Annotated in this window: 55 protein-coding genes, 1 tRNA gene, 1 other RNA gene and 1 pseudogene (1 of these 58 running past the window's edge); 37 read left to right on the top strand and 21 right to left on the bottom strand. The window is 61.3% G+C overall.

Going from position 1 to position 55686, the window contains the following annotated elements:
* The 3 genes and pseudogenes from B2G88_RS04570 to B2G88_RS04560 all read right to left on the bottom strand — a co-directional run.
* Positions 1 to 1303, bottom strand: the 5' portion of a protein-coding gene (locus tag B2G88_RS04570) for an FAD-dependent oxidoreductase (protein ID WP_087714094.1). Its footprint begins 113 nt before the window's first position; only the first 1303 of its 1416 coding nucleotides appear in the window; the start codon lies at positions 1301 to 1303; its stop codon lies beyond the left edge, outside the window.
* A gap of 122 nt (positions 1304 to 1425) precedes the next feature.
* A pseudogene (locus B2G88_RS20230) lies at positions 1426 to 1593 on the bottom strand (DUF7563 family protein); the annotation flags it as partial.
* Positions 1594 to 1758: 165 nt separating this feature from the next.
* A tRNA-Arg gene (locus B2G88_RS04560) sits at positions 1759 to 1833 on the bottom strand.
* A gap of 187 nt (positions 1834 to 2020) precedes the next feature.
* On the opposite strand from B2G88_RS04560, the gene B2G88_RS19445 reads away from it, so the two are divergent.
* From B2G88_RS19445 to B2G88_RS04540, 5 genes are all read left to right on the top strand, one after another.
* Complete coding sequence (locus B2G88_RS19445) at positions 2021 to 2197, top strand: DUF7511 domain-containing protein (protein ID WP_176393174.1); 177 nt, start codon at positions 2021 to 2023, stop codon at positions 2195 to 2197.
* Positions 2198 to 2256: 59 nt separating this feature from the next.
* Positions 2257 to 3108: a geranylgeranylglycerol-phosphate geranylgeranyltransferase gene (locus B2G88_RS04555; protein ID WP_087714093.1), complete on the top strand. Its 852-nt coding sequence runs from the start codon at positions 2257 to 2259 to the stop codon at positions 3106 to 3108.
* A 272-nt stretch (positions 3109 to 3380) separates the two neighbouring features.
* A complete protein-coding gene (locus tag B2G88_RS04550; protein ID WP_054863078.1) occupies positions 3381 to 4004 on the top strand; it encodes an RAD55 family ATPase in 624 nt (207 codons plus the stop codon).
* A gap of 68 nt (positions 4005 to 4072) precedes the next feature.
* Positions 4073 to 4489 carry a CoA-binding protein gene (locus B2G88_RS04545; protein WP_054863079.1) on the top strand — a complete coding sequence of 139 codons (417 nt, stop codon included), beginning with the start codon at positions 4073 to 4075 and terminating at the stop codon, positions 4487 to 4489.
* 73 nt (positions 4490 to 4562) lie between these two features.
* Positions 4563 to 4754 carry a hypothetical protein gene (locus B2G88_RS04540; RefSeq protein WP_054863080.1) on the top strand — a complete coding sequence of 64 codons (192 nt, stop codon included), beginning with the start codon at positions 4563 to 4565 and terminating at the stop codon, positions 4752 to 4754.
* Between the two features lie 153 nt (positions 4755 to 4907).
* On the opposite strand, the gene B2G88_RS04535 is transcribed toward B2G88_RS04540, so the two are convergent.
* Both B2G88_RS04535 and B2G88_RS04530 read right to left on the bottom strand, forming a co-directional pair.
* Positions 4908 to 5888 carry a PLP-dependent cysteine synthase family protein gene (locus tag B2G88_RS04535; protein ID WP_054863101.1) on the bottom strand — a complete coding sequence of 327 codons (981 nt, stop codon included), beginning with the start codon at positions 5886 to 5888 and terminating at the stop codon, positions 4908 to 4910.
* Positions 5889 to 5981: 93 nt separating this feature from the next.
* Positions 5982 to 6314: a DUF5798 family protein gene (locus B2G88_RS04530; protein WP_054863081.1), complete on the bottom strand. Its 333-nt coding sequence runs from the start codon at positions 6312 to 6314 to the stop codon at positions 5982 to 5984.
* A 211-nt stretch (positions 6315 to 6525) separates the two neighbouring features.
* Between B2G88_RS04530 and B2G88_RS04525 the strand changes: the two genes are divergently transcribed.
* The 4 genes from B2G88_RS04525 (at position 6526) to B2G88_RS04510 (ending at position 10328) form a co-directional block, all read left to right on the top strand.
* Positions 6526 to 8157, top strand: coding sequence for a potassium channel family protein (locus tag B2G88_RS04525; RefSeq protein WP_087714092.1), 1632 nt, complete (start codon positions 6526 to 6528; stop codon positions 8155 to 8157).
* Positions 8158 to 8252: 95 nt separating this feature from the next.
* Positions 8253 to 8948 carry a DUF2270 domain-containing protein gene (locus B2G88_RS04520; protein WP_087714091.1) on the top strand — a complete coding sequence of 232 codons (696 nt, stop codon included), beginning with the start codon at positions 8253 to 8255 and terminating at the stop codon, positions 8946 to 8948.
* 126 nt (positions 8949 to 9074) lie between these two features.
* Positions 9075 to 9386: signal recognition particle sRNA (gene ffs, locus B2G88_RS04515), an RNA gene on the top strand.
* A gap of 132 nt (positions 9387 to 9518) precedes the next feature.
* The gene (locus B2G88_RS04510; protein WP_087714090.1) at positions 9519 to 10328 is read left to right on the top strand and encodes a LolA family protein; all 810 of its coding nucleotides are present in this window, start codon (positions 9519 to 9521) and stop codon (positions 10326 to 10328) included.
* A 32-nt stretch (positions 10329 to 10360) separates the two neighbouring features.
* Here the strand turns inward: B2G88_RS04510 and B2G88_RS04505 are convergent, their stop codons facing one another.
* The 3 genes from B2G88_RS04505 to B2G88_RS04495 all read right to left on the bottom strand — a co-directional run bounded on the left by B2G88_RS04505 (position 10361) and on the right by B2G88_RS04495 (position 11909).
* Positions 10361 to 11311 carry a mechanosensitive ion channel family protein gene (locus tag B2G88_RS04505; protein ID WP_087714089.1) on the bottom strand — a complete coding sequence of 317 codons (951 nt, stop codon included), beginning with the start codon at positions 11309 to 11311 and terminating at the stop codon, positions 10361 to 10363.
* Complete coding sequence (locus B2G88_RS04500) at positions 11308 to 11556, bottom strand: YhbY family RNA-binding protein (RefSeq protein ID WP_054863103.1); 249 nt, start codon at positions 11554 to 11556, stop codon at positions 11308 to 11310. The genes B2G88_RS04505 and B2G88_RS04500 overlap by 4 nt, the downstream gene beginning before the upstream one ends.
* A 74-nt stretch (positions 11557 to 11630) precedes the next feature.
* Positions 11631 to 11909, bottom strand: a complete 279-nt coding sequence (locus tag B2G88_RS04495; protein ID WP_054863083.1) for a ribonuclease P protein component 4 — start codon at positions 11907 to 11909, stop codon at positions 11631 to 11633.
* A gap of 223 nt (positions 11910 to 12132) precedes the next feature.
* On the opposite strand from B2G88_RS04495, the gene B2G88_RS04490 reads away from it, so the two are divergent.
* Positions 12133 to 14055, top strand: a complete 1923-nt coding sequence (locus B2G88_RS04490; protein ID WP_087714088.1) for an ABC transporter substrate-binding protein — start codon at positions 12133 to 12135, stop codon at positions 14053 to 14055.
* Complete coding sequence (locus tag B2G88_RS04485) at positions 14055 to 14969, top strand: phosphatase PAP2 family protein (RefSeq protein ID WP_087714087.1); 915 nt, start codon at positions 14055 to 14057, stop codon at positions 14967 to 14969. Before B2G88_RS04490 ends, B2G88_RS04485 begins: the two co-directional genes overlap by 1 nt.
* Positions 14970 to 15069: 100 nt before the next feature.
* On the opposite strand, the gene B2G88_RS04480 is transcribed toward B2G88_RS04485, so the two are convergent.
* The gene (locus tag B2G88_RS04480) at positions 15070 to 15483 is read right to left on the bottom strand and encodes a hypothetical protein (protein ID WP_054863084.1); all 414 of its coding nucleotides are present in this window, start codon (positions 15481 to 15483) and stop codon (positions 15070 to 15072) included.
* Positions 15484 to 15690: 207 nt separating this feature from the next.
* Between B2G88_RS04480 and B2G88_RS04475 the strand changes: the two genes are divergently transcribed.
* Both B2G88_RS04475 and B2G88_RS04470 read left to right on the top strand, forming a co-directional pair.
* Positions 15691 to 16086 carry a prefoldin subunit beta gene (locus tag B2G88_RS04475; RefSeq protein ID WP_087714086.1) on the top strand — a complete coding sequence of 132 codons (396 nt, stop codon included), beginning with the start codon at positions 15691 to 15693 and terminating at the stop codon, positions 16084 to 16086.
* The gene (locus tag B2G88_RS04470; RefSeq protein WP_054863085.1) at positions 16087 to 16341 is read left to right on the top strand and encodes a DUF3194 domain-containing protein; all 255 of its coding nucleotides are present in this window, start codon (positions 16087 to 16089) and stop codon (positions 16339 to 16341) included.
* A gap of 106 nt (positions 16342 to 16447) precedes the next feature.
* Here B2G88_RS04470 and B2G88_RS04465 read toward each other — a convergent pair whose 3' ends face one another.
* A complete protein-coding gene (locus B2G88_RS04465; RefSeq protein ID WP_087714085.1) occupies positions 16448 to 17353 on the bottom strand; it encodes an NmrA/HSCARG family protein in 906 nt (301 codons plus the stop codon).
* Positions 17354 to 17734: 381 nt separating this feature from the next.
* Positions 17735 to 18289: a GMP synthase subunit A gene (locus tag B2G88_RS04460; RefSeq protein ID WP_087714084.1), complete on the bottom strand. Its 555-nt coding sequence runs from the start codon at positions 18287 to 18289 to the stop codon at positions 17735 to 17737.
* A 113-nt stretch (positions 18290 to 18402) separates the two neighbouring features.
* On the opposite strand from B2G88_RS04460, the gene B2G88_RS04455 reads away from it, so the two are divergent.
* The gene (locus B2G88_RS04455; RefSeq protein ID WP_087714083.1) at positions 18403 to 18900 is read left to right on the top strand and encodes an NUDIX hydrolase; all 498 of its coding nucleotides are present in this window, start codon (positions 18403 to 18405) and stop codon (positions 18898 to 18900) included.
* A gap of 58 nt (positions 18901 to 18958) precedes the next feature.
* Positions 18959 to 19096 (top strand): hypothetical protein, encoded by a 138-nt coding sequence (locus tag B2G88_RS19440; RefSeq protein WP_176393173.1) that lies wholly within the window; start codon positions 18959 to 18961, stop codon positions 19094 to 19096.
* A 111-nt stretch (positions 19097 to 19207) separates the two neighbouring features.
* Here B2G88_RS19440 and pan1 read toward each other — a convergent pair whose 3' ends face one another.
* On the bottom strand, positions 19208 to 20425 hold the full coding sequence (pan1, locus tag B2G88_RS04450) for a proteasome-activating nucleotidase Pan1 (protein WP_054863086.1): 1218 nt from the start codon (positions 20423 to 20425) through the stop codon (positions 19208 to 19210).
* Positions 20426 to 20549: 124 nt separating this feature from the next.
* Between pan1 and B2G88_RS04445 the strand changes: the two genes are divergently transcribed.
* The 3 genes from B2G88_RS04445 to rad50 all read left to right on the top strand — a co-directional run bounded on the left by B2G88_RS04445 (position 20550) and on the right by rad50 (position 25058).
* A complete protein-coding gene (locus B2G88_RS04445) occupies positions 20550 to 20819 on the top strand; it encodes a MarR family transcriptional regulator (RefSeq protein WP_054863087.1) in 270 nt (89 codons plus the stop codon).
* 127 nt (positions 20820 to 20946) lie between these two features.
* On the top strand, positions 20947 to 22392 hold the full coding sequence (gene mre11 / locus B2G88_RS04440) for a DNA double-strand break repair protein Mre11 (protein WP_054863088.1): 1446 nt from the start codon (positions 20947 to 20949) through the stop codon (positions 22390 to 22392).
* Positions 22389 to 25058 (top strand): DNA double-strand break repair ATPase Rad50, encoded by a 2670-nt coding sequence (gene rad50, locus B2G88_RS04435; protein ID WP_054863089.1) that lies wholly within the window; start codon positions 22389 to 22391, stop codon positions 25056 to 25058. The genes mre11 and rad50 overlap by 4 nt, the downstream gene beginning before the upstream one ends.
* Positions 25059 to 25119: 61 nt before the next feature.
* Here the strand turns inward: rad50 and B2G88_RS04430 are convergent, their stop codons facing one another.
* The 3 genes from B2G88_RS04430 to B2G88_RS19435 all read right to left on the bottom strand — a co-directional run bounded on the left by B2G88_RS04430 (position 25120) and on the right by B2G88_RS19435 (position 26435).
* Positions 25120 to 25632: a DUF7346 family protein gene (locus B2G88_RS04430; protein WP_054863090.1), complete on the bottom strand. Its 513-nt coding sequence runs from the start codon at positions 25630 to 25632 to the stop codon at positions 25120 to 25122.
* Complete coding sequence (locus B2G88_RS04425; RefSeq protein WP_054863091.1) at positions 25629 to 26189, bottom strand: DUF7322 domain-containing protein; 561 nt, start codon at positions 26187 to 26189, stop codon at positions 25629 to 25631. The genes B2G88_RS04430 and B2G88_RS04425 overlap by 4 nt, the downstream gene beginning before the upstream one ends.
* Before the next feature lie 69 nt (positions 26190 to 26258).
* Positions 26259 to 26435, bottom strand: a complete 177-nt coding sequence (locus tag B2G88_RS19435; RefSeq protein ID WP_176393144.1) for a DUF7331 family protein — start codon at positions 26433 to 26435, stop codon at positions 26259 to 26261.
* A 163-nt stretch (positions 26436 to 26598) separates the two neighbouring features.
* Here B2G88_RS19435 and B2G88_RS04420 point away from each other — a divergent pair, with 163 nt between their 5' ends.
* The 6 genes from B2G88_RS04420 (at position 26599) to B2G88_RS04395 (ending at position 34273) form a co-directional block, all read left to right on the top strand.
* A complete protein-coding gene (locus B2G88_RS04420) occupies positions 26599 to 29334 on the top strand; it encodes a DNA-directed DNA polymerase (protein ID WP_087714082.1) in 2736 nt (911 codons plus the stop codon).
* Positions 29335 to 29530: 196 nt separating this feature from the next.
* Positions 29531 to 30439: an ABC transporter ATP-binding protein gene (locus B2G88_RS04415; protein WP_087714081.1), complete on the top strand. Its 909-nt coding sequence runs from the start codon at positions 29531 to 29533 to the stop codon at positions 30437 to 30439.
* Between the two features lie 61 nt (positions 30440 to 30500).
* Positions 30501 to 31931, top strand: coding sequence for a Fe-S cluster assembly protein SufB (gene sufB / locus B2G88_RS04410; RefSeq protein ID WP_087714080.1), 1431 nt, complete (start codon positions 30501 to 30503; stop codon positions 31929 to 31931).
* A 1-nt stretch (position 31932) separates the two neighbouring features.
* A complete protein-coding gene (gene sufD, locus B2G88_RS04405; protein WP_054863092.1) occupies positions 31933 to 33150 on the top strand; it encodes a Fe-S cluster assembly protein SufD in 1218 nt (405 codons plus the stop codon).
* 123 nt (positions 33151 to 33273) lie between these two features.
* Positions 33274 to 33768: a hypothetical protein gene (locus tag B2G88_RS04400; RefSeq protein ID WP_054863093.1), complete on the top strand. Its 495-nt coding sequence runs from the start codon at positions 33274 to 33276 to the stop codon at positions 33766 to 33768.
* 76 nt (positions 33769 to 33844) lie between these two features.
* On the top strand, positions 33845 to 34273 hold the full coding sequence (locus B2G88_RS04395) for a metal-dependent transcriptional regulator (protein WP_054863094.1): 429 nt from the start codon (positions 33845 to 33847) through the stop codon (positions 34271 to 34273).
* Positions 34274 to 34292: 19 nt separating this feature from the next.
* On the opposite strand, the gene B2G88_RS04390 is transcribed toward B2G88_RS04395, so the two are convergent.
* The gene (locus B2G88_RS04390; RefSeq protein ID WP_087714079.1) at positions 34293 to 36119 is read right to left on the bottom strand and encodes a phospholipase D-like domain-containing protein; all 1827 of its coding nucleotides are present in this window, start codon (positions 36117 to 36119) and stop codon (positions 34293 to 34295) included.
* Positions 36120 to 36161: 42 nt separating this feature from the next.
* On the opposite strand from B2G88_RS04390, the gene B2G88_RS20225 reads away from it, so the two are divergent.
* Positions 36162 to 36608 (top strand): DUF7344 domain-containing protein, encoded by a 447-nt coding sequence (locus tag B2G88_RS20225; protein WP_449406688.1) that lies wholly within the window; start codon positions 36162 to 36164, stop codon positions 36606 to 36608.
* The gene (locus B2G88_RS04380; RefSeq protein ID WP_054863096.1) at positions 36605 to 37330 is read left to right on the top strand and encodes a DICT sensory domain-containing protein; all 726 of its coding nucleotides are present in this window, start codon (positions 36605 to 36607) and stop codon (positions 37328 to 37330) included. The genes B2G88_RS20225 and B2G88_RS04380 overlap by 4 nt, the downstream gene beginning before the upstream one ends.
* 26 nt (positions 37331 to 37356) lie before the next feature.
* Here the strand turns inward: B2G88_RS04380 and B2G88_RS04375 are convergent, their stop codons facing one another.
* Positions 37357 to 38739, bottom strand: a complete 1383-nt coding sequence (locus B2G88_RS04375; protein ID WP_087714078.1) for a HEAT repeat domain-containing protein — start codon at positions 38737 to 38739, stop codon at positions 37357 to 37359.
* A gap of 65 nt (positions 38740 to 38804) precedes the next feature.
* Positions 38805 to 39536, bottom strand: coding sequence for a protein sorting system archaetidylserine synthase (locus B2G88_RS04370; RefSeq protein WP_087714077.1), 732 nt, complete (start codon positions 39534 to 39536; stop codon positions 38805 to 38807).
* Between the two features lie 129 nt (positions 39537 to 39665).
* Between B2G88_RS04370 and B2G88_RS04365 the strand changes: the two genes are divergently transcribed.
* A complete protein-coding gene (locus B2G88_RS04365) occupies positions 39666 to 40115 on the top strand; it encodes a cupredoxin domain-containing protein (RefSeq protein WP_054863097.1) in 450 nt (149 codons plus the stop codon).
* Between the two features lie 106 nt (positions 40116 to 40221).
* Complete coding sequence (locus B2G88_RS04360; protein WP_087714076.1) at positions 40222 to 40461, top strand: hypothetical protein; 240 nt, start codon at positions 40222 to 40224, stop codon at positions 40459 to 40461.
* Between the two features lie 38 nt (positions 40462 to 40499).
* On the opposite strand, the gene purD is transcribed toward B2G88_RS04360, so the two are convergent.
* Complete coding sequence (gene purD, locus B2G88_RS04355) at positions 40500 to 41792, bottom strand: phosphoribosylamine--glycine ligase (protein ID WP_087714075.1); 1293 nt, start codon at positions 41790 to 41792, stop codon at positions 40500 to 40502.
* 154 nt (positions 41793 to 41946) lie between these two features.
* On the opposite strand from purD, the gene B2G88_RS04350 reads away from it, so the two are divergent.
* Both B2G88_RS04350 and B2G88_RS04345 read left to right on the top strand, forming a co-directional pair.
* Positions 41947 to 42264: a toxin-antitoxin system TumE family protein gene (locus tag B2G88_RS04350; RefSeq protein ID WP_087714074.1), complete on the top strand. Its 318-nt coding sequence runs from the start codon at positions 41947 to 41949 to the stop codon at positions 42262 to 42264.
* Positions 42248 to 42667 (top strand): HVO_A0114 family putative DNA-binding protein, encoded by a 420-nt coding sequence (locus tag B2G88_RS04345; protein WP_087714073.1) that lies wholly within the window; start codon positions 42248 to 42250, stop codon positions 42665 to 42667. Before B2G88_RS04350 ends, B2G88_RS04345 begins: the two co-directional genes overlap by 17 nt.
* Before the next feature lie 40 nt (positions 42668 to 42707).
* Here the strand turns inward: B2G88_RS04345 and B2G88_RS04340 are convergent, their stop codons facing one another.
* Positions 42708 to 45371: a DEAD/DEAH box helicase gene (locus tag B2G88_RS04340; RefSeq protein WP_087714072.1), complete on the bottom strand. Its 2664-nt coding sequence runs from the start codon at positions 45369 to 45371 to the stop codon at positions 42708 to 42710.
* The gene (locus B2G88_RS04335) at positions 45372 to 46937 is read right to left on the bottom strand and encodes a ribonuclease H-like domain-containing protein (protein ID WP_087714071.1); all 1566 of its coding nucleotides are present in this window, start codon (positions 46935 to 46937) and stop codon (positions 45372 to 45374) included.
* A 105-nt stretch (positions 46938 to 47042) separates the two neighbouring features.
* Between B2G88_RS04335 and B2G88_RS04330 the strand changes: the two genes are divergently transcribed.
* The 7 genes from B2G88_RS04330 (at position 47043) to B2G88_RS04300 (ending at position 55634) form a co-directional block, all read left to right on the top strand.
* A complete protein-coding gene (locus tag B2G88_RS04330) occupies positions 47043 to 47252 on the top strand; it encodes an antitoxin VapB family protein (RefSeq protein ID WP_054863099.1) in 210 nt (69 codons plus the stop codon).
* 56 nt (positions 47253 to 47308) lie between these two features.
* Positions 47309 to 48325, top strand: a complete 1017-nt coding sequence (thyA, locus tag B2G88_RS04325; protein WP_087714070.1) for a thymidylate synthase — start codon at positions 47309 to 47311, stop codon at positions 48323 to 48325.
* Entirely contained in the window at positions 48322 to 48864 is a 543-nt protein-coding gene (locus B2G88_RS04320; RefSeq protein ID WP_087714069.1) for a dihydrofolate reductase, read from the top strand. The genes thyA and B2G88_RS04320 overlap by 4 nt, the downstream gene beginning before the upstream one ends.
* Positions 48865 to 49065: 201 nt before the next feature.
* Positions 49066 to 51831, top strand: a complete 2766-nt coding sequence (acnA, locus tag B2G88_RS04315) for an aconitate hydratase AcnA (protein ID WP_087714068.1) — start codon at positions 49066 to 49068, stop codon at positions 51829 to 51831.
* A 104-nt stretch (positions 51832 to 51935) separates the two neighbouring features.
* The gene (locus B2G88_RS04310) at positions 51936 to 52835 is read left to right on the top strand and encodes a polysaccharide deacetylase family protein (protein ID WP_054862081.1); all 900 of its coding nucleotides are present in this window, start codon (positions 51936 to 51938) and stop codon (positions 52833 to 52835) included.
* 63 nt (positions 52836 to 52898) lie between these two features.
* Positions 52899 to 53396, top strand: coding sequence for a small multi-drug export protein (locus B2G88_RS04305; protein WP_087714067.1), 498 nt, complete (start codon positions 52899 to 52901; stop codon positions 53394 to 53396).
* 72 nt (positions 53397 to 53468) lie between these two features.
* Complete coding sequence (locus B2G88_RS04300; RefSeq protein ID WP_087714066.1) at positions 53469 to 55634, top strand: thioredoxin domain-containing protein; 2166 nt, start codon at positions 53469 to 53471, stop codon at positions 55632 to 55634.
* The last annotated feature ends 52 nt before the right edge of the window (positions 55635 to 55686 follow it).

The raw sequence follows: 55686 nt of genomic DNA, 5'->3' as shown, positions 1-55686 counted from the left end.
CCTCCTCGAGTGTGGCGACGAGTGCGTGGCTGCGGTGGACGGCCCCTTCGCCGTACTCGCTGACGAGACTCGCGCCAATCACTCGACCGGTTTCGAGGTCGGCAGTGAGCGTCACAGTGACTGTCCCATCCTCGGGATAGTAGCCTGCCCGCGAGTTCGCGTTGATCGTCTTCGTGATAGGATCGAACCCAGCCTCTGTGGCGCGCTCGTGATCTAAAATCCCGGTCCGAGCCGCTTCGAGATCGAACGCTTTGACTGCTGCTGTCCCGGTGATATCGCCGCCGTCGGTTGGTCGCCCGGCGACCGTCTGGCCGACTGCGCGACCGTGTCGGTTCGCCGTCAGCGCAAGCGGGACGTACGCTGGCTCGCCGGTCACTGTGTGGGTCGCCTCGGCGCAATCGCCGGCCGCGTACACGTCTGAAACAGTGGTCTCACAGTAGGCGTCAGTGGCAATCGCACCGGTTTCGCCGCACTCGAGTCCCGCGTCCTTGGCAAGGTTCGTCCGGGGACGGACGCCGGTTCCGAGCAACACCATCTCGACCGGGACTCGGTCGTCCTCAGTGACCACTTCCTCGACGCGCTCGCTTCCGGCGACTTCTACCACTTCGGACCCGACCGAAAGCGCCACGTCCTGCTCGCGGAGGTGCTCAGCAACAGCCTCACTCGTTGCCTCGCTAAACCCGTTCAAAACACGCTCGCCGCGTTGAAAGAGGTGCACCTCGAAATCATTCGCTGCCAGCGCTTCAGCCATCTCGATTCCGATGTAGCCGCCGCCAACGATCCCGACCGGTCCCGAACAGTCCTCGAGATACTGGCACGCCGGCCCACGATCAGGCTGCTGAAACGACTCGTTCGACCGCGCTCGAGCGACGTATTCGCGCAGTTCCTTGCCGTCGCTCATCGACCCCAGCGTGTAGACTCCCTCGAGATCAACGCCGTCGATTGGTGGCGTGACGGCCGCCGCCCCAGTTGCGATCAGCAAGTAATCGTACGCCTGCTCGAGTGTGCTGCCCTCCGACACGGCAGTCACAGTTTTGGCGTCAGGATCAATCTCAGTCACCTCGTGACCAGTCCGCAGGTCAATGTCTCGCTCCTCTCGAAACTCCTCGGGCGTCACCGAGACGAGGTCCTCGAGTGACTGTATCTCGCCTTTGACGTAGTAGGGCAGCCCACAGGCACCGTAGGAGACCCACTCGCCTTTCTCGAAGACGACCACCTCGAGGTCTGGATCCTCGCGTTTGGCTTTGCTCGCTGCTGACATCCCGGCTGCGTCTCCGCCAACGATGACGAACGTCTCGGACATAGCTGTTCGTTCGTGGTTGGCGAGGATAAACGATGGGCGAGGGCGGGGTGCTATCAGTGCTTCATCGGGAGCGGGTTGGATGATTCGTCAACGAAGTGATGGTCGTTGACGTCGGTACAGATGGTGCCTCGAGTCAGTCGCCGGTACGAATCGCAGTTCGAGCAACGGTGAACTCGGTTCTGATTATCGCCGTAAACACGGCCGAAGCGGTCCGAAACGTGCCGTTCACAGTGAAGACACGTCGATCCGCTCCCAGTCGACGGCCACGGAGCGACCGTCACACCGACCACCCCGTGTTGGTGCGACGAATCGCACGACGTGACGGGTCCGCAATCCGGGCCGGGTTGGGATCAGATTTCGACCCCCGAATCCCGACCACCGTATCCGCCGAAAACAGACGGACGAACGTCTCTATGGTGGAAGTAGTTTTAGTTGAAAACCGAGTCGTCTGTGAGTGGGCGCTGCAGGATTTGAACCCGCGACAGCTTGGTCCGAAGCCAAGTACTCTGTCCAGACTGAGCTAAGCGCCCGCATCCAATCGTATCCGATGGGTCCGTATAAGTGACTCGATTTTCACCTCATCCGACAGGCATCGACACGCAGACTGTCTCCCGGTTTTGGGCCACCTCGAGCGGTCCTCGACCTGTGGTTGCGTTCCTTCCCGCGCCGTGAAAACTAGCGATGGGGGCCTATATGGCGGGCACCTATCACCAAGTAATGACGGTACACGACACCCCCGTGCCGGACGAGTCTGGTGATGAACCGCTCGAGTTGCTGACTGACGATGCGGAGTGTTGGACGGCTGTGCCAACTGATGCGACGGGTGAAGACCGGGTGACGAGGTGGCTCTCCGTTGAGGGTGAGCTACTCTGTGACCTCGAGGAGTGGCGATAACGCCGCGAGTGCTGTCGTGGACCGTACCGTTTAACCCGCCTGCCTGAGCACGTTCGCCAATGGCAGTCGGGGAAACGATTCGGGGGCTACTCGAGTTGACGCGACCGGGGAACGTGATCGCGGCAAGTGTATTGACTTTTATTGGGGCGTTCGTTGCCGGTGGGGTCCTCGACAATCACCTCGAGGTTGCAGCGGCGGTTGCAGCCACAGGGTTGGCAGTCGGTGGTGGCAACGCGATCAACGATTACTTCGACCGAGAGATCGATCAGATCAATCAGCCCGAGCGAGCGATTCCTCGCGGTGCGGTCAGTCCGCGTGGGGCACTTGCGTTCAGTTTCGCTCTCTTTGGGGCTGCGGTTGTGCTCGCGGTGACGCTACCCTGGGCAGCGATTGCGATTGCGGTGATTAATCTGCTTGCGCTGCTCGCGTACACGGAGTTCTTCAAGGGGTTGCCGGGCGTTGGAAATGCGCTGGTCGCGTATCTCGTCGGAAGTACATTTCTCTTCGGTGGAGCTGCAGTCGGCGAAATCGGGCCAGCGATTGTCCTTGCAGTGTTGGCGGCAACGGCAACACTCACTCGAGAAATCATCAAAGACGTCGAGGATATCGACGGTGATCGAGCCGAGGGGCTGAACACGCTGCCAATCGCAATCGGAGAACGGCGTGCACTGGTCGTTGCAGCCGGCTTGCTCGTTATCGCAGTGATTGCAAGCCCGCTCCCCTATGCACTCGACTACTTCGGCGTCGCGTATCTGGTGATTGTCTTCCCTGCGGCGCTGTTGATGTTCTATGCCGCCTACGAGAGTTTCGAGGACCCGACAGCCAGCCAAACACATCTCAAGTACGGGATGTTCCTTGCTGCTCTGGCGTTTATCATCGGCCGTGGCGCACTCGAGATCGGCGGGATCTAGACTGCACCAGTGAACGGCACTCGTCACCTCGCCGGGCAGCACGAGCGACAGTGGGTCGACCGAACGAGGCTGCACACCTCGGTACTGGTCGGTCTCTGGTACTCACTGAAATGCCGTTGTGATCCCGCTCAACCGAGTACAATCACCAATAGAGAGCATAACTAATCAAAAGGTCTATAAACTGGTTTCTGTATGCTCATAGCATACGCCGAGGAGACAGCGGTGCGCGCAGTTGTCGCCACTACGACAGACGATGGATGTGAACACTTGGTATGTATGACCTCGTAGATGTCCTCCCTGACGTCGAAATTGACCCAGGGACGAACGTGCTGGTCGCGGGCCCACCCATGACAGGCAAGCGCCAGATCGCGTACGATATCCTGACGAGCGGCGCATCCCGCGGCAACGGTTCCATCGTTGTAACGACGAAAGATAGTGCCGACAAAGTCCTCGAGCAATTCGATGAGGATGTCTCCCTCAAGGACTCGACAATCGGGATCGTCGACTGTGTGACGAAACAGCGCGGTATCGGCACTGTCGAAGACGATCCACGAATCAAGTACGCGTCCTCGCCGGTTGATATGACCGGTATCGGAATCAAACTCTCTGAGTTTCTTCAGGAGTTCTACGAGACGCGTGGTGTCACCGAGAATCGCGTGCTCTTGCATTCGGTGTCGACGCTGTTGATGTATTCGGACTTACAGACCGTCTTCCGGTTCTTGCACGTCTTTACCGGCCGGATTCAGAGTGCTGACGCACTTGGAGTGTACGTGATTGATTCGACGGCTCACGACGATCAGACGATGAACACACTCAAGCAGCTATTCGATGGCATCGTCGAGATTCAAGAGGGTGGCGCTGAACCAGAGATTCGGACGGCTGGACTCACGTCCTAACGCTGGCAGGTCGAGAGGCAGTCTGCGGTGGCATGGCACATTTACGCCAGTATCCCGTAGGGCCGCCTATGACCGAGTCAGTAACCTCCGATGCTGAAATTCGTTCGATTCTCGAGTCCGAGACGATTGCCGTCGTCGGCTGTTCGAGTACGCCCGGGAAAGCCGCCCACGACGTGCCGGCGTATCTCCACGAGCGTGGCTACGACGTGATTCCGGTCAATCCGTTTGCGGACGAGATTTTCGGCCGCTCGGTTCCGGATTCACTTGTGGTAGTCGACGACGAGATCGACGTCGTCTGTGTGTTCCGTCCGAGTGAGGAGGTGAGCGACATCGTCGAACAGGTTCTCGAGCGCGACGATGTGAGGGCGGTCTGGACGCAGTTGGGGATTCGAGACGAGACGGCGGCCGAGCGGGTTCTCGAGTCGGGACGCGAGGTCGTACAGGATCGTTGCATGAAGGTCGAACATCGTAGACTCGTCGCCTGAAAACGGATTCTCAGAAAATCCGCAACCACCGACAGAGACTTATCTGCCACGGGAGTATGTGGCATCAGTACCCATGTGTGACCGGTCTGGGAAGTGTTCAAACGACGGGACCTGCCAACTCGTCCTCAGGAACCGGAAAACGGGCATTGAACTCGTTGAACACCACTGCAAGGCACATCTCGTATTGCGGGTCTGGGAGGCCGAACGCGACGACGGATTAGATATTGTCGATGCAACGACTCTCCATCAGTCCTCGCCGGGATAACGACCAGGACCGAAGCACAAATACAGCCGGTTGGAACCCTCGAGCCGTTGCAGACGTGCCCTTGCAGACGAGAGCCACAGTCTCAGTGATCACACATGGCCGTTCTCACGACCCAGATTGTTGCACTTGCGTGTAACTAGCCCGTCACGGGCGTCAGGACTCCCATTCTTCGAACGAGCGATAGATTCCTTTCGAGAGATACCGCTCGCTCGAGTCCGGAAAGACGGTCACGACCGACTCGTGTGGTGTCTCGAGGTCGCCTGCAGCGATGCGCTCTGCAACGCGTGTCGCGGCGACGCTTGCAGCGCCGGCACTCGAGGCGACGAGGTGGCCTTCCTCGCGGGCGAGTCGGCGCAGTTCTGCGTGGGCGTCCTCGTCGGCAACAGCATCGATGTCGTCGACGAGCGAGGGGTCGAACAGGTCGTTTGTCGCTGGGTCGTGCGTCCCGATGCCTTCGGTTTTGTAGTTGGCTTCCTCGCGGTCGTCGCCCACCAGACTGCCATACAGCGAGCCGTCGGGTTCGACAGCGACGATATGCGTCTTCGGGTCCTGCTCTCTCGCGTACTCGGCGAGTCCCATGAGCGTCCCGGCAGTGCCACACCCGGCGACGATGGCCCCGACCTCGCCCTCGAGTGCGTCGTAGATTTCGGGGGCCGTCGTCTCGTAGTGGGCCTCGGTATTCAGTGGGTTCGAGAACTGCTGTGGGACGACGGCGTTCTCGAGTTCGTCAGCCAGGTCGTGTGCCCGCTCGATTGCGCCACCCATGCCGTCCGCTGTGGGCGTGTTGATGACCTGTGCGCCCAGTGCCGACATGAGCTGTTGCTTTTCGACGCTGAATCGCTCGGGGACGACGAAGACGGCCTCGAGACCAAGTTGCTCGGCGGCAATGGCGAACCCGATTCCCGTGTTCCCAGCCGTTGGCTCGACGACGGTGCCGCCCGCATCGATATCGCCGCGCTCGAGCATGCGTTCGAGCATGTATCGCCCGATGCGGTCTTTCACGCTCGCGCCCGGGTTGAACGACTCGAGTTTTGCGTAGACTGGAACACCTGCAGGAGAATTCTGGAGCCGAACGAGGGGCGTCCGGCCGATTGTCTCGAGCACCGACTCCAACGGCTGCTCGTGGGTCGTCATCGTGCTGGCAAATGTTGCCACTGCTGTTAGTGTTTGTCGTTGATTGCAGCAGGCGCTACTCGTTCTCGGAAAAACTCGCAGAGTGCTCGAGGGTTACTCCGCGGCGTCTGCGCTCGCGGGTTCGGCGTCGTCAGTGTCGTCGCCGTCGGTACTGTCGTCGCCATTGTCGGCATCGAGTTCTGCGTCGTCGATAGCGGCGTCTGCGAGGATTTCCTCGCCGTCGAGATCGTGCTCGTCGGCGATTGCGAGCAAGAGTTCGCGCTGGTCGCTGAGTTGATGGTCGATTCGCTTGACTGTCTCGTGCGTATCGTCCATCTCCTCCTCGAGGCCGATGATCCGCTGTTGGAGTTGCTGGACCTGTTTGTACATCGCTTCGGCGCGGTCGGAGATACCCTGAATCTTCTTTGCAGTGCTGCCAAGTCCCATACCACATACGTGTATCGGCGTTGTAATGGGCCTTTTCCTCCGCAGTGGTTTGTGTCTGAATCTACTGGTGTGTCCGCCAGTCACGGCAGCGACGAGTTGGCTAGCATCGTGTGCGCGGCCAAGAACAATGCGGGAGGTCGGTGACACACTGCCTATGAGTGATCCAACTACTGCTGTGTCACGGGCGGCCACGGCCGGTCGGTGGTGAGGCGTGGCTCTACTCCAGAAGCGCCTCGTGATCTACGTCGCCTCGTTACTCCTCTTGATCGGCGTCTACTCGCTCACCTATCAGTGGGGGATGGCCGTCTACGAGGGCGAATCGCGCACGTGGTATCAGGCACTCGAGGTCGTCGTCCAATCGATGACGACAGCGGGCTACGGCCAGGACGCCCCCTGGGAAACCCTCGAGATGACCGCGCTCATCCTGTTGATCCAGATCACCGGCATCGCTTACATCGTCGTCGCGATTCCGCAGTTCGTCGTTCCCTGGCTCGAGACGCTGGTCCAGCCGACGCCCCCGGAACAGATCGACCACCTTTCGGAGCACGTCATCATTGTCGGCTACACCGCCCTCTGTGATACGCTCGTCGAGGAACTCGAGACCAGCGGGACGCCGTACGTCATTCTCGAGGGAGACGAAAATCGCGCACAGGAACTTCACGAGGACGACTTTCAGGTGCTGTACGGCGAGCCGGCAGCCGAGGAGACGCTCGAGGCTGCCTTCCTCGAGGACGCGCTCGCAGTCGTCGTGGACGCGACCGAGCGCGAGCAGTTTCGAACGGTACTGGCCATCGAAGCCCGCGACCCGGATGCAACGGTGTTGCCACTCGTCTCCGATCCGGCCGATGCCAGATACTTTCGGTACGCCGGCGTTGACGAGGTGTTGTCGCCGAGACATCGCCTCGGAAAGGCACTCGGCGACCGCGTTCGAACCGTCCTCAGTACCGATCTTACCAATCTCGAGCGTGGCTCGGCGTTCGATGTCGCGGAGTTTCACGTCGATCCCGACGCTGACCTCTTCGGTGACTCGCTCGCAGCGACTCGTCGACTCGAGGCCGACGGTGCGACGATCCTCGGGGCGTGGGTTCGTGGCGATTTCGTCACCTCGCTTTCGGACGAAGTCGCAGTCGACGAGAACACCGCTTTGCTCGTCGCTGGAACCGACGCAGAACTCGAGGCGGTCGGCGACCACACTAGTTCGATTGGCCGGTCGTATCAGGCAAGCGGCGATCCGGTCGTCGTCCTGGGTTCCGAACTGGTCGGGACGACTGCATCCGGGACGCTCGAGCGCGCTGGCTTAGACCACTCCGTCGTCAATTCGACGGGCGAAGACGCCGCCGACGAGGAGACACTTCTCGAGGCCGGACTCAAAGACGCCAACACGTGCGTTGTCGCACTCGAGGACGACACTGCGACGATTGTGGCGACGCTGACTGCCCGCGCACTCAACGGTGACCTCGAGATTATCGCTGGGGCGAGGACCGCTGATACCGTCGATGCCTTGCGCACAGCTGGTGCAGACTACGTCCTCGCGTTGCCAAACGTCGCCGGGCGGATGATTACGCTCCGGGTGTTCGACCGCGAGGTAATGACCTTAGAGGAGCCACTGCAACTGCTCGAGGTGGACGCACCCGCCCTCGTTGGCGAGACGATTTCGACGGAAGCGATTGCGGCAGAAACGGGCTGTACTGTCATCGCCCTCGAGCGCGATACCGAGTTTCACTCCGCAGTTGATGGTGTGCGCTTCGACGCGGACAATCAGCTGGTTCTTACAGGGACCGACGAACAGATCAGTCAGTTTCGAGAGCGATACGGCGAGACGTCTGCAAGTGACTCTCGTTGAGAGTCTCGTTTGTGGTGTAATACTGTCTCTATCCGGATGGTCACGCGATCCGGCTGATGGAAAGGACAATGCATACACGACGTGTCAGTTCCTGTATGGCTGAGGAGTCGGAGTTCGATCCTGAGGCAGACGAACAAAAAGAGATCGGTCGCGAGATGGTCGATGAGAGCACCGGCCTCGGCTCCGTCGCGGCTCACCTGTATCGCGGCGAGATGGAACGAACCGTCGGCTGGCGGGATCGACTCGACACGACGACCAACTGGGCGGTAACGGTGATGTCCGCCATCGTTGCCTATGCCTTCTCTGGTGAGGTCTCCCACGCAGTGATCCTCGCTGGCATCATGATGGGAACCGTCTTCCTGTTCATTGAGGCCCGACGATTTCGCGATTACGACATGTGGCGGTCGCGCGTCCGGGTGCTTCAGGAGAATCTCTTCGCGAATGCGCTTGATCCCTCCCAGGGCGTCGAACACGACGCCTGGCGTGCGGAATTGAGTCGCGACTATCGCGAGCCCTCACCCAAAATCAGCTACCGCGGCGCGTTCAGCCACCGGTTGCGTCGCGTCTACTTGCCCTTGCTGGGAGTGATGGGGCTCGCGTGGATTTTTCACCTCTGGGCGTTCAACCCGGACGATCCCTTCCTCGAGAGCGCTGCCTTGCCAGGGATCAATGGCGTCCTCGTGGTTGGTATCGTGGGAGGCTATTACGCGGTCTTGGTCGTCCTCGCCGTCCCACTGAGTTCGAAAGAGCGCGGCGAATCCGGTGGCGCGGACCACGGCGATATCGAGTGACGGCACCCCCGTCATCGAGAGAGGCCGTCAAACACTGTCGAGCAGTTGCCGGCCGAATCCGAACTCCCCTCGCGCCGTCGGGCGATTGGAGAGGCGAAAGGCCCTTAAGGTGCAACCGCCTACGAGTGAGTGGATAGGTCGGGCAGTTTGGCCCTGCTCACTACCCGCGCTATGGTCATTAGCGGGGACCAAATACCGCAGGCGTCCGGTCAGACCGGCCGGGGCCTCGGGAGCCAACATAGAAGCCTCGTCCGTCGGGGACAGCGGTCTACGATGGCCGTCCGCAGGGACGCCCCATCGTGGTTAGTCGGCGACAGCCCATCAGGCGCGGAAGCGAGCAGTGGACCGTCGGACACCTGTCGCTCGAGGGGTCGCGGGGTGGAGAAGGCAACCGGGATTCCCCCGGCCGGAACGCCGGGCAATCGCGGCCTCCACACTCATACGGATCACTCCGTTCATTTTCGACGCTGGCGCACTCGTTCTCTCGAGGATCTGCGCTTCGTTTTGAGTCGTTTGTGAGTTGTCTTTGGATAGAAAAACTTAGAAGGACACTCAGATGTACGTTGGGTAATGACAACGCGACGAGTCGCGGCGCTTTGTGGTGTCCTCATCCTGATGGCACTTGTCAGCGGCTGCGTCACCGTTCCCTCGAGCGACGACCCTGGCTCAGAAGCGGATCCTGACCCTGAAGCGCTCTTCGAGGGGATTTTCGTCTACGATGACGCCCTCGAGGACGTCGATGGCGTCGTCACGGGCGAGTGGGGAGGCTACAATCAGACGCTGTCCGAGCGTGAGCGGATTCAGGAACGGCCCTACACTGATTCTCGGACAGAAACGCTCGAGTCAACGGCGACGGACCAGCCGACGCCAGTGTTCATCTCAAACGACACAACGCGCTGGTGGTACTATCCTGACGGAGAGCAGGCTGATCGCTACGTTCCCGAGGGCGCGCCGTACGACGACAACGAGATTCGCACAGAACGAGCAACGATGGCTGAGACGGAACGCGAGCGCTACGATCTCGAGTACGGAGGCACGGACCAAATTGCAGACCGAGAGGCACACGTTCTCGACCTCGAGCCGAAAAACGAGTCCGTCGAGACTGGCGTGTCAGTCCTCGTCGGCGATTCGACGTACGTCTTCGCACTCGAGACAGTCGACTACGAGGACGAAGACGAACTCCGAACCGTGTCACATACGGTGTGGCTCGATGCGGAGTATAACTATCCGCTCAAGGAAGCAGTCGTCTGGGAGCGAGACGATGGCTCGGAGTATCGAATCACCGAGGGCTTCGAGTCAGTGACGTTCAATTCTGGCCTCGAGGAAGAGACCTTTGAGTTCGAACCGCCGGATGACGTCGATGTCTACGAACTCGAGTAAGGAGAGAGTCGGGATAGTCGGCCCGAGAGCGCTTATTCTGCTGGCTGGGCGACGGTCGATGAGCCCTCGAGTGCGAGGCCGCCCTCGAGCGTGTGGACGGGATACGGGATGTCAATCCCTTCTTCGTCGAAGCGCCGCTTGACGTCAGTGACGTACTCGCCTTTGATGCGGACGAAATCCGATCTCGAGGGAGTCGCGATCCAGAACCGTGACTGGAGCCCAACGTCGGAGTCGTTGAGTTCGGTCAGCCGGACGCTTGGGCCGGGTTCGTTCATAATGTCCGGGTGACGTTCGGCCTCGTCGATGATGATGTCCGTCGCCTGCTGGATGTCGTCGTCGTAGCCGATACCGAAGACGAACTTCATCCGAAGCTTATCCGCGTCGACGGGATTTTTGATCGTGTCTTCGGTGAGCGCCGAGTTCGGCACGGTCAGCAGTTCGTTATCGAAGGTTCGAACGCGCGTGACGCGGAGGCTGATGTCCTCGACGGTGCCGGCGTACTCGCCGCCGTCCCACTCGATCCAGTCGCCGATTTTGAACGGACGGTCCGTGAAGATGAACACGCCGGCGACGAAGTTCGAGATGACGTTCTGCAGCGCCAGTCCGAGGGCAAGTGCCCCGGCTGCGGCAATCCCGGCCATCGAGACGAGGAAGTTGCCGTAGCCACCGAAGCCGAACGCGACCGAAACAGCCACGAACAACATGCCGAGTTTCGTAATCTTCAACAGCGGCTTCTGGGCGTGTGTATCCAACTCGCGTCGGTCGAACGTCCGCCCGACCAGTGGCACGATGAGGAGCCGGCCGATCAGCCAGATCGCAACGAACGCGGCGGCGAACCGAACGACGCCTGCGATGCTCGCTGCGAGCGCTGCGTCTCCGAGTACGGAATCGAGTCCCTGACCGATTGGCCCCAACTCGTCGGCCTGCTCACTCGCTTGCAAGAACCCGCTTCCGACTGCCGGCCCTATCGACCCGCCACTCATCGATAGATAACAGCGGTGTGGCCGCGCGTTTCGACGACCTCACCGTTGACGTGATCAGCGAGGTCGGCTGCTTTCTCCTCCGTGGAACTCCCCGCTCGAGCGGCTCGCAGGAACTTGACTTTCACCAGATTCGTACTCGAGAGTTGATCATTGAGTTCGTCGACGACAGATTCGATGCCGCTTTTACCGACCCAGACGGTTACATCGAGTTCGTGTATCTGTTTCGACAGGTCCTGTTTATCAATATCCATGGCCACGAGTATGAACGGGAGACAGTTGAATCTTCGCGAATCAGTCGCCAGCGTTGCTATCTATTGTCTCAGTTATCGTATGGGTACCGAGCGTGCGCACCACAGTCACAGGTGATGACGACGTGACCGTCTTGCAGTCTGACGCGGGCGTTTTTTCCGGGACGGAGGTACACGTCACAGCGATCACAGGTAAAGCGTCGAAACGCTCGAGGCAGTGTGAGCCGATTTCGCTCTGCGACACGCCGGGCGAGTCGAACGTAGTACCGCGCTCGGTCGTCGTCACCGTCTGCTGCTGCCGCTTTCGCGAGGTCATGAAGGCGTTCGATCCGCTCGGCGGCAATCGTCATGGCGTTTGGTTTGGTGGGTTTCCCTATTGATGTTGTGTTCCACTGCGGGCTGTCGTCTCACGCGAGCCGATTCACAATAGTCACACGCGTTTGACGAATCGGGTACGAACACAATACTGTTATATCGCCGGTCGCAAACACTGTAGCAACTCGAAGTCGCTGCCCTCGAAACTGCTCGAGTACAGCACGCATCTGTTGCCCTCATCTCCATCGCTCACTCGCTATGCCCACACCATCCGCACTTACATCCGAGGCCGACGACTCTGGTTCCAGTTCACTGAGCCGCCGCGCAATGCTTTCGGCGACCGCCGGCCTTACTGTCTCGACCAGCGGCTGTATTCGCCAGTTTCGAAGCGCGGTCAACCGCGACGGCTACGATCCACTCTCCCTGACGATTACGACCGTCCCTGCCGACGGCGACCGCGAAAGCATCCAACTCTCTCGAGCAATCAGAGACGTCCTCGAGACGGCAGGAATCGACGTTTCGATTGATATGCGCGCTGACGAGGAGTTTCGCCGGTCAATTTTGCTCACCCACGACTACGACATCTACGTCGGCGAACATCCCGGCGACGCCGACCCAGCCTTTCTCTATGAAACGCTTCACTCACAGTTCGCCGAGGAAGCAGGTTGGCAGAACCCATTCGGATTTACGAATCTCTTCGTCGACGAGCGCCTCGAGGCCCAACGCAGTGCTACCGATGACGAGCGCGCCGAGGCCGTGACAGATTCACTCGAGGCGGTCGCGACCGAACAGCCGTTCATTCCAATCTGCGTGCCGACCGAGTATCGAGTCGCCAGAACCGACCGCATCGATGGCTGGGGGGCGGACGACCGTCACCCGACGACCGCACTGGGCTATCTGGGCCTCGAGACGACTGCGGATACCGACGATGAGGCGTTCGAACTCCGGGCAGCACATACGGACGCCCGCCCGTCACAGAATCTCAACCCCCTCTCGGTGGAGTATCGGAACCGCGGGACAGTCGTCGATCTCGTCTACGATTCGCTCGCTGTCGAATCGGCGACAAATTTCGAGACGCACGCACTCGACTCCGACGCGGCCGCAGCGGTCGCCGACGACGAGACGGCCGTGACGGAGTCGACAGCTGCGGACCCAGACAACGATACTGACGTGGACGACCAGACTACTGACCTCATCCCTTGGCTTGCCGCCAATTGGGAGTGGGACGACGACACCATGACAATCGAGTTGCGCGAGGACTGTCTGTTCCACGACGGCGAACCCGTCACCGCCACAGACGTCGCGTTCACCTACGAGTTCCTGGCAGATACGACGCTTGGTGCTGATGGCGCACCAGCACCCACCCCTCGCTACCGCGGTCGAGTCGATGCTATCGACTCGGTTGCACTGGACGACGCCGACGACTACCGCCTCGAGGTGACGGTTTCGACCAGCCAGAACGTTGGCGAGCGCGCACTCACTGTCCCAATTCTTCCCGAGCACATCTGGCGTGAGCGCACGAGTTCCCCAAGCGTTCCGGGCGTCCACGTCGCCCCGGGAACGACCGATGCACTCATCACGGACAACGTCCCGCCGGTCGGCAGCGGCCCGTTCGAATTTGAGAGCCGAACCGACCGCGAACACGTTACGTTCGAGCGCTTTGACGATCACTTCACGCTCCGAGAGGATGTTGACCTCCCCGAACCGACCGTCGATGAGTTCCGCATCCAGATCGACCCGCGAAGTACCTCCGCAATCGCGCTCGTCGCAGACGGCGACGCAGACGTGACGACAACCCCCCTCGAGAGCTACGTTGTTGATGACGTCCTCGAAGACACCGCAGACGATGTGGCCGTCCTCGAGTCGGCCTCGTGGTCGTTCTATCACCTTGGATTCAACAGTCGGCGAGCGCCGTTTGGCAACCCGAACTTCCGGCGGGCGGTTGCGCGATTGATCGACAAAGAGTGGCTGGTCGAATCGGTCTTCGATGGTCACGCTCGCCCGATTGCGACGCCCGTGACCGACGAGTGGACGCCCGAGTCGCTCGCGTGGGATGGCAACGATCCGGAAACGCCGTTCGTCGGAACGGACGGCGAGATTGAGGCAAGCACCGCACGCACCCTGTTCGAGGACGCAGGCTTCAGCTACGATACAGATGGGAATCTGCGGGTGAGAGACTAATGTTAGTTCAGGTGCTTGTGCAACTGGCCGTTGTCGTCACAGTCATGACCTGCGTCTCGATTGGCCTGTTCGTTGGGCGCTATCGACTTCGGGAGACGCTCACGGAGTGGCGAAGCCGAGTACGCGCGATTACCCCGATTGCAGCCTTTCTCGCGGCAGTGTTGTTGTTCAACAGCGTTGCCAGACAGTACGGCCCTGATTTCTCGTGGCTTCGCTTTGTCGAGTGGAACATTACGTGGGCCATCTACGACATTGAGGGGCAGTTCATTCTCTGGCTCCAGTCATACTCGACGCCCGAAATCACCGCGTACTTCTCGTTTATCTACATCTATGGCTACGTTTTCTTGCTCGTGTTTCCCGTTATTGCGTACTTCGCACTCTCGAATACGCGACCAGCACGAGAGCTGTTGGCGGCGTATGCACTGAACTACATCCTTGGGCTGATTTGCTATACGTTCATCATCGCCTACGGGCCACGAAACATGATGCCCGAACTCGTCGAGGCACTGCTGTACGATACGTACCCACAGTACCAGCATCTCACCCGGCAGGTCAACCGCAACACGAACGTCTTCCCATCGCTGCACACCTCACTTGCAGCGACCGTGACCTTTCTTGCCTACCGCACGCGCGATGTCTATCCCAAGTGGTTCCTCGTTGCCACCGTCCTCGGCGTCTCCGTTGCCATCTCGACAATGTACCTTGGCATTCATTGGGTAATCGACGTCGTCGCCGGGGTCGGACTCGCCTACATCAGCGTCGCACTCGCCGGCACACTCGTCGGCCGCTGGTCGCTTTCGGCCTGGCTCGAGGGCCACAGACCATCGATTCCAGCTATCGGACGCAGTGAGAGTGATCGGCCAGAGACAGAGTCTGAGACAGAGCCGACGCGGACAGACGAAACGAAGTACTGAGAGCGGACAGCGACACCACTCTCGTCTCAAATACTACGCGCAGCAAAACGAATAACGTCAGTGTCGCCGACTCGGCGTCGGAGTCGACGAACAGTATGGGTTAGTTGTCCTCGAGGGCGTCGGCGATGCGCTTGAGCGCGCGGGTCTGGTCGCGCATTTCGTCGCGCATCTGGCGAACTTCGCGGACGAGTTCCTCGTTGCTCTCCTCGCCACCGCGTCCGCCTGGGCCGCCTGGGCCACCGGGGCCACCGCCCATCATGCCGCCCATCATCTGTGCGAAGGGATTACCGCCGCCACCCATTCCGCCGGGACCGCCACCGCCGCCACCGAACGGACTCTCGGGTGGCTCGCCCTCACCCTCGCCTTCTTCCGCGCGCTTTTCGCGGATTTCCTCGACGCGCTCGCGGAACGATTTTTCTTCCTCAGCGTCACCGTTAGCATCGCCGTTCTCGGCTGGGTCGTTTTCGTCCGTCATACCCTCCGATTCTGTGCGACTGCGGAAAAGGATTGCCATGTTTTCGATTCAACGCCCGGCGAGTCCACCTCTCTCGGTTCATTTCACTTACTTCATTCAGTACACGCATCGAACATCGCAACCGCGCCGCGTTCCCGCCTCGAGGCCGTTCGCTCGCGTCCGCCGTACACAGATACCACCCCGAAGACAGTCTGCTGACGAACGACAAAGCTTGGCTTTATCAGTGCGGAGGGCGACGGTCGAGATATGCAAGGCAATCTGCCGCCAGAGGCACAAGAGAAAATCGAACAGCTTCAGGACCTGCAGGAAACCGCCCAGGAAGTCGCCGTCCAGAAGCAGGAAGCCGAATCGAGCCTCACCGAGGCCGAAAACGCCCTCGACGAACTCGATACCATCGACGAGGACACCCCGATGTATCGAAACGTCGGCGAACTGCTCGTCGAAACGGACTACGACACAGCAGCAGACGACCTCGAGGAGAAAGTCGACACGCTCGAGATCCGTCTCGAGACCCTCGAAAAGCAAGAAGACCGCGTACAAGAGCAATTCGAGAGCCTGCAGGGCGAACTCGAGGAACTGCTCGGCGGCGGCGGCATGGGCGGTCCAGCCGGCCCAGGCGGCCCAGGCGCTGGCGGCGCATAAATGTCGACCGGCGAACCGACTGCTGAGGAGATCGTCCAGACAGCGTCCGACGCTGCGGAAGGCTACGTCTTCTCGCAGTACAAACAATCAGCGGTGCGTGACCTCGACGTAACCGTCTCGTTCGAAGACGGCGTCCTCGAGGTTGACGTCTATCTCAACGCACCCGAAACGGCCGACGCCCCTGACCCGGAACAGGTCGCTGACGACGCCGCGCTTACAGCGCGAGAAGCCGTCGACGACCTGTTCGGCGAGTAATCGTCGACCGCTTTTTCGCAGTCCGTCTGTTCTCGAGTGGCATCTGTGCCTCTTTGGTACTGCAGACGTGATGGGTCGATCTTCGGTCAGTGACGAACTGGTTCAGCTACTGCATCGCTTTGACCCAGCCCGGAACCGAGGCCATGCCGTCTTTGTCCTCCCAGCCGTTCTTACGGAGGTAGGCCTCGAGATCGGTGAACTCGAACCCAAATTGCTCCTCGAGGGCGTCGACATCGGCGCTGTAGCCGACCTCGTTGAACCACTCGCACATGACGGTAAACTCCTCGCCGAAGGAGTCGTAGGCGTCTTCGATGGGGACGTGAACGGGGTCGACGTCCTGGCCGGTGACTTCTGAGAGCACGTCGGCCGTCTCGGCGAGCGTTGCTTCGTCGCCCGCGAGTTCGATTCGTTCACCGATGAACTCGTCGGGGTTCTCGAGGGCGACCGCGGCCGCATGTCCCACATCGTCGACGTCGATCATCTGCAACGAGACGCCCTCCTCGAGTGGCAAGGCGAGTTGGCCGTCTTCGACGACGTCCTCGGCGAACGCCTCGAGATTCTGGAAGAAGAAGACGGGGCCAAGTGTCGTCAGCGGCAGGTCGAGACTCTGGGCGTGGCGTTCGATTTCGTCGGCCGAATCGAAGTGCGGGACGCCGGTGTCTTCCCAGTGGCTGCCGACGCCGCTGAAGACGAGCTGGTCAACGCCTTCCTCGCTCGCAACGTCGGCGATGTTCTTTCCTTGCTGGACCTGCTGGTCGTAGCCGACCGTCCAGAAGTTGGTGACAGCGAAGACAGTATCAACGTCAGCGACGTGTGGCGCGAATGTATCCGGTTCGTCCAGGTCGCCTTCAACCATCGTCACACCGCGATCTGCCAGCGATTCGGCGGTGTCACTCGAGGCGTCGCGCGTGAGTCCGTAGACGTCAAAGTCGGTGTCAGACTCGAGGAGGTGGTCGACGACGCTGCCACCCTGGTTGCCGGTTGCGCCGGTGACGAGTACGCTCGTGGCCATGTTAGTTCACCTCTGGGACGGCGGTGAGTGTGGTGGTCGTAGTGTGATCGTCGATTCGGACGGTTGCTTCGGTCTCTGGTTTCATTACGTTACCTGGTTCGTCAGGTAACTACATAGCTGTTTGGCGACACGAAAGATACCACGTGACATCGATGTTAGCTCGCTCGAGTCGGTGCACTCAGTCCCGAGAGTTGTGACTCTCGACGATGGGGGACAACGGACGTACCTATCGGACGGATAACCGACTCGAGCAGGGCGCTGTAATATAGTAACAACTGCAACTATTTACACACTGATCGCCGAGCTATCTGTCGATCAGGTGTGCATTGACTTGCAGTGGCTACTATACTTGTGAGAAGAACCCAGACAACCGACACTGCGTTACTGCGACTCGCAGATGCCGATGAAGTTCTCGAAGATCTCGTCACCCTCCTCGGTGTGGGCGACTTCGGGGTGCCACTGGACGCCGTAAATATCGCGGTCGGTGTTACTCATCGCCTCAACATCGCAGACGTCGCTTTTCCCGGTGAGTTCGAAGCCCTCTGGGAGCTCTTTGACCTCGTCTGCGTGACTCGCCCAGACACGCGTTTCGGGGTGCAAGGAGCCAGTCAGCGGGTCGTCGCTGTCGACGATTTCGACCGTGACGTCGGCGTAACCGCCGTACTCGCCGCCGCCGACGCGACCGCCCAGTTCTTCGGCGATGAGTTGCATCCCGAGACAAATTCCCAGAACGGGGACGTCGGCCTCGAGATAGTCAGCGGACGTCCCGATCCGGTCCATGTCGGGGCCACCAGAGAGGACAACGCCGTCAGCGTCGACGTCTTCAGGGGCGGTGTCGTTGTCGACCAGTTCGGTTTCGACGCCGAGATCGCGAAGCGCCCGGCGCTCTAAGTGCGTAAACTGCCCGTGGTTGTCCACCACGACGATTTTCGTCATTGAGCGTTCCTAGTGAGTCACTCGGTAAAAACGGTCCGGAACGCAATCTCTGGGCAATTGTCACCACACACGTCGCGTCTTTTATGTGTTGATAGTGTGAACCAACGCCGAGAATGGATCCCCCACTGGCACTGGACGCACCACGAGAGACCCAGACAATTCGTGTGCCCCCGGCAGACATACAGGCGTACCGAGACTGGGCACTCGAGGGGACCGGACTCACTGCCGCGGCACGCGTCACCGATTCTGCCGGCCGAATCGCACTCGTCAAAAACAGTTGGTCGAACGGCTGGATCGTCCCTGGCGGTGCGGTCGAACCGGGCGAAGACCTTGCAGCAGCCGCGAAACGGGAAGTGCGCGAAGAAACCGGACTCGAGGCGGCCATCCATGACTGCATTCTCGTAATCAATCAGACGTACATCTCGAGGGCTGACCCAGCAACGCAGGTATCCACGCAGTTCGTCGTCTTTGATGCAGCGGCGACCGGGACGATTTCCGATCCTGCTCAACTGGGTGTCGAAGCGGGCGAAATTCGCGCGGCACAGTGGTTCAGAACGCTTCCAGACAATCTTCACGACGACGAACTGTTCCGACCGTATCTGCGAGAGTGACCTGGTTCAACTCTCAACATCCCGTACGTTTATGCTGGTGCCGCCGGAGAGTGTGTGTATGGCACTCGATGTGCGCGAGTTCGAGCATCCGTCCTGGATCACCGCTGCAGGCACCGTCACCGGCTATTTGCTGATTCTCGCCGTGTTGACTGTCGCACTGTTCGTCGTTCCGTGGCTCATTTTTGCGGCGCTGTAGGCACTGCTCTCGAGCAGGTGAAAGTCGGTGGGTTCGCTCGAGGGCGGTCGTACCTACGCAGCAGCCAACTGCATACTCGCGTCGAAGGAGAAGAACTCGAGAACTGCTGTCTCAGGCGAACGTCTTCGAGACGTCGTCGGTCTCGTCGGATTCAGCCTGAACTTTGTCCCAGGCGTTCCGGAAGTCGTCCATCGTGATCTCGGTTCGGTCGTCGCGGATGGCAAACATCCCGGCTTCCGTACAGATCGCTTTCACGTCGGCACCGGAGGCTTCGGTGGCCTCCTCGGCCAGTTCGGCGAATTCGACGTCGTCGGCGACGTTCATCCCGCGCGTGTGGATCTCGAAGATAATCTCGCGACCTTCCTGGTTTGGCTTTGGCACTTCGATGAGGCGGTCGAATCGGCCCGGGCGCAAAATTGCGCGGTCGAGCATGTCGAAGCGGTTCGTTGCCGCAATAATGCGGATATCGCCTCGGTCCTCGAAGCCGTCCATTTCCGAGAGCAGTTGCATCATGGTGCGCTGGACCTCGGCGTCTCCTGACGTTTTGGACTCCGTTCGCTTGGCAGCGATGGCGTCGATTTCGTCGATGAAGAGAACAGCAGGTTCGTGCTCGCGGGCGACCTTGAACAGGTCGCGGACGAGCTTTGCGCCTTCCCCGATGAACTTGTGGACGAGTTCGGAGCCGGCCATCTTGATGAACGTCGCGTTCGTCTGGTTCGCGACGGCCTTGGCAAGCATCGTCTTGCCGGTGCCCGGCGGCCCGTAGAGAAGGACACCACTTGGCGGGTCAATCCCGACATCGTCGAACATCTCGGGATTCTCGAGTGGCATTTCGACGGTCTCACGAACTTCCTGCATCTGTTCTTCGAGGCCGCCGATATCCTCGTAGCTCACTTCGGGGCTCTCGGTGACTTCCATCACGCGAGCGCGCACGTCGGTGTCGCCCGAGAGGGTCTTGACGATAGAAAGCGAGTTGTTGACGGCGACTCGTGCGTCTGGCTCGAGATCGTCGCGCATCTCGTCGGTGACCTCGGTCAGGGCCTCCTGGTTGTTTCCGTGCTGTTTGATAATGACGCCTTCGTCCGTTAGTTCCTGGACGGTGGCGACGAACAGCGGCGACTGCTTAAGTTTCTTGTTCTCGTGGGTCAGTCGCTCGAGTTTCTGCTGGTATTTGTTGTTCTCGGCGTTCGCATCGAGGAGTTTGTCACGCATCTCCTCGTTTTGCGACTCGAGGTCCTCCAGCCGGTCCTCGAGCGTCTGGATCTTCTCCTGTTGGGACGCCTCGTCCTCTTCGTATGGGAGGTCGACGTCGTCCACAGTGTCGGTCATCATCGTTGCTTTAGGGGCTGGTTCATAAGAGGCTTCGGGTCGGGACACTTTCCCGACAGATATAACTCCTAAGCATTAGACGAAACAGAAAATATTATCACCTTGTATTCGATATGGGTAGTTGATGAGCGCTTCAGAGTCGATCCGACAGGAGGCTGACGATAGGGGTAGCTGGGATGACGTCCGCGACCTCCCACCGAGTGCGAAACTCGTCGCGAAAGTCCTCGAGTACAACGACACGATGACCCAACAGCAGATCGCAGACGAAACGCTGCTTCCCTCCCGAACCGTCCGCTACGCGCTGAATCGTCTCGAGGAAGAGAACGTGATCGACTCTCGGTTTTCGTTCTCGGATGCGCGAAAGCGCCTGTACACGCTCGATATCGAATCGTAACCGCGTCTCTCTGTTCTGCTCTTTGCGTTCCGTTCTCGCTCGCGAGCGAACGGCGCTGTAAACGTCTCAGATTTACTTTCACTCCGGTCGCGGAACCCCTTTAGGCCCCACGCGCCAATGACCGGCAATGACGCGGGTTATCCACACGGGCGATACCCACATCGGGTACCAACAGTACAATTCGCCCGCGAGACGAGACGACTTTCTCGCCGCCTTCCGGCGCGTCGCCGAGGACGCCGTCGCGGACGATGTCGACGCCGTCGTCCACGCGGGCGATCTCTTTCACGACCGACGGCCGGGACTGGTCGATCTGCAAGGCACCGTCGAGATTCTGCGAACGCTCGAGAAAGCCGATATTCCCTTCCTCGCCGTCGTCGGCAATCACGAGGGGAAACGCGACGCACAGTGGCTCGATCTGTTTTCGGATCTCGGCCTTGCAACGCGACTTGGCCCGCAACCCGAGGTCATCGGCGACGTCGCCCTATACGGCCTCGATTTCGTCCCGCGCTCGAGACGCGAGGATCTCGAGTACGAGTTTTCCTCCGTGCCTGATGAGGCCGACCACGCAACGCTCGTCAGTCACGGCCTGTTCGAGCCCTTCGCCCACGCCGACTGGGATACCGAGCGCCTTCTCTCCGAATCGACAGTCGAGTTCGACGCCGTCTTGCTCGGAGACAATCACAAACCCGACACTGCCGAGGTACAGGACACCTGGGTCACTTACTGCGGGTCGACCGAACGCGCGAGCGCCAGCGAACGCGAGGATCGAGGCTACAATCTCGTCACCTTCGAAACCGACAACGACGAGGGCGACGCAGTCGCCATCAGCCGCCGCGCACTCACCGACACCCGCGACTTCGAGTTCGTCGACGTCGATCTCGAGGATGGCGAGGGAATCGACCGCGTCCAAGAGCGCGTCCGCGAGTACGAGGTGGAAGAGTCGGTCGTCATCATCACAATCGAGGGCGACGGACGGCCAGTCACTCCCGCCGCTGTCGAGGAACTGGCAATCGACCGCGGGGCGCTCGTCGCCCGTGTCAACGACCGACGCGACCTGCCGGACGAAGACGACGACGTCTCAGTAAGTTTTGCAGACCCTGACGACGCTGTCCGTGAACGGGTTCGCGAACTGGGACTCAGCAACGCCGCCCTCGAGATCGACAAGACGGTTCGCGACGGCGACCTCGTTGACTCGAACGTCCGCGAGTCAGTCGAACGCCGCGTCCGCGACCTCCTCGAGGACGACCAGTCTGCGTTCGACCCTGCACCGGCTCGCAGTCCCGACGACGAGGACGTGACGACGGTTGCAGATCAGCTCTCGAGTGCAACTGAACCGGCTGAGGAAACTGCGGATGAACAGACGGCTGCCAAACAGACGAGTGAGGAGACACAGACAGCCGAAACCGACCAACCGACTGGTGAACCTGAAACGGCCACTGCAGACGACTCGTCCGACGGTTCCGAATCCGCCGAGTCCACCGAGTCTGCTGACTCCGTCGAGTCAACCACGGAGCGTGAGCAAACCACGCCACAGTCGACCGACGAGGACGCCTCACTGGGTGATTTCGCATGAGAGTCGACCGCGTCCGCCTGCAGAACTTCAAGTGCTACGGCGACGCCGACCTCTCACTCGAGCGCGGCGTCACCGTCGTCCACGGTGTCAACGGCAGCGGCAAATCGTCGCTACTCGAGGCCACCTTCTTCGCCCTGTATGGCTCGAAAGCGCTCGACGACCGCACGCTCGATGACGTGATTACGACCGGCGAAGACGAAACCGAAATTGAACTCTGGTTCACCCACGACGGCCGCGACTATCACATCGAACGCCACCTCAAACTACGCGGAGATCGGGCGACGACGACGAAATGTGTCCTCGAGACGCCTGCAGAAACTATCGAGGGTGCACGTGACGTGCGCCACGAGGTGACCGAACTGCTACGCATGGACGCCGAGGCGTTCGTCAACTGCGCCTACGTCCGACAGGGCGAGGTCAACAAACTCATCCACGCCTCGCCGAGTGACCGCCAGGACATGATCGACGACCTCCTCCAGTTGGGAGCACTCGAGGAGTACCGCGAACGCGCGAGCAAGGCTCGACTCGGCGTCAAGTCGGTACTCGACGGCCAGCGCGAGGTCGTCGATGACGTCCGCACGCAAGTCCAGCGCAAGGAGGACAAAGACCTCCACGAGCGCCTGAACGGTCTCGAGTCGCGCCGAACCGAGATCAACGAGGAACTCGAGCACTTTGAAACCCAGCGCGACCAAGCACAGGAGACACTCGAGACCGCCGAAGACGTCCTCGAGCGCCATACCGAAACCCAAGCAGAGATTTCCGATCTCGCGGACGAACTCGAGGAACTCCGTGCGAAAATTTCCGAGACCGAACAGCAACGCAACGAGGCGAAAGACCGGATTCGAGACCTTGAGACAGAGCGTGAAGCCCTCGAAGACGAACGCGAGGAACTGCTGTCCGCGGTCGATCTGGAAGAAACGACAGTCGATGCACGGATCGAGACACTCGAGGCGCGCGATGACGACCTTCGAGACGATCTCGAGGAGGTCCGCGTCGCGATTACGGAAACCAACGGCGAACTTGACCGTCTTCGCGACGCGGCTGCCGATCTCGAGGAACAGGCTGAGACAGCCCGTGAAAAGGCGTCCACGCTCGAGGACCGACTCGAGGACGACAGCGCGGCTATCGAAGACCGTGAGGGCGACCTCGAGGAACTCGCTGACGAGATTGCGACGACTCGAGCGAAGTTCGACGACGCGCCGATTGCGTTCGGTGAGGCAGCCGACAAACGCGAGGAACTCGAGCAGCGCCGCGAGGAGTTGACCGACGAGATCAACGAGAGTACTGCAGAACGCAAAACCGTCGAAAACGCAATCGATGAGGGCGAGCGCCTGCTCGAGGAAGGCAAGTGTCCAGAATGTGGCCAGCCAGTCGAGGAGTCACCACACGTCGACGTTCTTGATGACAAACGCGAGGAACTGACGACTATCGAGGAACGGCTCGCGGAACTCGAGGCCGACCGCGAGGACCTCGATGACCGACTCGAGCGACTGGCAGACCTCCGCGACGCCGAGCGCCGTGTCGAGCGACTCGAGGAAAACCGTGAGAATATCGAGCAGTTGCTCACGGAGAAACGCGACACGCTCACAGAGCGACGTGAGCAGCGCGAGACACTGCTCGAGGATGCCGAGGAGTACGAATCCGAGGCTGCCGAAAAACGCGAGGCCGTGTCTGACCTCGAGGAGACGGTCGAGGACAAACGCGCCGAACTCGGCGAGATCAACAGCGAGCGCGCTGAGATTAAACCCGAACTCGAGTCGCTGCGCCGAATTGCGGACATCGACGACGAACATGACGACATCACGCGCGAGATTGAAACCCTGCGCGAGCGCCGCCAGAGCTGGCACCAGTTGAACGAAGAACGGCGCGACACGCTCTCGAGCAAACGCGAGCGCAAACGCGACCTCGAGTCCGAGTTCGATGACGGCCGCATCGAGACGGCGCGGACGGACAAGCAAACCGCCGAGAGCTACCTCGAGCAGGTTGGAGACAAACTCGACGAACTCGAGGAGAAACGCACCGAGATCCAGAACGCAATTGGTGCCGTCGAGAACGAACTCGAGGAACTCGAGCGGCTTCGCGAGCGACTTTCGGACCTCGAAGCCCGCTGTGAGCAACTCGAATCACTCTATACTGAAGCGGAAACGCTCCAGACGACCTATGGTGAGTTGCGCACAGAGCTTCGGCAACGCAACGTCGAAACGCTCGAGCGACTGCTGAACGAGACGTTCGAACTGGTCTATCAGAACGACTCCTACGCGTCAATCGAACTCGATGGTGACTATCGCCTGACGGTCTATCAGAAAGACGGCGAAGCGCTCGAGCCCGAACAACTCTCCGGCGGCGAGCGGGCGCTGTTTAACCTCAGCCTGCGGTGTGCGATCTATCGCCTGCTTGCAGAAGGCGTCGAGGGCACTGCGCCGATGCCGCCGTTGATTCTCGATGAGCCGACCGTGTTCCTCGATTCGGGCCACGTTACCCAACTCGTCTCGCTAGTCGAGTCGATGCGGAAACTGGGCGTCGAACAGATCGTCGTCGTCAGTCACGACGAGGAACTCGTCGGTGCGGCCGACTCACTCGTCCGCGTCGAAAAAGATGCAACGTCGAACCGCTCGCGACTCGAACAGGGTGAACCGCCGGAGACAGCCCTGCTCGCAGCGGAGTAGTCACTCGCGCAAACGCGTCGCTTGGGCAGGTCCTCGTCGCTGAATGAGAAGCAAACGCCGGTTAGCTATCCTGTACTGGCTGTGTATTCGAGATTGTCGTTGCTTCCGCCTCGCTGGTCGTTTCGTCGTCGGTGTCGCGCTCGTGGTTGTCCGCAGGCGTTCGAATTGCTTCCAGTGCCGTGGTACACTCCTCAGTCAGCCGATAGCCGCGTTCGCCACCGACAGCTGTTTCGTCGATCAGGTCTGCCGACGAGAGGACCGTCAATCGCCCGTGCAGATCGCTCTCACAGCAGGTATCGGCTTCGAGCAGCGCTCGGACGGAGAGTGGGCCACGCGCCTCGAGTTCGAGGAGGATTCCCAACGTCGTCTCGTCGTGAACGTTTGTCAGGAGCGTTCGAACGGCTGGCGAGATCGTCTGTGCGAGGGTTTCGAACGTGCTCTCGTCGCTCGACTCGAGGCGGTCGTTCTGGATGTAGCACTCGTTTCCAGTGTCTGGGTCACGAACGAGGCTGGCCTGTGTGGACTGTTTGAGCAAGAGGTACCGCTTTCCCGTATCGTCCTGGACGGTTTTCATGATGAGTCTGGGTCGTCCGGTACCCGTTGTTCGGCGACCTCGCTTGAAGGCCTTTCGCCACTGTCACCAGTATCGTCCTCGCGCTCGTCGGTGTCCTCATTGGTCTCATCGTCATCGGCCTCACGCGAGCGCTGGTACTGCCTGTATCGCCGGAACGCGAACCCGAACAGGACGACGCCGATCACCAGCAATGGGATACCGCGGTCTGTCGAGCCGTCGAAGATCAGAAAGAGCGCCCCAAGCGAAACGGCGAGAACGGCCCCGTTGATCACGAGCACGAGCGCGACGAACGTCTCGAGGAGGTCGTCGGGAATCTCCGAGAAGTCGACGTCCTCGAACTCGGTTGCAACGTCTGACTCTGGCTCGAGGGAGTCTGGATCCGTTATGTCGGGAATGCTGGCTGCCTCGAGTTCGGTATCCGACTTGAGGTCCGACACAAATCCCGAGCCGGCGTCTTCCGTCTCGACTTTCGGAATCGACAGGCCGTCGCGCTCGCCGTCCGAGCCATCGGCTGGGCCAGACTCGTCTGCGTCGTGATCGGACCGGTCGGTTCCCACAGTAGCTCTGTGGTGGAGCGCCACAAAAAGGATTCGCGTTCATATTCGTGACGAACGCGGTTGAAACGATTAAACGACGTCCTCGAGCGTCAACGTCTTGGATGTCTCCACCCAGGCGAGGGGATTTTCCGCGTCATAGAAGACAACACCGTCGTCAATCTCGTAGGATTCAATCGTCTCGACGCCTGCGGGTTCACTACTCGGTTCACGCCCGTCCGCCGTGTCATCAGAAATACGGGTTGACAACGTCGATCACCTATGACTATGGTATGTGTTACCACATTATATGTCTTGTTGCTCCCGCAAGGTTGGCGGGGAGTTTTGGGTGGCGCGACTTTAGGCGAGATTTCCCGCTGTCTCGAGTGCGGATTGCAGGGGTTTTTATCCAGCCGTTTCCAACTGCGATATCATGACTGAGGCGGGTCAGAGCGGACTTTCAGAGTTTGCCACGACGGCCGACGACGCAGACGCACAAGCACGGCCGGACGAGGAAGCGGCCCACGTCGCCGGCAACGGCGGCTCGAGCGCTGCGGAGGTTATCGACGTTCTCGAGGAAACGCTGCCCGAAGCACAAGGCGAACTCGAACTCGCCGTCATGCAGGTCGACTACACCATCGCGGGCTACGGCGACGAGGAACGGCCCATCATGCACGTCTTCGGTCGTACCGCCGAGAACGAACTCGAGCACGTCCAGGTCGTCGGCTTTCGACCGTACTTCTACGCGCCGACGGAGACACTCGAGCGCCCGCCCGAAGACCAGTACGACCGCCTGACCGACAGCGAAACGGAAGACGAGAACGGCGACTCCTACGAGAGTATCCGTGGCGAGGACCTCACGAAGATTTTCGGCCAGACGCCTCGAGACGTTGGGCAAATCCGTGATGACTTCGAGCACTACGAGGCCGACATCCTGTTCCCGAACCGGTTTTTGATCGACAAGGATATCCAGAGTGGCATTCGCGTCCCGGAACGACGCGCTAACGACGATTCGCTCGTCGTTCCCCACACCGAGGTTGAAGCCGTCGACGTCGACGCTGACCCGCGCGTTCTGACGTTCGACATCGAAGTCGAGGACCGCCACGGCTTCCCAGAAGACGGCGAGGAGCCAATTGTCTGTCTGACCAGCCACGACTCCTACCGCGACGAGTACGTCATGTGGGTCTGTGCGGCTGAGAGGGGCAACGGTGAGATCCCCGCGGAGATCACCGACTACGAGCCAATCGAGGGTGCAATCGACCACGAGGTCCGCGCCTTCGACGCGGAAGAGGCCATGCTCGAGGCCTTCGTCGACTACGTCCGAGAGACGGATCCGGACGTCATGACCGGCTGGAACTTCGAGGATTTCGACGCGCCGTACTTCCTCGACCGCCTCGAGGAGTTGCAGGGACCACACCACGACTACGATCTCGAGATCGACCGCCTCTCTCGCATCGACGAAGTCTGGCGCAGTAACTGGGGCGGTCCCGACATCAAAGGCCGGGTCGTCTTCGACCTGCTGTATGGCTACCAGCGAATGGTGTTCTCCGAACTCGACTCGTACCGACTCGACGCTGTCGGCGAGGCCGAACTCGGCGTCGGCAAGGAGCGCTACGCCGGCGACATCGGTGATCTCTGGGAGGACGATCCGACACAACTGCTCGAGTACAACCTCCGGGACGTCGAACTCTGTGTCGAACTCGACCGCCAGCAACACATCATCACGTTCTGGGATGAGGTGCGCGCGTTCGTCGGCTGCAAACTCGAGGACGCGCCGACGCCGGGCGATGCGGTGGACATGTACGTCCTGCATCAGGCCTACGGCGAGTTCGCGCTGCCCTCGAAGGGCCAGCAGGAAGCGGGCGAGGAGTACGAGGGCGGGGCCGTCTTCGAGCCGATTACGGGCGTCAAAGAAAACGTCACTGTCCTCGACCTGAAGTCGCTGTACCCGATGTGTATGACGACGATCAACGCGTCGCCAGAGACGAGAGTTGATCCCGACGAGTACGACGGCGAGACCTACGAAGCGCCCACTGGGACGCACTTCCGGAAGGAACCTGACGGTGTGAACCGGACGATGATTACGGAACTGCTCGCTGAGCGCGAGGAAAAGAAAGCGCTGCGAAACGAGCACGAACCTGGATCGCCCGAGTACGAGCAGTATGACCGCCAGCAGGGAGCCGTGAAGGTCATCATGAACTCGCTGTATGGGGTGTCGGGCTGGGAGCAGTTCCGCCTCTACGACAAGGAGGCAGCGTCCGCAATCACTGCAACCGGACGCGATGTGATCGAGTTCACCGAGACCGCTGCAAACGAACTCGACTACACCGTCGCCTACGGCGACACCGACTCCGTTATGCTCGAGCTTGGCCCGGACGTCTCCAAAGACGACGCCCTCGAGCAATCGTTCGAGATTGAGGAGTACATCAACGGGCGGTACGACGACTTTGCGCGTGAGGACCTGAACGCAGAGGAGCACCGCTTCCAGATCGAGTTTGAGAAACTCTACCGGCGATTCTTCCAGGCTGGCAAGAAGAAACGCTACGCTGGCCACATCACCTGGAAAGAAGGCAAAGACGTCGACACCGTCGACATCGTCGGCTTCGAGTACCAGCGTTCGGATATCGCTCCGATCACCAAGGAAGTCCAGCACCGAGTCATCGAGATGATCGTCAAGGAGGGTGACGTCGAAGGAGCCAAGGAGTACGTCAACGGCATCATCGAGGACGTCCAGGCCGGCGACATTAGCCTCGAGAACATCGCGATTCCAGGTGGCATCGGCAAGCGACTGGACAACTACGATACCGACACGGCCCAGGTTCGGGGCGCGAAGTACGCGAACCTGTTGTTGGGAACGAACTTCCAGCGCGGGAGCAAGCCCAAGCGACTCTACCTCAAGCGCGTCGACCCCGCCTTCTTCCGGCGGATGGAAAGCGAAGAAGGGTTTGATCCCCAGCAGGATCACCTCTACGGGGCGTTCAAGCGCGACCCCGACGTCATCTGTTTCGAGTACGACGACGAAATCCCACCCGAGTTCGAAGTCGACTACGACACCATGCTCGAGAAAACGCTCAAAGGGCCAATCGAGCGCATTCTCGAGGCGCTCGGAGTTTCGTGGGACGAAGTCAAAAACGGTCAAGAGCAAAAAGGCCTCGACAGTTTCATGTGAGCGCTCGATGCGCTGAGTGACGTTCCACACTTGTCTGTGAGTGCCTGTCGAACACGTTCGGATATACACTGAATCGGGTCCATCCCGCAATTCGATTTTCCCTTTCGAAAACTTATTTTGCTCTTGTGGGACCGTATCCAATTGGATACGAAACCGTTATCAGGCCAACGACCGACCGTTCACACGACAGAGTACTATGGCACGTCTCGAACTACGCAACCTACACGCAGAAGTGGCGGAGGGCGACGAGAAGATTCTTGAGGGTGTTTCCCTCGAGGTCGAGTCGGGCGAAATTCACGCCCTGATGGGTCCAAACGGCTCCGGGAAGTCGACGACGGCCAAGGTCATCGCTGGCCACCCGGCCTACGAGGTCACCGACGGTGAAGTACTGCTTCACCTCGAGGACGAGGAGTTCGGCGCGGACATCGAGATCGACGAGGACCAGCGCACCTGGGACCTCCTCGACCTCGAGCCAAACGAGCGCGCGGCACTCGGTATCTTCCTCGCGTTCCAGTATCCCGCCGAGATCGACGGCGTCACGATGACGAACTTCCTGCGAACCGCACTGAACGCCAAGATCGAAGAGCGCGAAGAGCTCTTTGAGGACGACGAGGGTATCGACGAAGACGACGAAGACGACGGCTTCGAGACCTCGCCCATGGAGGGCAACGTCGACGAGGGCGAAGTTGGCGTCGCCGAGTTCCAGCAGATCCTCCAGGAGAAGATGGAACAACTGGACATGGATGAGAAGTTCGCCCAGCGCTACCTCAACGCCGGCTTCTCCGGTGGGGAGAAGAAACAGAACGAAGTCCTTCAGGCAGCCATCCTCGAGCCCTCGGTCGCCGTGCTCGACGAGATCGACTCCGGGCTGGACATCGACCGCCTACAGGACGTTTCGAACGGCATCAACGCGCTGCGCGACGAGCAGGGCACTGGTGTCCTTCAGATCACCCACTACCAGCGCATCCTCGATTACGTCGAGCCGGATCACGTCCACGTGATGCTCGACGGTCAGATCGCCAAAAGCGGCGGTCCAGAACTCGCCGAAGAACTCGAGGATAAGGGGTACGACTGGGTCCGCGACGAAGTCTACGGCACCGCGTAACCGTTTGTGGCTAGAACAACCGTAATAACGCCAGAGCCGTAAACACGACTACATACAAATCATGAGTTCCGATCAAGACCACCTAAAAGAGACAGACACTGAGGCCCGGTTCGAGTTCAAGAAGGAGGAGAACTCCGCAGTCAGATCCGGCAAGGGGCTAACCGAAGAGGTCATCCGCATGATCTCCGAGGACAAAGACGAGCCCGAGTGGATGCTCGAGCGCCGTCTCCGCGCGCTCAAGCAGTATCACAACATGCCGATGCCGACCGACTGGCCCGGCCAGCCGGATCTAACCGAACTGGATATCGAGGAGATCGTTCCCTACATCCGCCCGGACGTCGACAAGCGCGAAGGCGTCGATGACTGGACGGAGCTGCCAGACGAGATCAAAGACACCTTCGACAAGTTGGGTATTCCGGAAGCCGAGAAGAACGCCCTCTCGGGTGTTGGTGCCCAGTACGAGTCTGAGGTCGTCTACCAGAACATGCAAGAACAGTGGGAGGAGAAAGGCGTGGTCTTCATGAATATGGACCGCGCGGTCAAAGAGCACCCAGAACTCGTCAAGGAGTACTTCATGACGACCTGTGTGCCCCCAAGCGACAACAAGTTCGCTGCACTCCACGGTGCCGTCTGGTCCGGTGGATCGTTCGTCTACATTCCCGAGGACGTCACCGTCGAGATGCCGGTCCAAGCGTACTTCCGGATGAACTCGGAAGGGATGGGGCAGTTCGAGCACACGCTCATCGTCGCCGAGGAAGGCTCGGAAGTCCACTACATTGAGGGCTGTTCCGCACCAAAATACGGTGCCCACAACCTTCACTCGGGCTGCGTCGAGGTCTTTGTCGGCGAGGACGCTCACGTCCAGTACTCGACCGTGCAGAACTGGTCGAAGAACACGTTCAACCTGAACACCAAACGCGCCATCTGTGAAGAAAACGCCACGATGGAGTGGGTTTCCGGCAGCATGGGCTCGAAAGCGACCATGCTCTACCCGTGTACGATCCTCAAGGGCCGCGGCGCGACGGACACCCACATCACCATCGCCTTCGCGGGCGAGGGACAGAACATCGACACTGGTGCGAAGGTCTACCACAACGCACCCGAGACGAGTTCGACCATCGAATCCAAGTCGATCTCCAAAGACGGCGGCCGCACCAACTACCGCGGTCTCGTCCACATCGCCGACGGTGCAGAGAACTCGAGCACTGCCGTCGAGTGTGACGCCCTGATGTTCGACAACGAGTCCACCTCGGACACCATGCCGTACATGGAGATCGAGGAGTCGAAAGTCGACGTCGCCCACGAGGCAACCGTCGGTAAAATCGGCGACGAGGACATCTTCTACCTTCAGTCCCGCGGCCTGGACGACGACGACGCCAAGAAGATGATCGTCGCCGGCTTCATCGAGCCGATCACGGAAGAACTGCCAATCGAATACGCGGTCGAACTCAACCGCCTCATCGAACTCGAGATGGAGGGAAGCCTCGGATAATATGAGCACGACGCAGGTACACGCCAATCTGACTGACGAACAGGTACGCCAAATTTCGGGCGACTTAGACGAACCCGAGTGGCTGCTCGAGACGCGTCTCGAGGCCCTCGAGGCACTCGAAGACCTCGAGATGCCAGACGTGATTCGGACGCCGGGTCGCGACTGGACGAATCTCCACGAACTCGACTACGAATCGCTCGTGGATCCGCTGAACGCAGCGGAGAACAAGGATCAGGTTGGACCAGACGACGTCGACGTGCTGCCGTGGGCAGAGGCAGTCGCCGAGCACGAAGACCTCATCAAAGAGCACTTTGGCTCTATCGTCGACCCACAGGAGAACTATCTGACGGCGCTGTCGACGGCGCTCTTTAGCACCGGAACCGTCATCTACGTTCCCGAAGGCGTCGACGCCGAGGACGTGACGATCCGAACCGAGCAGAACTCCCGCTCGCTGTTCAACTACACGCTCGTCGTCACCGAGGAATCGAGTTCAGTGACGATTCTCGAGCGTCAATCCACTGGTGAAGAGCAGGACGAACAGTACTACAGCGGTATCGTTGAGGTCATCGCCGGCGAGAACAGCAACGTCCAGTACGGCAGTCTCCAGAATCTCTCGGAGGAGGCCTACAACTTCTCGCTCAAGCGCGGGGACGCAGGCACGTACGCGACGATTGACTGGATCGAAGTCAACCTCGGGACGCAGCTGACGAAATCCGGCGTTTCGACGGAGCTCAATGGCGACTCCTCGGAGACGCAAATCGTCGGTGCGTTCTACGGCCACAACGACCAGCACTTCGACATCGACGCGAAGGTCTGGCACCGTGCCGAACACACGACGGCCGACCTCGTCACCCGCGGCGTCACCGACGACGTTGCGCGCTCGGTCTACGAAGGCGTTCAGGACGTCGGCCGCGACGCCTGGGACACCAGTTCCTACCAGCGCGAGAACACGCTGATGCTCTCGGATGAGTCCGAGGCCGACGCCTCGCCGAAACTGATCATCAACAACCACGACACCGAAGCCTCCCACAGCGCGACGGTCGGTCAGATCGACCAGGAGGACCTGTTCTACATGACCTCCCGCGGCATCGATCCCCGCTCCGCGCGCAACATGCTCGTCGAAGGCTTCTTCGTCCCCGTCATGGAGGAAATCGCCGTCGACGAACTCCGCGAAGACCTCGAGGAACTGGTGGGCGCTCGACTCCGCCAGCGCGAGTAAGGCCGCGGCGATCCTGTTGTTTTTGCGATTACGATCCGTCTCGTCACTCCCGAGTGACTGCATTAGTGCCCATCGCAGCCACTCTCCGAGACGACTAAGTGACCCCGGCCCGCTTGTGTGGATATGAGTTTAGGACAGCGTGTCTCGAGCGACCACCAGTTGGCCCGATTGCTCCAGATCGGGGTCGTCCTGGAGGAGGTCGTCGAGTCGCGTGCCGCCCATCATCGCGAGTCGCTGCCCGCCGAGGACCGGGCGGATCTCGATGAAGCGGTCCAGGAACTGCTCGAGGAGGCCACCAACGAATCGGCCGAGCATCGCGAACGACTCGAGGCGTTGATCGCCGAACTCGACGCCGAAACGGTCCCCTACGAGGAGATCAACGCTTTGGTCGACGCCCAGTACGGCCCGCCGGAGGATACCGACGGCGTCCTCTACGATCAATTGGCAAACGAGGAGACGGCCTACAAGTTCTATGACGATCTGATCGACGCCATCGAAGCGTCCGAGAGTGACTTCGCAATCGAACGCGAGCGCGTCCTCGAGACGCTGTATGAGATCCGCGAAGAGGAAAAAGAGGGCGTCGAGGCAGTCACGCAGATCATGGAGCGACGAGCATGACCGGCGCGACGACTCACACCGCAACGCGAGCAGTGGGGACATCCATCGAGACAGACACGGTCACCGGAGGAACGCGATGAATACAGCAGATCAGTATCTCAAGGCAGTCTATCTCGCACAACGTATCGAAGACGGCCCAGCATCGACGGGCACACTCGCAGACCTCCTCGAGGTAAGCCCAGCCAGCGTCAACGAAATGATCGGCAAACTCGAGGACCGTGGACTGGTCGAACACGAGAAGTATAAAGGGGCAACGCTCACCGATGAGGGTCTCGAGCGTGCACACAACGCCCTCCAGACCTACTGTATCATCGAGCGATTCCTCGCAAACGTTCTCGAGGTCGAGGAGTTCCGCGATGAGGCCCACGCACTCGAGAGCGTCATCGACGATACGGTTGCAGAGCGCCTCGATACGATCATCGACCGCCCGGAAGAGTGTCCGGACTGTTTCGATGCGGAAAACGACTGCTGTGAACTCCTCGAGGCCGGTGGGTGTGCGGACTGAGCGGGTCTGACTCGAGTCCTTAGTGTTCGTCACCGAATCGGAGATAGCGATGGCCAACGAACGCGGCAATGATCAGTGCGATAATCACGGTTAGTGAGAGCCCGAACGGCAGTCTCGAGGTGTCGCCGTCCCAGTCGTCCTCGAAGACGGTCGCGTAGTAACTCGCCGCAGCCTCGCCGTGGAGGGCAACGAGGACTTCACGATTGTTCTGAAACGCGTTTTCGTTCCAGTTTGCGCTGCCAACGACGGCGACCTCGCGGTCGATGATCACGCCTTTCGCGTGAATCTTTTCGAACGACGACGTGTCCTCGAGCAGTCGGGCCTCGAGTGAGGCGTCGTTGTCGACCGCCTGCTCGAGTTCGGTTGCGACGGCAGCGTTTTCGTCTTCGTGATACCACGTCGAGTCGAGCAGGAGTTTGACGTCGACACCGTCGTCGGCAGCCTTGAGGGCGGTGTCGACCAGCGAGAGGTCTGCATCGAGGCTGGCTTGCTTGATGAGAATTTCCTCGTCAGCGCCAGCGAGTAGTTCGTTGAGACGACCTTCGGCGTTATCGGGAGCGACGAGGAGTTCTGCCGACTCGACTGGGACCGATTCGGGGTCGTGAGTCGCGGGGAAGGACTGGCCTGTGTTCGCCTCGTCATCGACGAACGTTGCGTTCGCTCGGTAGGCTGCATTCGAGGCGGTATCCCAGCCCGCGAAGTCGGTATCAAAAACGGTTTCGAGGTCTGCCGCGAGGGCTTCGTCCTCGAGTGAGACACCCCAGCCGCGACTCGATTCGCCGCCAACACCTGATGGATTCCAGTTCTCGCTCATCACGAGTACGTGGTCATCGGCCACGGCGTACTTCGGATGGTGATACCGGTAGCGAGCGCCTTCACCACCAGTTGCACGTACCTCAACGCCGTTCTCCTCGAGCATCTCGAGGAGCGATTCTGTCGTCTCAGGGGTGCCACCAACTGGCCCACTCTCGAGGAGGACGGCGACGTCGACACCGCGTTCGTGGGCCGCAACGAGTTCGTCGGCGACCGACTCCGAGGTGAGCGTATAGCCCGCAAGCAGGAGTCGGTCCTCGGCCTCGCGAATCGTCTCGAGTGGGATGTCCGGACCGTCCGGCAGGACGAACACAGTTGCCGACTCGACCTCGGCACTCGAGACGGGGAGACAGGTCGCGTCTCGAGGCCACCACTGGCCGTCTGCGTCTGTCGGGGTCTGTGCCGTCGCCGACGCGGGAGCGCTGTGCGCTGTTCGGTACCACTGGTCGGCAAGTGGCGCACGCTCGTAGGACACCTGATCGACGGGATCGCCGTCAGCGCGCAGCGTCAGTGTGTCACCGTCAACAGCGAGCCGAAGTGTCCCCTCGAGTTCGAGCACGCGTTCGTCGGTCAACTGCGCAGTTTCGGTGGCGTTCATGCTTACGGCGACGCGTCCGGAGACAGTCTCGTTCGGTAGCCTCGCCGTCGTATGCCCGTCAGTCAGCGACCAGTTCTCGAGTGTGGTCTTCGGCGGCGTCTCGAGGACGAGATACTCACCGGCGTTGCCGTACGTCGTCGGATTAGGATAGAGTTCAACGATTTGTGGCGCGGCTTGGTGGTCGCTCGCGCTCGAGTGGGAACCGGCGTCGGCGACAGCGGTGTGTCCTGTTGCCGCGTTTTCACCCCTAGCTTGAGCGATCTGTGCTCGTGGGCAGGCTGGGTCGTCGAGTGAGTCCCCTGTCGCTGCCCCGTGTCGGATCACGTCGTGATGCGTGCCCGCCTCGAGCGTCGACGTGGCAGCGATGCTAGTGAGAGCGCCACCCGTCCCAATGACAACGAGTACGAGCAGGCACAGGGCGACGTATCGACCCATCGCTCTCTCTGGCCGCCCGTTCGTATATAAATCCTCGAACCGATGTGCCACGGGACGGACTCGAAACTGCGAGCGTGTTCCGGCAGAGAATACTTGTGTACTGGTGGCAAATCTTCGACGAAGAGGATGAACAATCAGTATGGATCGGTCGAGGACCTACGGCAGGCAGCCCTAGACCACTCTATCGACGACATACTTCGATTGTGTTCGCGTCCACACGTTCGAACAGTGATTGCGGCGCTTTACTCGCGGCCAGACACCACGCTCGAGCAGTTGAGCACTGTCTGTGCCGGCTCCGTTGCGGTCACTGACGACCGACTCGCGACCCAGCAAGACTTCGACCAAATCCAACGACAGCTGTATCATGCAACGCTCCCACGACTCGAGGAGTTCGGCTGGATCACGTTCGATCACGAAACAGGAACAGTCAAAGAGACTGGCATTCCCGATGCGATGTATACGTTTCTCGGGGTCGACGAAACCGAATGAACGGCCTTCACGACGCTCTCGATTCCGTCCGAACCCGACAGAAGGAACTCGAGGTGTATGCATCCGATTCCGAGATAGCAGTCGAACTCAAACAGCAGTTCGCGACACGACATGTCGATGTTGTCTCCCGCTCGCTGGCAGGACAGAAGCCCCCAGGGTTCGCCGTTCTTCGGACAGGGAATGGCGATTTCCTGGCTGCACTCGGTCTCGACCGGTTCGAGGCGCTGATTTCGCCTGATGTACTGCCTCCCTGGGAGGCCGAGACGACCGATACCGACCTGACTGAACTGTTTGATTTCCTCGAGAATACGCTCTTTAGCTCCTACGACCGACAACAGATGCTGGCCGCCGCTCGCGAAATCGAAGAACGAGCGTGGCGAACTGGGACTGGAACGTTGTATACTGGTTTCCAGACCGAAGCCGCGCTCTCGGCGCAAACGGACGTCTACGAACGGCTGGGAAGCCATCATGACCTCTCGGTGGTCGTCTTCCTACGCGAGGACTGGGATACACCGCTCGAGAATGTGACCGTCGTTTCGAACGTTGCGATGGAACTCGGCGTGTTCTGGTTCGTGATTTTCGACGGCGGCAGCGACGGCCAGCAATGTGCACTGCTGGCAGAAGAACGGGAACCTGGCTCATTTTACGGATTCTGGACGTATGAACGCGATCTCGTCGACGAACTCGTTGCGTACCTCGAGTCAACGTATCGCCACCCGTAGTCGCTGAATCAACAGAACAGGCTGGCTCAGGCGACTGGCTCGAGGTCGACGTTATCGGCTTCGGCTTTGACGAGGTAGGCGCGGTCGTCGTCGTAGTCGGCGACGATCTCGAGGGCGTCAACGGTCCCGATCTGGGCGAGTGCCCAGGCGGCACTTGCGCGGACGCGATCTTCCTCGTCGTCCGCGAGGATGTCCGCGAGCGGGTCGATGGCTCGCGTATCACCAATCAGACCGAGTGCGCGAGCGGCCCAACTTCGCACGTCGGCGTTGTCTTCGGCGAGTTGTTGGGCGAGTGGCTCGACAGCGTCTGCAGCCCCTACTTCACCGAGTGCTCTGAAGGCGGGCTTTTGCAGGTCCGGGTTGGAGTCGACGTAATCGACGAGCGCGTCAACGACTTCTTCGTCTGCGACGCCGATCTTGCCGAGAATCCGCATCGCCGCCGTATCTCGGCGGCCGGCCTTTTGGACCATCGGTTCGATGGCCGCTTCGGGCCCCATTCGTTCTAAGGCCTCGAGACAGTGATCTTCCATGAACTCCGAGCCGAGGCTGTCGTAGGCCAGCAGGATCTGGTCGACGTTCCCCCGTTTCTCGTGGACCTTCAGGGCGTGCCACTCCGGCGGGAAGTCCTTGACGTGATCGAGAACGTCATAGAACCCTTCACGGCGGAGTTGTTCACGGACCTCGAGGTCGGTCCACTCGGTGGCCTCGTCGATGTCGTCTTCGAAGTCGTCGGTCGCCTCGAGCAAGGCGGCAATCGTCTCGGCGTCATCGTCGGCGTCGAGGTCTGCTGCCTCGACGGCGTCGGTGGCCTCCGCGAGCGTGTCGCCGAGTCCTTCGCGGACCGCTTGACCGTTTTCGACTGCGTTGTCGCCCAGTTCGGCTCCGCTTGCAGGCTCGAGGTCACCGGGAACGGCCACATCGCTGCCGAGCAAACTGTTGAACTCCGCGAGGAACTCATCGACGGCGACGATCAGTTCCTCGTCGCCTTCGACGCTCCAGCGGGTACCCGTAATCGTCCCGCTGACGCCCTCTATTTCGCTGATGACGTCCTCGCCGTAGGGACCGCGCTGGTCCTCAAGATCGTCCTCGAGATCGGAGAGGTCGCTTTCGATGTCGTCGTGGCGCTCTTGGAGTTCCTCCTCGGGGGCTGGTTCGTCGTCTTCGTCATCCTCGTCGTCCGATTCCGGTGGCTCTGGAATCTCGACCGACTCGAGTTCCTCGCGGAACGACTCGAGGTCGGCTTCGACGACGTCCAGATCGGGTTCAGTCTCGGCCGACTCGAGATTCGAATCTAGTTCCTCGAGGTCGTCCTCGAGTCCGTCGAGACGGGTTCGAATGGCCTCGAGATCGACGGGTTCCGTGTCGTCTGTCTCCGGTGACTCGTCACCGTTCGTTTCGTCCTCACTCATGGTACCACCCGGGACGACGCCGACGCGTGACTGTGTTCATGTTTTACGGTCGTGTCAGGATCGCCCTAAGCGTTTCCATGCGCGTCGGTCTCGGCTGCCTGTGATTCCTCGGCTGACCGCCAGTAGAGCCATGGTCCGAACGCCATGTAGGCGATTCCAAGCGTCAAGAGCGCATACGGAAACGTTCGCCCGGCGACGTTGGGAATCAGAATCGCAAGGACGTGGACAACGCCCATAATGCCGGCGTCGCGTGCGAGCAGGTCGGGGTAGCGGATGCGCGAGACCATCAGGTAACAGAACGCGCCGGTGATCGCGAGGATCAGCCACGGATCCGTGACGCCAGCTAAAATCGCCGCGCCGAGGATCGTCGCTGCGAGCGTCGTCTGGACACCTTCCGTGTAGTTCCCCGAGATGTCGTAGGCTGTGTACATGCCGAGGCGGACGACGGCGGCCGCGACGAACATCGCACAGACGATGGCGACGAGTACGAGTTCAAGTGTGACGGTCTCGAGGGTGATCGTCAGGCCGTCGGTCACGACGAGAAAGGCGAGGACGGCGGGGGCGACGGCAAAGGAGGCGACGTCGGCAAGCGAGTCGAGGTAGGGGCCGGCGTCGGTGCCGCCGTAGCGGCGTGCAAGGAGGCCATCGAGACCGTCTGCGACGGCAGCCAGCAGGATCAGGCGAGCAGCGAGATCGATATCGACCATGGCGACAACGACGGCGACGAATCCGAGCGCAGCGTTTGCGACGGTCACTGCGTCGGCAATGCCGAGTCGGCCGACGAACCGCGGAAGCATATGCGCGGAATCGACGGGCCGATACCTTACGTGTTTTTGTTTGCCACGGGGTGACCCCGTCATTCGACGGCTCCAAGTCCGTGGGAACGAACCGGGGCGGTTATATCTCACGCAGGCCGAGAATCGAGTATGAACCGGCGCGTCTATCTCGCCGCCGCTGGAACCTCCGTTGCTGCGAGTCTCGCAGGGTGTACCTCCGCACTGAGTCTTTTTGATGATGACCCATCCAACCCCTGCAGCGGCGAGGACTGTGATATCGGTATGAGCCGTAACTCGTTTCTCCCCCAGGAGTACGAAACGTCCGTCGGCGACACCGTCGTCTGGAAGAACACAAGCGGTGCCGACCACACTGTCACCGCACTCGAGGACGGCATTCCCGACGACGCGGAGTACTTTGCAAGCGGCGGGTATGACGACGAAGCAACCGCTCGAGCAGCCTGGCACGACTCCCGAGGCGGGCGAATTGGGCCGCGACAGACGTTCGAGCACACGTTCGAGGTTCCGGGGCGTTACGTCTACTTCTGCGAACCACACTTCGAACCCGGCTCGATGTCCGCCGTGCTCTACGTCACCGAGTGAGTCGGCTGCCTCGAGACGTTCACCGGTCGCTGTGGTTACTTATCCAAACCGTGTCGTCGTACGAAAGCCACCAGTTCTTGCCGTTGACGCTCCGACATACTGTACGATGATTGGACTGACGGTCGCGAAAAAGGCAGCAACGTACGGCTACAAACGATACGGCATTCCCGGCGCAGTCGCCTCCGGTGCAATCGCGCTGGCAGCGTATATCGGCGTCCGACGCGCGCTCCGGTCTGCAACGGACAACGCAGACGCCGACGTCGACGTCGAAACGCTCACGCAAGCGGTCGATGAGGGCAGTCTCGAGGACGTCCCCGGAGTCGGCTCCGAGCGCGGGAACCAGTGAGGTAAGCAGTAAATCGTTGTAACGCGATATGAGCCGCGTTACTCGCCGCGAATCTCGTCCATGTGGTCGATCCGTTGCTGGACGAGGTCGGGTTTGCCGATGTCGTGGCGCATGTGCAGTCCCTCCTCACCAGCGACTGCGAGGGCGTCTTCGGCGATTGCTTCGGCTTCGGTGATCGAATCCGCGAGGCCAACGAGTGCGAACGATCTCGAGGTCGTCGTGTAAATGCCGTCGTCGCGTTCGTCCACGCTCGCGTAGTAGAGCAACGCATCGCCCGCGCTCTCTTCATCGACTTTAACCTGAGCACCAGCGTCGGGATTCGTCGGATACCCCTCCGGCACGGCGTACTTACAGACCGTTGCCTGGTCGGCGAACTCGAGGTCTGGCACCGACTCGCCGTCGCGGGCGGCCACGAGCACGTCGAGGAAGTCCGTCTCGAGGACCGGCAGCGTGTTCATCGCTTCAGGGTCGCCAAAGCGGGCGTTGAACTCGATGACTTTCGGCCCCTCGCTGGTGAGCATGTACTGGCCGTAGAGAATCCCGCGATAGTCCTCGAGTTCGTCGACGGTCGCCTCGATGATCGAGACGGCTTCGTCGTAGTCTGCGTCGGTCATAAACGGCAGCGCCGTTGCGGCGTCGGAGTAGCTGCCCATGCCGCCCGTGTTTGGTCCCTCGTCGCCCTCGTAGGCGCGCTTGTGATCCTGGACGGCAGGCGCAGTCTCGAACGAGCCGTTGGCGACGAACGCCTGCACGGTGAACTCCTCGCCGATGAGCCGTTCCTCGAGAACGATCCGGTCGTAGTCGGAGTCGCGGATGTACTCCTTGCCCTCCTCGGCGGTCACCTGATCGCCGATGACTTTGACGCCCTTCCCGCCCGTCAGCCCCGCGGGCTTGATCACGAGGTCGCCGTCGTACTCGTCGATGAAGTCACACGCCGCCTCCGGGTCGTCGAACGTCTCGAAATCCGGACAGCCCGGAATGTCGTGCTCTGCCATGAACCGGCGCTGGAACGCCTTGTCCGTCTCGATGCGGGCGTCGGCCTCTTTCGGGCCGAACGGGTAGACGCCCGCGTTCTCGAGTTCGTCCGCGACGCCGGCCTCGAGCGGTGCTTCCGGGCCGATAACGGCAATCGTCGCGTCGACATCCTCGGCGTACTCGACGACAGCCTTCGGGTTCGTCGTCTCGAGCGTCTCGAACTCGCTGGCAATCTGTGCGATGCCGGGATTTCGGTTCCCAGCGCAGGCGTAGAGGTCTGCCTCGCTATCCTCGAGCGCGCGGGCGATTGCGTGTTCGCGGCCGCCACCACCGATCAGAAGCACGTTCTCTCGCATGGGAAATAGCGGGACGCACGAACCTGTAAGCGTTGCTCTTTTCTCGAGTGAAAGTATGCACAATCGTGTCTGCACCGATTCCGTCGCGAGCATTGTGAGACGTTGTTGTGATTGACCACATCGTTTATGGTGTTGTGCCGAGTAACAACAGCTGATGACGGGTCGTGAGGACGACGAAGCCGTCGCGGTCATCGACGTGACGAAGGATTTCGGTGAGACGTTCGCTGAAATTCGCGCGTGGAACGTTCCGTCGTCTGATCGATACCCTGACGGGGTAAAATACTCGATGCAGTACGGCACGACAGACGGCGAGACGATCATCCGATACGACAACTTCCCGGACCATCCCGACGCTGCACAACATCACAAACATCTGTCGAACGGTGATGTCGAGGACATCGAATTCACCGGCCTTGAACCGCTCTACGACCGCTTCAAACAGGAGGTACGTACGCATGGCGAACACTGGTAACTCAACGACCGACGAACGGACGATGCACATTCGCTTCCAGCGTGGTGACGAGGATAGCCTCCGTGATGCACTGCGGGGACTCGACCGCGGCGAGGAGGTTGCGCCACACTTCGAGGTAATCTTCGACCACCCTGACGACGTTCACCGCGTCACGCGGCCAAAGAACCTCGAGTTGCTTCGTGCGCTCGTCCAGCACGAACCCGAAAGCATTCGGGAGACGGCTCGCCTCGTCGACCGTGACGTTCGACAGGTGCATACGAATCTCGAGGAACTCGAGTCGCTACACCTCCTCGAGTTCGAGGAGGACGGACGGCGGAAACGACCAACGGTCTGGTATGACTCAATCGAGGTTGATCTGCCGCTGGATATCCCACCGGGAACTCGAGACGAAGCAAACGCGTAGGCACGCGTGTGGCAGGTGTCCGAGCAGACATGTCCGTCGATCACGCGTAAAACAGCGGCGGCCGCCGATCTCCGCCGTACTCCTCAGATTGGATATCCTCGAGCATGTCGTCTCCAGCATCACCGAGCAATTGATCGAGGATGTCCACGGCCGCCTCTCGATGGAGCGGCTGGTTGTCGTTTCCACACTGCTCGTCCATCACGCAGGCGGGACAGCCATCGACGCGGCCACAGTCACAGTCCGCAATGTGCTCGCGTGCCCGTCGCGCGACCGCCTCGAAATTCTCGTAGATCGCCCGCGCAAATCCGAGGCCCCCGTCGATCCCGTCGTAGATGAACCAGCCGCTGGCTGGCTCGTGCTCGAGACCCATCGCAATCTCTCGAACGGTCGCCTCGGCGGCGGCGATGTTCTGTGGCGCGGCGGTGTCGTCCGCTGCATTCCTGTGCCCATTTGCGTCCGCTTCGACACTGTCCTGTGCGAGATGCGAGTCGATTGATAACGTCGCCAACCCACCCAGATCGCGCTTGTCGACCATCAACTCGAGCGGGGCGACGCCAATCGTCGCGTGCTCGGCCGCGTGAAGCCCGCCTGCGTAGCCGAGGTGAGCCGTTTCTGCGAATTCGCCGTCCATTCCTGGTACATCGAAGTTGCGATACTTCTCGACCAGCGCGTCCTCGATAGACTGGGGGACCTCGAGCCAGCAGAGGTGGGTGTCGATGGACAACGGCGGATTCTCGGTGGGGATCGCCTGGGCTTTCTTTTTGCCGCCGTGGACGGCGACCTTGTCGTAGGTGCCGTGATACACCAGCACTCGGCCGCGGCCGAAATGCAGCGTGAAGTCGTCGATGTCGCGGGACTCCTCCGAGACCGCATCAAGGACCGTCACGTCCGTTTGCGTGCGCGTGTAGTAGTCCACGTCCGTCGGGCGCAGCGTCACTGCGGGGCGGGGGGTCTCGTGATCCACGTCGACAACTTCGTACTGTCGGCCCTGATGCAACCGGACCGCTCCCTCGTGAAAATCCCGCAAAACGCGTTCCTCTGCGAGCGGCTCCATCTCTGGGTCGTGGCGTTCGTCGACGCCGTCGGCGAGTTGTACTTCGTACTCCTCGCCCGTCGTTGCGTACAGTGAGACGGACCCCTGCGGACGCGGCGGCCCGACGTAGGAGACGCCCGTCTCGAGTGCGCCCTGTAACTGCCCGGCGCGTCGCCACATCTCGACGGCGCGCTCGAGTCGTTCGCGCTCGGCGAACACGCCGGCATCGCTCTCATCGAGTGCGAGTTCAGCCGCTGCACACCGCAGATGGGTGGCGAAGACGGCGTCGTTGTCGATATCGACCACCGCGTCCTCGACGTCGTTCTCGAGGAGGTAGTCGGGGTGGGTGATGACGTACTGATCTAGCGTGCGATGTTCGGCGACGAGCACCGAGAGCGCGCGCTTTTCACCCCGGCCCGCGCGGCCGATCTGCTGCCAGAACGACTGGCGCTGGCCGGGATAGCCCAACTGCACGGTGGCGTCCATCTCGCCGATGTTGATCCCTAACTCGAGGGCGTTGGTCGAGGCGACGCCGTCCAGAATCCCGGTCTTGAGCTGGTGTTCGGTGCCGTGGCGTTTCTTGCGCGAGTGGCCCGCATGGTAGGGTTCGATTCCGCTGGCGCGCTCGGGATTCGCGTAGTAATGATTCTCGTCACGGAATTTCGCGGCGCGCTTGACCGAGAGTTCCGCGAGCTTTCTCGAGGGCGTAAACAGCAGCGTCTGGGCATCCTGATAGGTGAGATGCGAGAGTACGCGCGGCGCTTCGACGGTGGCGGGGACGCGCTCGAGGATAGCGTCTGTGGGATCTTCCTCCAACTCCTTGCCGCGCTCGTCCTCGCGCGCCCGTGGCGGCGGATTCCACAGCACCAGCTCACGCGGTCCGGTCGGCGATCCGTCCTCGTCGACGACGGTGACGGACTCGTCGATCAGGGCCTCGGAGTGCTCGCCGGGATTGCCGATGGTCGCGCTCGTGAGGACGTACTGTGGGTCCGCGCCGTAGTACTCGAGCACCCGTTTCAACCGGCGGATAATCCAGGCGACGTGCATCCCGTGGACGCCGGTGTAGGTGTGGGATTCGTCGATCACGAGGAGGTCACAGGCCGAGAGAAAGCGCGCCCAGCGGTCGTGGTCGTGCAGGTACGTATTCACGCCCGCGAAGTTCGTGATGATCACGTCGGCTTTCTCGCGAATCCGGCGTCGGTTCTCGCCGCGTTCCGTATCGCCGTCGTACACTGCAACCGTGATCTCGAGGCCGAGGTCGTCGTAGAGGTCGTTGAGTTCGCGCTCTTGATCCCGCGAGAGGGCCTTCGTCGGGTAGCAGACGTACGCTGTCGACTCCTCGCCTCGAGCGCGGGCCTCGAGGACGTTTCGGGCGATCTGGAGCGCGTAAATGCGCGTCTTTCCTGAGGAAGTGCTCGTCGCGACGCAGACGTTCTCGCCGGCAGCCAGCGCCTCGAGCGCTGTAGCCTGGTGCGAGTAGAGGTCGTACTCGAGTGGGGCCGCGAGTTCAGGTTGCAAAATCTCCTCGTTCGGAACCGTTGATGCGTCTCGGCCGGGCAACTCGAGGGTCGTGATATCGTCCGCGGCGCGGGAACCGGGGAACGTGTCGAGTAGTTCGTCGCCGGTGATTGCCACGTCGGTTGCGTCCGTGTCGTGTCCGTACTCGCTCATCTAGAAATCACTTAGTCCGGTTTGCTCGCTGTCTGCTGTGTTGCTCACGTTGCGTGACGTCCCTGTTTTAGCCCACCTCGAGTTCGAATTGCTCGCGCTCGAGTCGGTCGCCTCGAGATGCGGTGCCTCCCGCACCCGCTCGTAGACGTGCCACAGCGCGCGGCAGTCGTCCTCGCAGTAGGCTTCGTGGCGCTCCCACTCGAGTGGCGTGCCCGTGCGCATGAATCGCTGATACGCCGCCGCAGTCTGTGCGCCGTCGAGGCCCGTTTCTGCGTCCTCGTAACCGAGCGCGGATGCGACGGCCTCGAGTCTGTTGGTCCGACCGGGGAGCATCGCGTTCTCGTCCGTGACGGCCCAGAGATAGAGATCGAATTTGGGAATCGACTCCCACTCCTCGGCGTAGTAGGGGGCGTGTGTGGCGATGAACGCGCTCAGATGTCGGTAATCGAAGCGCCAGCCGTTCCACGTCAGCAGCGCCCGATTCGGGTGAACGCCGAGCAGCCAGTCACAGAACGCCTCGAGCACGGACGCCGGATCGCTCGGGTCGTCTCGCTCGACGAACGCGCGGTACTCGTCGCTCGCCGGGTCGTAGACGCCGATCTGCCAGATGATCGTCGGCGAGAGCCCGTCGGTCTCGATGTCGATACAGAGCGGCGGTGTCGACCAGTGTTCGCCGGGCAGCGACTCGTCGGTGAGGCGGCGCGCCTCGCCCGTCTCGAGGACTGCTGCGTGCTGGTGCATCGCCTGTGCGCGCTCGCGACCAACGCCGGGGAGGGAAGCCAGCTGATCGACCGGCATCTCGAGTAACTCCTCGCGCGCCGTCACGCCGTGCTCGGCCAGCCGAGTCGCCGTTTTCGGGCCGATTCCGGACACCGCCTCGAGGCCGAAATCCGTCGCCGAGTACGTCTCGATGTTCGTGACGCCCTCGGCCTCGAGTTCGAGCAGTGCAAGTGAGGCCGCAGTGCCGTAGCCCTCGACGGGGCCGACGCCCTGCACGCGGACGGAAACGCAGTCGTCGCCAGCGGGCTCGCAGGCGAGTGCGGGGTCGTGATCCACGTGCTGGACAGCACCCGTCTCGGCCTCGAGATGCCACAACTCGTCGTAGCCCGCGGGTTCGGCTCCCGTCAGGACGGTCGTGACGCAACCGGCCGGAAGCGCCGCGGCGAGAATGTCGGCGTGCTCGAGGGTGGTCTCGAGCGCCGTCGGCCGCGTCTCCGTTGCGATATCGTCACAGAGAAGCGCCACGACGTCGGGATCCGAAAGCGAACTTGAGACCGCTTCTGGAGACGGCTCGATGGCTCTCACACTCTGGACGCTCAGGACCTCGTGGTCGCCGATTGACTGTCGGCACACTGCGCCGTCGCCCGTCTCGAGCGGCGGGTGAAACGCCGGTGCGTCGAACGAACTGCGCGCACGCGCAAAGGACTGTGGCTCGCGGGTAGGCCCCAGCACCCAGACGGCGTCCGGCTCGAGCGTCGCGTCGATATCTGCGAGCGTCGCCACCGGCCGATCACGGATTGCAGTCGGTGACACGGCGAGGAGCGTGGTATCGGCTCGAGCGGTCATCGGTTACTGGTCGGGAGGCACGGGGGGACAAAGAGGGTTTGGACAGCGCGGTAAAAGTGGAACGGCCTAGACTAACGAGTATGACCATCGTATACTGCGATGTGTATGGACGAGACCACGTATCGAACAATTCGGATCAGCGAAGATGCGTACCAGAAACTCGAGGATCAACGTCTGGATGGCGAGTCACTCTCCGACACTGTTGAACGAATCGTCGGTGACCGCTCGCTGCTTGACCTGGCGGGAATACTCTCTGAAGCGGAAGCCGAAGAACTGCGCGAAGCGATTCACGACCGAAACGAACGGGGAATCTGAACACCCTCCCGTACGAGAAGTCAATACTTTAGTTGGGGACTTCGAATGGCGCGATAATGCAACAGTACCTCGAGTTAGTCGACGCGGCCCTGTCAGAGGGGGCGTACAAGCCCAATCGAACCGGCGTCGATACGATTTCGTCGTTTAGCGAGCACTACGAGATCGACCTCCAGAAGGGGTATCCGCTGCTCACGACGAAGAAACTGGACGGCTTTCGCTGGAACTCGATGATCCACGAGATGTGCTGGTATCTCTCCGGCGACGAGCACATCCGCGACCTGCGCGAAGAGACCAAAATCTGGAACGCCTGGGCTGACGACGAGGGACACCTCGACACCGCCTACGGCCGCTTCTGGCGGCGCTACCCAGTTCCCGAAGACTCGGCGCAGCTTCCGGGCGAGTCCTGGCCCGACGCCGACCAGCAGTGGGTCACCGAGGAAGCCGACGGGCGGCGGACGTTCGACCAACTGCAGTACGTCATCGATACGCTGTCGGATTCGCCGAACTCGAGGCGGCTCATCGTCAACGCCTGGCATCCCGCGAACGCGACCGTCTCGACGCTGCCGCCCTGCCATTACTCGTTCGTCTTCAACGTCCAGGGCAACCGACTGAACTGCCACCTCACCCAGCGCTCGGGCGACATCGCACTCGGGATTCCCTTTAATATTGCAGCCTACGCGCTCCTGACGAAACTCATCGCCCAGCAGACCGGGTTCGAACCCGGCACGTTCGCCCACACCGTCGTCGACGCCCACGTCTACTGCGGCCGCGGCGCGCGCGGTGAGTGGTACGCGGACAACCTCGAGGCGCTCCAGACCCGCCTCGCCGATGTCGACGACCGCGAGGAGTACCTCGCAGTCACGGAGTGGCTCGAGTCCGAAGCGCCCGCCGAAGCCGAGGGCGACGAACGGAAAGACCACGTACCCGGCCTCCTCGAGCAGCTCTCTCGAGAGCCACTCGAGCGCCCGACCCTCGAAATTGCAGACGTCTCGATTGATGACCTCTCGCCGGACGACGTCGAGTTGACGGAGTACGACTCCCACGGCGGCATCAAATTCGGAGTCGCCGAATGAGCGACCGCGGGGCCGGCGATGTGCTTGCTGAGCGCGTCGACCGCGAACTCGTCGGCATCGTCGCCGTCGCAGACAACGGCGTGATCGGCAAGGACGGCGACATGCCGTGGCACATTCCCGAAGACTTGGCCCACTTCAAGGAGACCACGATGGACCACCCGGTCATCATGGGCCGCGTCACCTACGAGGGCATTCTCGAGGCGCTTGGCGAACCGCTGCCCGGCCGGACGACGGTCGTCCTGACGACTCGCGACCTCGAGACGCCCGATAACGCCGTGACGGCTGGCAGTCTCGAGGAGGCACTCGAGACAGCCGACCGAGTTGCGCGCGAGCGCCACGACGACGCGGACCACATCTTCGTCGCGGGCGGCGCGACCGTCTACGAGCAGTTCCTGCCCGTGCTCGAGCGCCTGATCGTCACGGAAGTTCACCGGGAACCCGACGGTGATACGCAGTTCCCGAACTGGAATCCCGAAACCTGGGACGAACTCGAGCGCGATGAGCGCGATGGCTTCGCGTTCGTCGAGTACGGTCGGTGACTGCGGACTCAGTTACTATTTGAAAATAGCCACCGCGTACAGGTTAGTCACTGTTCTCTATAACAGATACAGGGTGCAATAACGGGGAACTAGTCGTGTGCGTTGGTGCATTCTGACCCATACCCGACAAATGTGGGGCAAATATTGTCTCTTCGCACGGTTCTCGGCAGTTTCAAATGTGATCGGTTCGTAGACCGCGCAATGTCAGACGATGCGTTCTCGGACGCAATCCGGGAATTCGAACACAACGACGAAACGTATAAGATGGCAGATCTTACCGTCCTCGAGGAGCAGGGCCTCTGTGACCTCGAGAAACTGCCAGTGAGCATCCGTATTCTGCTCGAGTCAGTCTTACGAAACGCTGACGGAGAACAGATCGATGCGGATTCGATTCGCGCGGCAGCGTCCTGGGAGCCGGACGTACCGGACGCCGAGGTTCCGTTTACGGTGTCGCGGGTCGTCCTGCAGGACCTGACCGGCGTTCCCGCAGTCGTCGACCTCGCGGCGCTTCGCTCCGCGGCGGACCGCAAGGGCGTCGACCCGACGGTCGTCGAGCCCGAAGTCCCCTGCGACCTCGTGATCGACCACAGCGTGCAGGTCGACCACTTCGGCAGCGACGACGCCTACGAGAAGAACGTCGAGATCGAGTACGAGCGAAACGAAGAGCGATATCGTGCGATCAAGTGGGCACAGCAGGCCTTCGAGGACTTCGAGGTCGTCCCCCCAGGAACCGGGATCGTCCACCAGGTCAATCTCGAGCACCTCGGACGCGTCGTCCACGAGCGCGAAGTTGACGGCGACCAGTGGCTGGTCCCCGACACGCTCGTCGGCACGGACAGCCACACCCCGATGATCGGCGGCATCGGCGTCGTCGGCTGGGGTGTCGGCGGGATCGAGGCCGAAGCGGCACTGCTCGGCCAGCCGATCAACATGAGCCTGCCCGAAGTCGTCGGCGTCCGCCTCGAGGGCGACCTCCCCGAGGGGGCGACCGCGACTGACCTCGTGCTTCACATCACCGAAAAGCTCCGTCAGGTCGGCGTCGTCGACAAGTTCGTCGAGTTCTACGGCCCCGGCGTCTCCCAGCTTTCGGTCGCGGACCGGGCAACCATCTCGAACATGGCTCCCGAACAGGGCTCGACGATCAGCATGTTCCCCGTCGACGAGAAGACCCTCGAGTACCTCGAACTCACGGGTCGCGACGAGGATCACATCGATCTCGTACGCGCATATCTCGAGGAACAGGGCCTCTTCGGCGAGCAGGAACCGGAGTACACCGAAACCGTCGACTTCGATCTCGGCGAGGTCGAACCGAGCCTGGCGGGCCACAAGAAGCCCCACGACCGGATCCCGATGGGCAATCTCGACGAGCACTTCCCGGCCCTGCTGCAGGACGAAGGCGTCATCGGCGCGGGCGGCGAGCCCGCAATCGGCGACGGCAGCGGCGCGGCAGCAGCCGATTCGAGCGGGTCCGGCCCCGGCCTCCCGCTCGACGAGAAAGTTCCCGTCGAACTCGAGGACGGCCGCGAGGTCGAGATCGGCCACGGCGACGTCCTCGTCAGCGCGATCACGTCCTGTACGAACACCTCGAACCCGTCCGTGATGGTCGGTGCCGGCCTGCTCGCGCGCAACGCCGCCGAACAGGGCCTCGAGATTCCCGACTACGTCAAGACGAGTCTCGCACCCGGCAGCCGCGTCGTCACGGAGTATCTCGAGCGCGCGGACCTGCTCGACGACCTCGAGGAACTGGGCTACCACGTCGTTGGCTACGGCTGTACGACCTGTATCGGTAACTCCGGACCGCTGCCGGAGCCAATCGAGGATGCCATCGACGAACACGACCTCTGGACGACGAGCGTCCTCTCGGGCAACCGCAACTTCGAGGCGCGTATCCACCCGAAGATCAAGGCGAACTACCTCGCCAGCCCGCCGCTGGTCGTCGCGTATGGCCTCGCGGGTCGGATGGACATCGACCTCGAGGAGGAGCCAATCGGCACGAACGACGAGGGCGAGGAGGTCTACCTCGAGGACATCTGGCCGGACACCGAAGAGATCCGCGAGACGATCCACGACAGCGTCTCGCCCGACATGTTCGAGGAGAAGTACGCGAGCGTCTACGAAGGCGACGAGCGCTGGGAGGCGCTCGACGCGCCCACGGGCGAGGTCTACGACTGGGACGACGAGTCCACCTACATCCGCGAGCCGCCGTTCTTCCAGGACTTCCCGCTCGAGAAGCCCGGCGTCGACAACGTGTCCGACGCACGCGCGCTCATGACGCTCGGCGATACGGTCACGACCGACCACATCAGCCCGGCCGGGCCGTTCAGCGAGGACCTGCCCGCCGGCCAGTGGCTCAAAGAACGCGGCGTCGAACCGTACGAGTTCAACACCTACGGCTCCCGCCGTGGAAACCACGAGGTCATGATGCGCGGGACGTTCGCGAACGTCCGCATCGAAAACGAGATGCTCGACGGCGTCGAGGGTGGCTACGCCATCCACCATCCAACAGGCGAGGAGACCACCGTCTTCGACGCCTCCGAGCGATATCGTGAGGAAGAGACGCCGCTGATCGTCATGGCCGGCGACGAACTCGGGACCGGCTCGAGCCGCGACTGGGCCGCGAAAGGTACCGACCTGCTCGGCATCCGCGCGACCATCGGCAAGAGCTACGAGCGCATCTACCGCGACAACCTCATCGGCATGGGCGTCCTGCCCCTGCAGTTCGAAGCGGGCGAGGGCTGGGAGGAACTCGGCCTCGAGGGCGACGAGTACTACGAGCTCTCCGGTCTCGAGGACGGCCTCGAGCCAAACGCCGAGCTGGATGTCACCGCCGAGGACGACGACGGGGACGTGACCGAGTTCACGGTGACCGCACAGGTCGATACGCCGATGGCTGTCGAGTACGTCGAGAACGGCGGCGTGCTCCACCTCGTGCTCCGACGCCTGCTGCAGGACGAACTGGATACCTAACGCCGATCCACTGATCGGCACCGCATCGACCAGTTGACGCTCGAGACGGTCACCTCGAGCCACAATACGCTTCTTTGGCGCTGCTTCGTGAGAGTGAGCACTGCATGGGAACAGTTGATGTCGCAATCGGCGTCGATGCGGACTGTGTCGCTGGCTGGCTTGGCTCCTACGGCGGGGCCGACTCACCCGCTGACCTCTCGAGGGGAATCGCTGCCGGCAACGAGGGCATCCCGCGGATGCTCGCCCTCTTTGATGAGCAGGATATCCGAACCTCGTGGTACGTCCCCGGCCACACCATCGAAACCTTTCGCGACGAAATCGAGGCGGTCGCAGCTGACGGCCACGAACTCGGGGTCCACGGCTACTCTCACGAGAACCCGACCGACCTCTCGAGGGAGCAAGAAGATGAAATTCTCGAGGTTTCGATTGACCTGATCGAGGACGTGACCGGTTCGGAGCCGGTCGGCCACCGCGCCAGTTGGTGGGAGTTCAGCGAGAACACACCGGAACTCGTCCAGAAACACGGCTTCGACTACGATAGCAGCCTGATGGAACGGATGTTCGAGCCGGGCTGGATGCGCGAGGGCGACAGCTGGGAGACAATCGACTACGACAAGACTCCCGAGACGTGGATGGAGCCCTATCAGTACGGAGAGGAAACCGATGTCGTCGAGATTCCGATTAGTTGGTACCGCGACGACATTCCGCCGATGCTGTTCATCAAACAGCCGATCTACCACGCCGGCTACAAGGATCCCGAGATGATGTACGAACAGTACTACAAACGCCAGTTCGATTACCTCTACAACCGCCGCGGGGCGGGCGTCTACACGTTCACGATCCACCCCGACATCCACGGCCTGCCCCACATGATCCCGCTCTTCGAGGAGTTCATCCAGTACGTCACAAGCCACGAAAACGCCCAGTTCGTCGCCCTCGAGACGGTCGCAGAGAAGTACAGGGAGGACCCGTCGGTGTACGAGAGCGAGAGTCGGTACGTGTAGCGCAGACACCGAACCGCGCCATCTATCCGCTCGCAGGCCCGACTCGAGGATAGACGCTACCGCATGTCGCTCCTCCCGCTGCTCGTCGACGTTGGCACGACGCTCGAGGAAAGTTCGGGTCTCCTCCAGTACCTGCTGGTGTTCGTCTTCGCCGCGATACCCATCGTCGAAATCCTCGTCGTGATCCCGATTGCAATCGGACTGGGTCTCGATCCGCTCGCGACCGGACTGTTCGCGTTCGCGGGGAACATTCTCTCCGTGTACGCGCTGATCGTTTTCTACCGGCATATCGCTCGCTGGCTCGAGCAACGACGGGGCGAGTCGGATGACTCGAGCGACCGGTACGCTCGCGCACGCGATCTCTGGGACCGGTACGGCGTTCCGGGGTTGGCTATTGCGAGCCCAGTGTTGACCGGCGTCCACATCGCTGCACTCGTTGCGTTGCTGGCTGGCAGCCGGACTCGGGCCGTCGCGGGGTGGATGACCGCCGGTATTCTCGCGTGGACAGTCGCACTGGTGGCCGCTTCGGCCTACGGCGTGTCGCTGCTCGGACTCGCGTAGTCCGGGCGTCGTTCCAGCGGACGCGTTAGTAACTTACCGCGGACTTTTATTATCCCTGCCCGTAGCTGGCGTATGGATCAGCCCACCGAGCACAACCGACTCGACGACGAGGAGAGTCCCTACCTTCGCCAGCACGCGGACAACCCTGTCAACTGGCAGCCGTGGGACGAACAGGCACTCGAGGCGGCCCGCGAGCAAGACAAGCCGATCTTTCTCTCCATCGGCTACTCGGCGTGTCACTGGTGTCACGTCATGGCGGACGAAAGCTTCGCGGACGAGGAGGTCGCCGAGATACTGAACGAGAACTTCGTGCCGATCAAGGTCGACCGCGAGGAGCGCCCGGACGTCGATTCGATCTACATGACCGTCTGTCAGCTCGTCTCCGGACGCGGCGGCTGGCCGCTGTCGGCGTGGCTCACCCCCGAGGGGAAGCCGTTTTTCGTCGGCACCTACTTCCCGAAAGAGAGCCAGCAGAACCAGCCCGGCTTTCTCGAGCTCTGTCAGCGACTCAGTGAGTCGTGGGCGAACCCGGACGACCGTCCAGAGATGGAAAACCGCGCGGAACAGTGGACCGACGCCGCGAAAGACCGACTCGAGGAGACACCCGATTCCGTCGCCGATTCGGAGCCACCCTCGAGTGACGTCCTCGAGCGGGTCGCCGACGCGGCGGTCCGGAGCGCGGATCGCCGGAACGGCGGCTTTGGCTCCGGCGGGCCGAAGTTCCCACAGCCGTCGCGATTGCAGGTGCTCGCGCGTGCGTACGACCGAACGGGGGACGACCAGTATCGCGACGTGCTCGAGGAATCGCTCGAGGCGATGGCGTCGGGCGGCCTCTATGACCACGTCGGCGGCGGCTTCCATCGCTACTGCGTCGACGCGGACTGGACGGTGCCACACTTCGAGAAGATGCTCTATGACAACGCCGAAATCCCGCGTGCGTTCCTTTCGGGCTACCAACTCACCGGCGAGGAGCGCTACGCCGAGGTGGTCAGGGAGACGCTTGCGTTCGTCGACCGCGAACTCACACACGAGGCTGGCGGCTTCTTCAGCACGCTCGATGCTCAGAGCGAGGACCCTGAGACCGGCGAACGCGAGGAAGGTTCGTTCTACGTCTGGACGCCAGGAGAGGTGCAGGAGGTACTTGGAGACGAGACCACCGCCGACCTGTTCTGTGACCGCTACGATATCACCCTCGCGGGGAACTTCGAAGGCTCGTCTCAACCAAATCGGGTGCGCTCGCTCGAGTCGCTTTCCGAGGAGTACGACCTCGCCGAAGACGAGGTTCGGGATCGCCTCGAGTCGGCTCGTGAAACGCTGTTCGAGGCCCGCGAGCAGCGCCCTCGCCCCAATCGAGACGAGAAGGTGCTCGCGGGTTGGAACGGGTTGCTGATCACGACCTGCGCCGAAGCCGCACTCGTACTCGGTGACGACGCCTACGCCGAGATGGCAACGAACGCCCTCGCGTTCGTTCGCGACCGGCTCTGGGACGACGACGAGCAGCGTCTCTCGCGGCGGTTCAAAGACGGCGATGTCGCCATCGACGGCTATCTCGAGGACTACGCCTTCCTCGCCCGGGGTGCACTGGCGTGCTACGAGGCGACCGGCGACGTCGACCACCTCGCGTTCGCACTCGACCTTGCTCGCGTCATCGACGCCGAGTTCTGGGACGCCGAGGCCGGGACGCTGTATTTCACGCCCGAAAGCGGCGAGTCACTCGTCACCCGACCCCAGGAACTGGGTGACCAGTCGACGCCCGCCGCTGCCGGCGTTGCTGTCGAAGTCCTGCTAGCGCTCGACCACTTTGCCGGCGACGAGTTTGCGGAGATCGCCTCGAGCGTGCTCGAGACGCACGCAAACCGGATCGAGTCGAACGCTCTCGAGCACGCGACGCTCGCACTCGGTGCGGACCGGCTCGAGGCCGGGCCACTCGAGGTAACGGTTGCAGCGTCGGACCTGCCCGAAGCGTGGCGCGCCGCGTTTGCACAGCAGTACTATCCGGATCGGCTACTCGCGCGACGGCCGCCGACCGAGGACGGCCTCGCGGAGTGGCTCGACGTATTGGATCTCGAGGAAAGCCCACCGATCTGGGCTGAACGCGAGGCTCGAGACGGTGAGCCGACGCTGTACGTCTGTCGCGACCGGACCTGTTCGCCGCCGACGCACGAGGTCGACGACGCGCTCGAGTGGCTCGAGGGGCGGACCGATCACAACAGCGCGCCCGACGAGAGTCCGTTTTAGTTCTCCTGACCCGGCTGGGTGCGTACGAGACTCGAGTGGGGCTGACTGACGG

The sequence above is a fragment of the Natronolimnobius baerhuensis genome (genome assembly GCF_002177135.1).
Classification (GTDB): domain Archaea; phylum Halobacteriota; class Halobacteria; order Halobacteriales; family Natrialbaceae; genus Natronolimnobius; species Natronolimnobius baerhuensis.
Note: the sequence above shows the minus strand (reverse complement) of the source record. Positions and strands in the feature narration are given on the sequence as shown.

Bases quoted from the DNA above. Each gene is read 5' to 3' on its own strand.
- B2G88_RS04310 (WP_054862081.1), top strand. From the start codon at position 51,936: ATGGGAACAGTTGATGTCGCAATCGGCGTCGATGCGGACTGTGTCGCT.
- acnA (WP_087714068.1), top strand. From the start codon at position 49,066: ATGTCAGACGATGCGTTCTCGGACGCAATCCGGGAATTCGAACACAAC.
- B2G88_RS04395 (WP_054863094.1), top strand. From the start codon at position 33,845: ATGAATACAGCAGATCAGTATCTCAAGGCAGTCTATCTCGCACAACGT.
- B2G88_RS04345 (WP_087714073.1), top strand. From the start codon at position 42,248: ATGGCGAACACTGGTAACTCAACGACCGACGAACGGACGATGCACATT.
- B2G88_RS04445 (WP_054863087.1), top strand. From the start codon at position 20,550: ATGAGCGCTTCAGAGTCGATCCGACAGGAGGCTGACGATAGGGGTAGC.
- B2G88_RS04335 (WP_087714071.1), bottom strand. From the start codon at position 46,937: ATGACCGCTCGAGCCGATACCACGCTCCTCGCCGTGTCACCGACTGCA.
- B2G88_RS04320 (WP_087714069.1), top strand. From the start codon at position 48,322: ATGAGCGACCGCGGGGCCGGCGATGTGCTTGCTGAGCGCGTCGACCGC.
- B2G88_RS04510 (WP_087714090.1), top strand. From the start codon at position 9,519: ATGACAACGCGACGAGTCGCGGCGCTTTGTGGTGTCCTCATCCTGATG.
- B2G88_RS04420 (WP_087714082.1), top strand. From the start codon at position 26,599: ATGACTGAGGCGGGTCAGAGCGGACTTTCAGAGTTTGCCACGACGGCC.
- B2G88_RS04530 (WP_054863081.1), bottom strand. From the start codon at position 6,314: ATGGGACTTGGCAGCACTGCAAAGAAGATTCAGGGTATCTCCGACCGC.
- B2G88_RS04300 (WP_087714066.1), top strand. From the start codon at position 53,469: ATGGATCAGCCCACCGAGCACAACCGACTCGACGACGAGGAGAGTCCC.
- B2G88_RS04545 (WP_054863079.1), top strand. From the start codon at position 4,073: ATGACCGAGTCAGTAACCTCCGATGCTGAAATTCGTTCGATTCTCGAG.
- B2G88_RS04415 (WP_087714081.1), top strand. From the start codon at position 29,531: ATGGCACGTCTCGAACTACGCAACCTACACGCAGAAGTGGCGGAGGGC.
- B2G88_RS20225 (WP_449406688.1), top strand. From the start codon at position 36,162: ATGTGCCACGGGACGGACTCGAAACTGCGAGCGTGTTCCGGCAGAGAA.
- B2G88_RS04520 (WP_087714091.1), top strand. From the start codon at position 8,253: ATGGCTGAGGAGTCGGAGTTCGATCCTGAGGCAGACGAACAAAAAGAG.
- B2G88_RS19445 (WP_176393174.1), top strand. From the start codon at position 2,021: ATGACGGTACACGACACCCCCGTGCCGGACGAGTCTGGTGATGAACCG.
- B2G88_RS04340 (WP_087714072.1), bottom strand. From the start codon at position 45,371: ATGAGCGAGTACGGACACGACACGGACGCAACCGACGTGGCAATCACC.
- B2G88_RS04485 (WP_087714087.1), top strand. From the start codon at position 14,055: ATGTTAGTTCAGGTGCTTGTGCAACTGGCCGTTGTCGTCACAGTCATG.
- B2G88_RS04480 (WP_054863084.1), bottom strand. From the start codon at position 15,483: ATGGCAATCCTTTTCCGCAGTCGCACAGAATCGGAGGGTATGACGGAC.
- B2G88_RS04330 (WP_054863099.1), top strand. From the start codon at position 47,043: ATGGACGAGACCACGTATCGAACAATTCGGATCAGCGAAGATGCGTAC.
- B2G88_RS04380 (WP_054863096.1), top strand. From the start codon at position 36,605: ATGAACGGCCTTCACGACGCTCTCGATTCCGTCCGAACCCGACAGAAG.
- B2G88_RS04455 (WP_087714083.1), top strand. From the start codon at position 18,403: ATGGATCCCCCACTGGCACTGGACGCACCACGAGAGACCCAGACAATT.
- B2G88_RS04390 (WP_087714079.1), bottom strand. From the start codon at position 36,119: ATGGGTCGATACGTCGCCCTGTGCCTGCTCGTACTCGTTGTCATTGGG.
- rad50 (WP_054863089.1), top strand. From the start codon at position 22,389: ATGAGAGTCGACCGCGTCCGCCTGCAGAACTTCAAGTGCTACGGCGAC.
- B2G88_RS04360 (WP_087714076.1), top strand. From the start codon at position 40,222: ATGATTGGACTGACGGTCGCGAAAAAGGCAGCAACGTACGGCTACAAA.
- B2G88_RS04305 (WP_087714067.1), top strand. From the start codon at position 52,899: ATGTCGCTCCTCCCGCTGCTCGTCGACGTTGGCACGACGCTCGAGGAA.
- B2G88_RS19440 (WP_176393173.1), top strand. From the start codon at position 18,959: ATGGCACTCGATGTGCGCGAGTTCGAGCATCCGTCCTGGATCACCGCT.
- sufB (WP_087714080.1), top strand. From the start codon at position 30,501: ATGAGTTCCGATCAAGACCACCTAAAAGAGACAGACACTGAGGCCCGG.
- thyA (WP_087714070.1), top strand. From the start codon at position 47,309: ATGCAACAGTACCTCGAGTTAGTCGACGCGGCCCTGTCAGAGGGGGCG.
- sufD (WP_054863092.1), top strand. From the start codon at position 31,933: ATGAGCACGACGCAGGTACACGCCAATCTGACTGACGAACAGGTACGC.
- pan1 (WP_054863086.1), bottom strand. From the start codon at position 20,425: ATGACCGACACTGTGGACGACGTCGACCTCCCATACGAAGAGGACGAG.
- B2G88_RS04550 (WP_054863078.1), top strand. From the start codon at position 3,381: ATGTATGACCTCGTAGATGTCCTCCCTGACGTCGAAATTGACCCAGGG.
- B2G88_RS04460 (WP_087714084.1), bottom strand. From the start codon at position 18,289: ATGACGAAAATCGTCGTGGTGGACAACCACGGGCAGTTTACGCACTTA.
- B2G88_RS04400 (WP_054863093.1), top strand. From the start codon at position 33,274: ATGAGTTTAGGACAGCGTGTCTCGAGCGACCACCAGTTGGCCCGATTG.
- B2G88_RS04470 (WP_054863085.1), top strand. From the start codon at position 16,087: ATGTCGACCGGCGAACCGACTGCTGAGGAGATCGTCCAGACAGCGTCC.
- B2G88_RS04430 (WP_054863090.1), bottom strand. From the start codon at position 25,632: ATGAAAACCGTCCAGGACGATACGGGAAAGCGGTACCTCTTGCTCAAA.
- B2G88_RS04505 (WP_087714089.1), bottom strand. From the start codon at position 11,311: ATGAGTGGCGGGTCGATAGGGCCGGCAGTCGGAAGCGGGTTCTTGCAA.
- B2G88_RS04535 (WP_054863101.1), bottom strand. From the start codon at position 5,888: ATGACGACCCACGAGCAGCCGTTGGAGTCGGTGCTCGAGACAATCGGC.
- B2G88_RS04465 (WP_087714085.1), bottom strand. From the start codon at position 17,353: ATGGCCACGAGCGTACTCGTCACCGGCGCAACCGGCAACCAGGGTGGC.
- B2G88_RS04350 (WP_087714074.1), top strand. From the start codon at position 41,947: ATGACGGGTCGTGAGGACGACGAAGCCGTCGCGGTCATCGACGTGACG.
- B2G88_RS04375 (WP_087714078.1), bottom strand. From the start codon at position 38,739: ATGAGTGAGGACGAAACGAACGGTGACGAGTCACCGGAGACAGACGAC.
- B2G88_RS04370 (WP_087714077.1), bottom strand. From the start codon at position 39,536: ATGCTTCCGCGGTTCGTCGGCCGACTCGGCATTGCCGACGCAGTGACC.
- B2G88_RS04365 (WP_054863097.1), top strand. From the start codon at position 39,666: ATGAACCGGCGCGTCTATCTCGCCGCCGCTGGAACCTCCGTTGCTGCG.
- purD (WP_087714075.1), bottom strand. From the start codon at position 41,792: ATGCGAGAGAACGTGCTTCTGATCGGTGGTGGCGGCCGCGAACACGCA.
- B2G88_RS04490 (WP_087714088.1), top strand. From the start codon at position 12,133: ATGCCCACACCATCCGCACTTACATCCGAGGCCGACGACTCTGGTTCC.
- B2G88_RS04540 (WP_054863080.1), top strand. From the start codon at position 4,563: ATGTGTGACCGGTCTGGGAAGTGTTCAAACGACGGGACCTGCCAACTC.
- B2G88_RS04475 (WP_087714086.1), top strand. From the start codon at position 15,691: ATGCAAGGCAATCTGCCGCCAGAGGCACAAGAGAAAATCGAACAGCTT.
- B2G88_RS04555 (WP_087714093.1), top strand. From the start codon at position 2,257: ATGGCAGTCGGGGAAACGATTCGGGGGCTACTCGAGTTGACGCGACCG.
- mre11 (WP_054863088.1), top strand. From the start codon at position 20,947: ATGACGCGGGTTATCCACACGGGCGATACCCACATCGGGTACCAACAG.
- B2G88_RS04495 (WP_054863083.1), bottom strand. From the start codon at position 11,909: ATGACGATTGCCGCCGAGCGGATCGAACGCCTTCATGACCTCGCGAAA.